Source organism: Sphingobacterium corticis (genome assembly GCF_042684745.1).
In the GTDB taxonomy this organism is placed as follows: domain Bacteria; phylum Bacteroidota; class Bacteroidia; order Sphingobacteriales; family Sphingobacteriaceae; genus Sphingobacterium; species Sphingobacterium corticis.
The window spans coordinates 690580-748250 of the sequence record NZ_JBHUMA010000004.1 but is presented as its reverse complement, the minus strand read 5'-3'; the positions used below and the strand labels follow the sequence as shown (position 1 = coordinate 748250).

At 42.3% G+C, this 57671-nt stretch carries 51 protein-coding genes and 2 tRNA genes (2 of these 53 only partly in view); 28 read left to right on the top strand and 25 right to left on the bottom strand.

Features of this window, described 5'->3' with window-relative positions:
• The 9 genes from ACFSQ3_RS04565 to ACFSQ3_RS04525 form a co-directional block, all read right to left on the bottom strand.
• Positions 1-441, bottom strand: partial view of a trypsin-like peptidase domain-containing protein gene (locus ACFSQ3_RS04565; RefSeq protein ID WP_380867939.1) — the beginning only. The gene continues 1035 nt to the left of window position 1, outside the view; 441 of the gene's 1476 nt are visible here — the first part of the coding sequence; it begins with the start codon at positions 439-441; its stop codon lies beyond the left edge, outside the window.
• 3 nt (positions 442-444) lie between these two features.
• Positions 445-1011 (bottom strand): TlpA family protein disulfide reductase, encoded by a 567-nt coding sequence (locus ACFSQ3_RS04560; protein WP_380867937.1) that lies wholly within the window; start codon positions 1009-1011, stop codon positions 445-447.
• On the bottom strand, positions 980-1942 hold the full coding sequence (locus tag ACFSQ3_RS04555) for a hypothetical protein (protein ID WP_380867936.1): 963 nt from the start codon (positions 1940-1942) through the stop codon (positions 980-982). Before ACFSQ3_RS04555 ends, ACFSQ3_RS04560 begins: the two co-directional genes overlap by 32 nt.
• A 62-nt stretch (positions 1943-2004) precedes the next feature.
• On the bottom strand, positions 2005-3504 hold the full coding sequence (locus ACFSQ3_RS04550) for a PKD-like family lipoprotein (RefSeq protein WP_380867934.1): 1500 nt from the start codon (positions 3502-3504) through the stop codon (positions 2005-2007).
• Between the two features lie 3 nt (positions 3505-3507).
• Positions 3508-4224 carry a DUF4843 domain-containing protein gene (locus tag ACFSQ3_RS04545; protein ID WP_380867932.1) on the bottom strand — a complete coding sequence of 239 codons (717 nt, stop codon included), beginning with the start codon at positions 4222-4224 and terminating at the stop codon, positions 3508-3510.
• A gap of 5 nt (positions 4225-4229) precedes the next feature.
• Positions 4230-5639 (bottom strand): RagB/SusD family nutrient uptake outer membrane protein, encoded by a 1410-nt coding sequence (locus ACFSQ3_RS04540; RefSeq protein WP_380867931.1) that lies wholly within the window; start codon positions 5637-5639, stop codon positions 4230-4232.
• A 13-nt stretch (positions 5640-5652) separates the two neighbouring features.
• Positions 5653-8961 carry a SusC/RagA family TonB-linked outer membrane protein gene (locus tag ACFSQ3_RS04535; RefSeq protein ID WP_380867929.1) on the bottom strand — a complete coding sequence of 1103 codons (3309 nt, stop codon included), beginning with the start codon at positions 8959-8961 and terminating at the stop codon, positions 5653-5655.
• Between the two features lie 62 nt (positions 8962-9023).
• On the bottom strand, positions 9024-10253 hold the full coding sequence (locus ACFSQ3_RS04530; protein ID WP_380867927.1) for a FecR family protein: 1230 nt from the start codon (positions 10251-10253) through the stop codon (positions 9024-9026).
• A 145-nt stretch (positions 10254-10398) separates the two neighbouring features.
• Positions 10399-10992 (bottom strand): RNA polymerase sigma factor, encoded by a 594-nt coding sequence (locus tag ACFSQ3_RS04525; RefSeq protein ID WP_380867924.1) that lies wholly within the window; start codon positions 10990-10992, stop codon positions 10399-10401.
• 594 nt (positions 10993-11586) lie between these two features.
• Between ACFSQ3_RS04525 and ACFSQ3_RS04520 the strand changes: the two genes are divergently transcribed.
• The gene (locus tag ACFSQ3_RS04520; protein WP_380867921.1) at positions 11587-11712 is read left to right on the top strand and encodes a hypothetical protein; all 126 of its coding nucleotides are present in this window, start codon (positions 11587-11589) and stop codon (positions 11710-11712) included.
• A 96-nt stretch (positions 11713-11808) separates the two neighbouring features.
• Here ACFSQ3_RS04520 and groL read toward each other — a convergent pair whose 3' ends face one another.
• Positions 11809-13455 (bottom strand): chaperonin GroEL, encoded by a 1647-nt coding sequence (gene groL, locus ACFSQ3_RS04515; protein WP_380867919.1) that lies wholly within the window; start codon positions 13453-13455, stop codon positions 11809-11811.
• Positions 13456-13496: 41 nt separating this feature from the next.
• Complete coding sequence (locus ACFSQ3_RS04510; protein WP_380867917.1) at positions 13497-13772, bottom strand: co-chaperone GroES; 276 nt, start codon at positions 13770-13772, stop codon at positions 13497-13499.
• Between the two features lie 197 nt (positions 13773-13969).
• On the opposite strand from ACFSQ3_RS04510, the gene dtd reads away from it, so the two are divergent.
• From dtd to ggt, 3 genes are read left to right on the top strand one after another with little or no spacing between them, the layout of a single operon-like run.
• Complete coding sequence (dtd, locus tag ACFSQ3_RS04505; RefSeq protein ID WP_380867914.1) at positions 13970-14428, top strand: D-aminoacyl-tRNA deacylase; 459 nt, start codon at positions 13970-13972, stop codon at positions 14426-14428.
• A gap of 17 nt (positions 14429-14445) precedes the next feature.
• The gene (locus tag ACFSQ3_RS04500; protein WP_380867912.1) at positions 14446-14772 is read left to right on the top strand and encodes a nucleotide pyrophosphohydrolase; all 327 of its coding nucleotides are present in this window, start codon (positions 14446-14448) and stop codon (positions 14770-14772) included.
• A gap of 12 nt (positions 14773-14784) precedes the next feature.
• Positions 14785-16488 (top strand): gamma-glutamyltransferase, encoded by a 1704-nt coding sequence (gene ggt, locus ACFSQ3_RS04495; RefSeq protein ID WP_380867909.1) that lies wholly within the window; start codon positions 14785-14787, stop codon positions 16486-16488.
• Positions 16489-17142: 654 nt separating this feature from the next.
• On the opposite strand, the gene ACFSQ3_RS04490 is transcribed toward ggt, so the two are convergent.
• Entirely contained in the window at positions 17143-18330 is a 1188-nt protein-coding gene (locus ACFSQ3_RS04490; protein ID WP_380867907.1) for a formimidoylglutamase, read from the bottom strand.
• A gap of 125 nt (positions 18331-18455) precedes the next feature.
• Between ACFSQ3_RS04490 and ACFSQ3_RS04485 the strand changes: the two genes are divergently transcribed.
• Entirely contained in the window at positions 18456-19433 is a 978-nt protein-coding gene (locus ACFSQ3_RS04485) for an NAD-dependent epimerase/dehydratase family protein (RefSeq protein WP_380867905.1), read from the top strand.
• Between the two features lie 9 nt (positions 19434-19442).
• Positions 19443-20738, top strand: a complete 1296-nt coding sequence (locus ACFSQ3_RS04480; RefSeq protein WP_380867903.1) for an HAD-IB family phosphatase — start codon at positions 19443-19445, stop codon at positions 20736-20738.
• 1 nt (position 20739) lies between these two features.
• Here ACFSQ3_RS04480 and ACFSQ3_RS04475 read toward each other — a convergent pair whose 3' ends face one another.
• A complete protein-coding gene (locus ACFSQ3_RS04475) occupies positions 20740-23628 on the bottom strand; it encodes a DEAD/DEAH box helicase (protein WP_380867900.1) in 2889 nt (962 codons plus the stop codon).
• Positions 23629-23689: 61 nt separating this feature from the next.
• Positions 23690-24481 (bottom strand): diaminopimelate epimerase, encoded by a 792-nt coding sequence (dapF, locus tag ACFSQ3_RS04470; protein ID WP_380867898.1) that lies wholly within the window; start codon positions 24479-24481, stop codon positions 23690-23692.
• A 211-nt stretch (positions 24482-24692) separates the two neighbouring features.
• Here dapF and ACFSQ3_RS04465 point away from each other — a divergent pair, with 211 nt between their 5' ends.
• From ACFSQ3_RS04465 to ACFSQ3_RS04445, 5 genes are all read left to right on the top strand, one after another.
• Complete coding sequence (locus ACFSQ3_RS04465; RefSeq protein ID WP_380867895.1) at positions 24693-26240, top strand: Do family serine endopeptidase; 1548 nt, start codon at positions 24693-24695, stop codon at positions 26238-26240.
• Positions 26241-26753: 513 nt separating this feature from the next.
• Positions 26754-27209, top strand: a complete 456-nt coding sequence (locus tag ACFSQ3_RS04460) for a low molecular weight protein-tyrosine-phosphatase (protein WP_380867893.1) — start codon at positions 26754-26756, stop codon at positions 27207-27209.
• Positions 27209-27556 (top strand): hypothetical protein, encoded by a 348-nt coding sequence (locus ACFSQ3_RS04455; RefSeq protein ID WP_380867892.1) that lies wholly within the window; start codon positions 27209-27211, stop codon positions 27554-27556. The genes ACFSQ3_RS04460 and ACFSQ3_RS04455 overlap by 1 nt, the downstream gene beginning before the upstream one ends.
• Positions 27540-28310, top strand: a complete 771-nt coding sequence (locus tag ACFSQ3_RS04450) for a peptidylprolyl isomerase (protein ID WP_380867890.1) — start codon at positions 27540-27542, stop codon at positions 28308-28310. The genes ACFSQ3_RS04455 and ACFSQ3_RS04450 overlap by 17 nt, the downstream gene beginning before the upstream one ends.
• A gap of 18 nt (positions 28311-28328) precedes the next feature.
• On the top strand, positions 28329-29096 hold the full coding sequence (locus tag ACFSQ3_RS04445; protein ID WP_380867888.1) for an exodeoxyribonuclease III: 768 nt from the start codon (positions 28329-28331) through the stop codon (positions 29094-29096).
• Between the two features lie 6 nt (positions 29097-29102).
• Here the strand turns inward: ACFSQ3_RS04445 and lipB are convergent, their stop codons facing one another.
• Genes lipB through ACFSQ3_RS04425 form a run of 4 tightly spaced genes read right to left on the bottom strand, consistent with a single transcriptional unit; the run spans position 29103 to position 33614 of the window.
• On the bottom strand, positions 29103-29831 hold the full coding sequence (lipB, locus tag ACFSQ3_RS04440; protein ID WP_380867885.1) for a lipoyl(octanoyl) transferase LipB: 729 nt from the start codon (positions 29829-29831) through the stop codon (positions 29103-29105).
• 31 nt (positions 29832-29862) lie between these two features.
• Complete coding sequence (gene hflX / locus ACFSQ3_RS04435) at positions 29863-31056, bottom strand: GTPase HflX (protein ID WP_380867883.1); 1194 nt, start codon at positions 31054-31056, stop codon at positions 29863-29865.
• Between the two features lie 44 nt (positions 31057-31100).
• Positions 31101-33206 (bottom strand): ATP-dependent DNA helicase RecG, encoded by a 2106-nt coding sequence (gene recG, locus ACFSQ3_RS04430; protein ID WP_380867881.1) that lies wholly within the window; start codon positions 33204-33206, stop codon positions 31101-31103.
• A 15-nt stretch (positions 33207-33221) separates the two neighbouring features.
• Positions 33222-33614 (bottom strand): Rid family detoxifying hydrolase, encoded by a 393-nt coding sequence (locus ACFSQ3_RS04425; protein ID WP_380867879.1) that lies wholly within the window; start codon positions 33612-33614, stop codon positions 33222-33224.
• A 128-nt stretch (positions 33615-33742) separates the two neighbouring features.
• Here ACFSQ3_RS04425 and ACFSQ3_RS04420 point away from each other — a divergent pair, with 128 nt between their 5' ends.
• From ACFSQ3_RS04420 to ACFSQ3_RS04380, 9 genes are all read left to right on the top strand, one after another.
• Positions 33743-35398, top strand: a complete 1656-nt coding sequence (locus tag ACFSQ3_RS04420; RefSeq protein ID WP_380867876.1) for a glycoside hydrolase family 10 protein — start codon at positions 33743-33745, stop codon at positions 35396-35398.
• 93 nt (positions 35399-35491) lie between these two features.
• The gene (locus tag ACFSQ3_RS04415; RefSeq protein ID WP_380867875.1) at positions 35492-36733 is read left to right on the top strand and encodes an exo-beta-N-acetylmuramidase NamZ family protein; all 1242 of its coding nucleotides are present in this window, start codon (positions 35492-35494) and stop codon (positions 36731-36733) included.
• Between the two features lie 42 nt (positions 36734-36775).
• Positions 36776-37594, top strand: coding sequence for an N-acetylmuramic acid 6-phosphate etherase (gene murQ, locus ACFSQ3_RS04410; protein WP_380867872.1), 819 nt, complete (start codon positions 36776-36778; stop codon positions 37592-37594).
• A 12-nt stretch (positions 37595-37606) separates the two neighbouring features.
• Positions 37607-39115 (top strand): sodium:solute symporter, encoded by a 1509-nt coding sequence (locus ACFSQ3_RS04405; protein WP_380867870.1) that lies wholly within the window; start codon positions 37607-37609, stop codon positions 39113-39115.
• A 63-nt stretch (positions 39116-39178) separates the two neighbouring features.
• Positions 39179-39994 (top strand): purine-nucleoside phosphorylase, encoded by an 816-nt coding sequence (locus ACFSQ3_RS04400; RefSeq protein ID WP_380867868.1) that lies wholly within the window; start codon positions 39179-39181, stop codon positions 39992-39994.
• Between the two features lie 99 nt (positions 39995-40093).
• Complete coding sequence (locus tag ACFSQ3_RS04395; protein WP_380867867.1) at positions 40094-42073, top strand: putative porin; 1980 nt, start codon at positions 40094-40096, stop codon at positions 42071-42073.
• A 222-nt stretch (positions 42074-42295) separates the two neighbouring features.
• A complete protein-coding gene (locus ACFSQ3_RS04390; RefSeq protein ID WP_380867865.1) occupies positions 42296-44215 on the top strand; it encodes an FUSC family protein in 1920 nt (639 codons plus the stop codon).
• Between the two features lie 93 nt (positions 44216-44308).
• A tRNA-Val gene (locus ACFSQ3_RS04385) sits at positions 44309-44386 on the top strand.
• Between the two features lie 7 nt (positions 44387-44393).
• Positions 44394-44468, top strand: a tRNA-Val gene (locus ACFSQ3_RS04380).
• 221 nt (positions 44469-44689) lie between these two features.
• Here ACFSQ3_RS04380 and ACFSQ3_RS04375 read toward each other — a convergent pair.
• The 5 genes from ACFSQ3_RS04375 to ACFSQ3_RS04355 form a co-directional block, all read right to left on the bottom strand.
• Positions 44690-45217, bottom strand: coding sequence for a hypothetical protein (locus ACFSQ3_RS04375; RefSeq protein WP_380867864.1), 528 nt, complete (start codon positions 45215-45217; stop codon positions 44690-44692).
• 232 nt (positions 45218-45449) lie between these two features.
• On the bottom strand, positions 45450-46424 hold the full coding sequence (gene pfkA, locus ACFSQ3_RS04370; protein WP_380867863.1) for a 6-phosphofructokinase: 975 nt from the start codon (positions 46422-46424) through the stop codon (positions 45450-45452).
• 39 nt (positions 46425-46463) lie between these two features.
• Positions 46464-48170 carry a protein-disulfide reductase DsbD family protein gene (locus ACFSQ3_RS04365; RefSeq protein WP_380867861.1) on the bottom strand — a complete coding sequence of 569 codons (1707 nt, stop codon included), beginning with the start codon at positions 48168-48170 and terminating at the stop codon, positions 46464-46466.
• Positions 48171-48249: 79 nt separating this feature from the next.
• Positions 48250-48702 (bottom strand): protein-disulfide reductase DsbD domain-containing protein, encoded by a 453-nt coding sequence (locus tag ACFSQ3_RS04360; RefSeq protein ID WP_380867858.1) that lies wholly within the window; start codon positions 48700-48702, stop codon positions 48250-48252.
• A gap of 82 nt (positions 48703-48784) precedes the next feature.
• Positions 48785-49561, bottom strand: a complete 777-nt coding sequence (locus ACFSQ3_RS04355) for a biotin--[acetyl-CoA-carboxylase] ligase (protein ID WP_380867857.1) — start codon at positions 49559-49561, stop codon at positions 48785-48787.
• A gap of 45 nt (positions 49562-49606) precedes the next feature.
• Here ACFSQ3_RS04355 and rsfS point away from each other — a divergent pair, with 45 nt between their 5' ends.
• The 4 genes from rsfS (at position 49607) to ACFSQ3_RS04335 (ending at position 53453) form a co-directional block, all read left to right on the top strand.
• Positions 49607-49981, top strand: a complete 375-nt coding sequence (rsfS, locus tag ACFSQ3_RS04350; RefSeq protein ID WP_380867855.1) for a ribosome silencing factor — start codon at positions 49607-49609, stop codon at positions 49979-49981.
• Positions 49982-50020: 39 nt separating this feature from the next.
• Entirely contained in the window at positions 50021-52099 is a 2079-nt protein-coding gene (ftsH, locus tag ACFSQ3_RS04345; protein ID WP_380867853.1) for an ATP-dependent zinc metalloprotease FtsH, read from the top strand.
• 67 nt (positions 52100-52166) lie between these two features.
• Positions 52167-52814: a LutC/YkgG family protein gene (locus tag ACFSQ3_RS04340; protein ID WP_380867851.1), complete on the top strand. Its 648-nt coding sequence runs from the start codon at positions 52167-52169 to the stop codon at positions 52812-52814.
• 3 nt (positions 52815-52817) lie between these two features.
• Positions 52818-53453 carry a rhomboid family intramembrane serine protease gene (locus tag ACFSQ3_RS04335; protein WP_380867849.1) on the top strand — a complete coding sequence of 212 codons (636 nt, stop codon included), beginning with the start codon at positions 52818-52820 and terminating at the stop codon, positions 53451-53453.
• Here the strand turns inward: ACFSQ3_RS04335 and ACFSQ3_RS04330 are convergent.
• Positions 53450-54991: a YifB family Mg chelatase-like AAA ATPase gene (locus ACFSQ3_RS04330; RefSeq protein WP_380867847.1), complete on the bottom strand. Its 1542-nt coding sequence runs from the start codon at positions 54989-54991 to the stop codon at positions 53450-53452. The genes ACFSQ3_RS04335 and ACFSQ3_RS04330 overlap by 4 nt on opposite strands.
• 183 nt (positions 54992-55174) lie before the next feature.
• On the opposite strand from ACFSQ3_RS04330, the gene ACFSQ3_RS04325 reads away from it, so the two are divergent.
• From ACFSQ3_RS04325 to ACFSQ3_RS04315, 3 genes are all read left to right on the top strand, one after another.
• Complete coding sequence (locus tag ACFSQ3_RS04325) at positions 55175-55444, top strand: YtxH domain-containing protein (RefSeq protein WP_380867844.1); 270 nt, start codon at positions 55175-55177, stop codon at positions 55442-55444.
• 106 nt (positions 55445-55550) lie between these two features.
• A complete protein-coding gene (locus tag ACFSQ3_RS04320; protein WP_380867842.1) occupies positions 55551-56030 on the top strand; it encodes a hypothetical protein in 480 nt (159 codons plus the stop codon).
• Complete coding sequence (locus ACFSQ3_RS04315) at positions 56002-56541, top strand: hypothetical protein (RefSeq protein ID WP_380867840.1); 540 nt, start codon at positions 56002-56004, stop codon at positions 56539-56541. Before ACFSQ3_RS04320 ends, ACFSQ3_RS04315 begins: the two co-directional genes overlap by 29 nt.
• An 81-nt stretch (positions 56542-56622) precedes the next feature.
• On the opposite strand, the gene fcl is transcribed toward ACFSQ3_RS04315, so the two are convergent.
• On the bottom strand, positions 56623-57561 hold the full coding sequence (gene fcl / locus ACFSQ3_RS04310) for a GDP-L-fucose synthase (protein WP_380867838.1): 939 nt from the start codon (positions 57559-57561) through the stop codon (positions 56623-56625).
• A gap of 92 nt (positions 57562-57653) precedes the next feature.
• Here fcl and trmB point away from each other — a divergent pair, with 92 nt between their 5' ends.
• Positions 57654-57671, top strand: the beginning of a protein-coding gene (gene trmB, locus ACFSQ3_RS04305) for a tRNA (guanosine(46)-N7)-methyltransferase TrmB (protein ID WP_380867836.1). Its footprint extends 633 nt past the window's final position; 18 of the gene's 651 nt are visible here — the first part of the coding sequence; its start codon is at positions 57654-57656; the stop codon falls past the right edge of the window.

Genomic DNA, 57671 nt, shown 5'->3' with positions numbered 1-57671 from the left:
TACGAGTAACGCAAGCGGTTTATTTCCGTCCGTCATGTTAACAAACCCATCTACGACGTGCGCGTTAGTAACAACAATACCCTCTTCGCCAATAATATATCCTGTAGCATTGTTAACATGTGTATTCGAACAACGCGGGCATAGATAAGCACTGCCGACAATTACCGTAGAAGCTAAAGCTTTTTGGTAAATCGCTGGTGAAGTGAGCTTCTTTTTTGCAGGTTTGGCTAATTTAACATGAGTGGCTTTTGGGCTTGCAATTGATTCCCTCAGCTGATCTAGTGATCCGAATTTTTTTAATGAAATAATTGAATCGGCGGCGGAAACAAAAGGTTGCGTAATTTCGACCATATTATTCCTAAATTGTTGCGCTTGGGAACATAGTGTTATGGCAACCAATAAAATTGTCCCTATAACTTGCTTTATCTTTAAAAATATCATCCTTTATCCTTTTTTAGAAAATTCAATCATTGCGGAAAGCTCCTTTACCGCTTTTTTGGCATCAGCCGAGAAACCTGAAGCACTGAAACGAATTTGACCCTGCGGATCAATAATAAATTTTGCCGGGATACCACTCACTTTGTATGCAGAAGCAGTTGAACTTTGTTTGGTTTCCGGGTTTCGGAGATCCATCAGCACATCGAAAGTATAGTTGTTGGCTGTGACGTAATCTTTTGCATCTTTGGTTGGATTTGTACTCCCCTTATCCCAAGTATGCAGAAAAAGAAAGCGTACGTTTGGATCGTCTTTGTATTTATCAACGGCCATCTGCATGGATGGGAAAGAAGCCTTACAGGGGCCGCACCATGTTGCCCAAAAATCCAAAACGACGACTTTTCCTCTTAAGTCACTAAGTTTGATTGTCTTTCCATCTACATCTTTTAACTCAAAATCTGGTGCAATTTGGTTAATAGCGTGTTTAGCAACCTCTGCTTGAACTCGCTCATCTTCAACCCGATTCAAACCTTCGTAAAAACTATCAAATCCGTCTGCGCTCCCGTTTGCTGCCAAGTAGGTCTGTCTTAAATGATCTGTAATCACTTGTGAAGTGGAACCCGAAAGCAACGCGTTTTCCACGAATGGAAAAGCTTCTTTGAAACGGTTTGTATATAGCAATGCATACATATATTGATTTTCTATTAATTAAAAAAAGAGATCGTTCTTCCGTCGGATCCGATTTTAACTTTTTATACATATCGGCAGCAATTACATAACCTTTTTCAGGATCACTACCTTTTAATAGAGCATCAACGTAGCTATTCGTGGCGTTGTAATAATTACTTTTAGCTCGCTTTAAAAGATTTGAATCAGATCCACCTTCCGCTAACATTTGATCGAGTGATTTTTTGTTCTCTTCCATACCACCCTTCAGATATTTCGCTGCGATATCGGGATTCGTACGGATCATTCCTTCGGCAACCAGACTATAAATAAACTCTTTGCTTACCGGGTTTCCTTTCCCATCTACAGCCGACCTTGCGTAGATATTTGCATATTTTGTCATATTAGCTTCGTTACCCACATTTGCAAAATCTTGTGCCATCATAAAGGGCAAATAACCAAACTCTTCATCTGGGCGCTCTTCCGCCATTTTCGAGAATAAGCGATCCCTTTCGAGGAGATCAGGTTCGCCAGTTATTTTCTCAATCATAGTCTGCTTTGCCATACTTCCTCGCGGAAATTTTTGTAATATAACCGCTTTCAGCTTATCTGCACGTTCTTGATCTGCATTTTTAATAAAGTATTGATAAGCGATAAGATGGTCGTCTTCTTGCTCGCCCGTCGTTAGTCTGTCTAGTTCTTTCTGAAGGGAATCAGCATTCTTGATAGCATTTAGTGCTTCCAAATGCTCTTTCATAGGGTTAGTTGTGTGTGGCCGTTGTGCTTCAGCACAAAATGCAACCAACATCATCATCACAACTACTAAAGTTGCTTTTTTCATTTTATTATTAACTTTTTGAAATGTTAAACCTTGATGTCTAATTGACTGTGGATTCAGATATTCTATATTGGATTTCGGTAATCTAATGAAACGATATTCCCGAATCCAGTAAAAGTCTTTGGCTTTCGGGAAGTGTCCAAATCTCCAAGACTATTTAGATAGATATAATGCACTTCTCCCTTTTCTCCATTATTTAAAGCTATTGCCAATAGTTTGTTATGTTGTTCTTGAAGTGACGCAAGCTGTATGTAACTGCGATTCTTTAGTTTAAACATTTTTAGATCAGATATCTCCCTATCAGAAGGAAACTCGTAGATCAGACTTACTGCACCGGAACTAGCATCGATTCGATAAATTTTATTTCTTGATGCATAATATGCGTGACGAAACGCTCCTGAAGCGGTAAATCCTCTCAAATCGTCGACTTCTGGGACTTGTGGCAAACTTCTATAGAAACTTGACCTAAAACCAGTATTGATATTAAACGAATAGATATAATAGCCGTTGTCGTCCCGCATCAAACTAAGATAATCATATCCTCGTGTGTAGTCAGCCGCAATCATCGTTTTGCCAACATTGTTCATGTTAAAGTAGCCATCCGTTCCGGGAGTTGCTCCATTGGCCTTATTAGCTACATAGACTGAACGTGTATTATAAGCGGCGGTCAAAAACCGTTTTTTCAGGTTGTCGTAATAATAGGCAGTAATGAATTCGCCTGGGAATGAAAATGGAAACAAACTGTAATCACCTTCAATACGATCAGAAAATTTACGGGCAGGAGTATAGCCTGGGTTAAACGGCCCCGCTGCCATAAGCAAATCTCCACCATTAATTAAGTGTAAATCTGTCAACAATGGTGTGCCATCAAAATATGGTTTGGAAGTGAATGAGATGCGGTCGTAGAATGATTCGTTCAGATCTGTGATCTGTACAAAATCATCCGGGTTGAATATGGTTAGTCCGGCATCGTTAAAATATAGAATCTGGTTTAGAGATTCCTCTGCACCGAATCCAGTATTTACTGCCGAGATTGCTGCTACAGCTTTACCCGGGTATTTTTGGTGATTGATATCTTCCAACGGAGTCATAAAAACTTCATCATCCATCCGGATGAACGACAAACGACCTTGATTTCCTACGTTATTGGCTACGAGCCATCCTTCATAAAAAGCACCTTGAATGGTTACGTAATTCCGTACGGTATGTTTAACACCTGTTTGATCGTCGATGACAGAAAACGACAGATAATATCCGTCGTCAGGCTTTGCACCAATCGGTTCATTTAGATTTCTTTCTGTAGATATAACCTCCGGTGGCATATTGTTCGAGAACAGTATCCATTCATACGAGTAGCTCTTCTGAGGTTCTAGCCCCTCGATTTCTGGACTAATCCGCACCGTATCCAGCTGGAATATAACAATAGTAGAATCCAGCGGGAAAGTGGTTTTAAAACCGCTTACGGTTTTCAAATCTGGATTAAATTCGGGTTTATCCTTATTACAGCCGAACAATAGTAGGAAGGCTGCGAAACATATATAAATACAAATTTTCATAAAATTCATTTTCTAAAAACTAACGTTCTGTCCATTCTCGTCTATCAACGGACCGTTTTCTGCTACATATTCTTGCAGTTTTTTCCGGAACCGGAGACGTGTGTTCAGTAATTCAGAGCTTGTAAGTTGGGAGAAATCGCTAATGCCGTAAACCGTTAACATAAATTGAAATTTCACTTCGCTGTAGCTACCCCAGCCGTAACTATTTGAAAGATTATCCCAATAGGCTGGTTTTGCTAAAAAATCACTGATATGTATTTTAAAAGCCGGAATACTGAAGGAATTGCCGATTTCCTGCCCTAAAGCTGCTACAGTAAAGTGTTCGTTTGGCATAGGCGCTACGATTAAAGTTTTGGTGCTCCTTTTTAATTCTGGAGAACGAAGCAGAATTACTGGATATTTTAGGGTAACGGAATCAGCCGGCCAAGTAATGGACGGCAATTCGTATTCAACTCCTTTTGTCGCCGTTGTCCCTGCGGCAGCAGACAGCTGTAGCCAGCGATCGTAAGACCTTTTAGCACCTTGCAAGCGCAGATTTACCCAAACGGTATCTTTCTCTATAGTGCCCAATTTAAATGCAAAAGAGTAGTTCACACTATCTGCAGCGTATTGTTCGCGATAAATCGAAATTGCATCCGGTCCTTCATAAAACATAATTTCGTCTCTAGAACAGGAAACAAGCCAGGCGAATAAAGAAATAAAAACAACTATGATATTTTTAATGGACATACTCTTTAATAATTTGGGTTAAACTCTAATTCATCATCTGGTATAGGTAGCCGATATATCGCTGGACTTACAGAACCGTTATAAAACATTATCTGGTCGTATTTCAGTCTTTTATAATAATAAAATAATTGACCCTCCGCGTAAAATTCTTTCTGATATTCCTTGGTTATCTCATTTTGTAAATATTCATCGGTGAGATTATTTGGATTCAAAATTGGGATATTTCGACCTTCATGTCTTACCTTGTTGAGGTATTCCAATTTTTCTGTCGGCGTTTCGGCCGTCTCAGCTGCTATGTAATACATTTCGGAAATACGTATCAAAGGGACAAGCTGATCTAAGCGATTTTGGGCTAATGTACCCGTGTTGGTCTGCCAGAATTTGGAGGGAAACGTAAATCCACCGCTAGTTTCAAAAAGGTTCTGACGTCGAAGATCTGTCGAACTGTTCTCATATATTTGATCTAACTCGACTAGAGGACGTGTCATCCCAGTACTTATGTTTCCATTGAACACGAAATAGAGATCTTCTGCCCAAGTTGCTATCTCACGGACGCGGAGGGCGAAAATTAGCTCCGATTTGAATAACCTATCTTTGCTGGCTGGAGCGCCTCCCACTGTACTATGCACTACGAAAGGGAACTGTTGAGATTCGAGAACTTCTTTAGCAGCATTGTAAGCTCCGGATTTGTCGTTCTTATAAAGTTTTATCCTAGCTTGCAACGCCTTTACTCCATAGTAGTTTAATTTAATTTGTCGATTTACCGTGCCCTCTAAAACTATAGGGTCGGATTTTTTTAATAGTACGGCTGCTTCTTCTAAATCTTCCAAAGCAAAACGGATAACCTCGTCGGTTGTCGACGGGATAGTAGAAAGATGATCGATGGAAGTCCGATATGGTATCGCTTTTTCACTTGCTCCGATGTCGTAAATTGGGCCGAACAATCGTAGTAACTCAAAGTGCAGATATGCGCGTAGTCCTAACGTTTCTCCTTTAATGAGGTCATAGGCCTCTGGATTTAGGGTATTGCTATTGGTTTGAAGATGTTTTAAGATGTTGTTGGTACCTGCTATTGCTGTATAACTGGCCTTCCATATCTGATTGGCGAATAGCATGACTTCTCCCGAAGTATAATCGTATCTAGATGTAGAATAAAAGGGCGACTGCGTGGAGGTTATGCTGTAATTTTGTCCTAATGCGGATACAAAACCCATAGATAGCCTATCCCCATAAAGCTCGCGGCTGGCCATGTTTGCATAAATACCAGCCAGCGCTTGTTGAAAGCCAATCTCAGATTCGAACATCTCGTCCTCAGAAAGACTCGACTTGGGGGCTATATCTAGATATTTTTCACAGCTGACAAAAGTCAGGGTCAGCAGTAGGATGAGATAGGTATATTGATATGTTTTTTTCATAATAGCGTTCTTTTTATAGGCCTAAACGAAAAGAAAGAGAGAACGTGCGAGCGAATGGATTGCTTGTGCCACGTTCTATTTCTATAGAGCTAATCTGCAGCAGATCATTGGTAATGGCAGCTACGCGCAGAGATCTTATACCTGCCCGTTTTAGCCAAGCGTTTTGGTAAAAATTGTATCCGAGAGAAAGGGAACTCAACGTGAGAATATTATTATCCTGAACAAAACGAGAGGTTACACGTGTAGGAGTGTTATTAAGTTGAATTCTTCTAAATTGGCTCTCATCACCTGGACCAGACCATCCCAGATCATAGGCTCGCCTGTCCACGTTTAGTTGCGGGTTGACGGATTCTACACGATCTATCAATGTTTGGTTGTAGAGCTGGCCACCAAATTGCGCATTAAACACTACGCCCATTTCGATTCCCTTGTACATGAGGTTACTACCGAAATTCCCATTCCATTTAGGGATGCTGATACCATAGGCCACCTTGTCGGCAGCATTCCAAGTAAATGTCTGTTCACCACTCCGGGTAAGATAGATCTCTGACCCTGTAGCCGGATCAATACCTAAGGAACGAACGACAAAGATAGCGTTAACGGACTGTCCCTCTTCGAATAGAATGTTGGGTACTGTCTGTGCTCCATTCCCTTCATTCAAACGATCATTAGACGCTTTAAGTCGGCTAGATAGTTCCTTCAGTACATTTTTATTGGTGGCGCCATTTGCAAATACAGTCCATAGTGTGCCATTGGTTTTATTTTCCAATAATTTATATCTGGTACTAAACTCGAATCCACGATTTTGAATTTTGCCCATATTCTCTGCATAGCTTGAAAAGCCAGTAGAAGGTGCTAAGCTGATTTGTGTCAATGCATTAGCTGTGATTTCTTGATAGAGATCTATCCTTAGATCCAGTTTTTCTTGCCATAACAATACATCTAATCCAAGGTTGAGTTTGTATACATTCTGCCAAGTCAGTAGTTTGTTTCCTAAATTTGTAATACCAGCACCTAACTCATCGTAATAAATATTCCCAACACCAAAACCGTATCGGGTCTGTGCGCCATAAGCTGGAATATTTAAAGATCCTGTGGTACCGTAGCTTCCTCGTAATTTTAAACGGTTGACGCTGCTATTTTGAAGGAAAAATTTTTCGTTGTGAATATTCCATCCGAGACCTACGGACCAAAATGTTCCGAAGCGTCGATCGGCTCCATATTGCGATGAACCATCTTGTTTAAGGGAAACATCTGCCAAGAAACGGTTGTCGTAGCTATAGTTTCCGTTGTAAAGAAGCCCAACGCGTCTTATCGTACTTTCGTCGCCGGTTGGTCTCCCGTTCTCCTGGTATTGTGCTGCAAATAATAAGTTATCTAACCGTTCATAAGGAAAACCTTCGGCTACGATCCGCTTGTAACTGTCAGTAGAACTAGAAAAGTTGATTGCAGCAGTAGAATACCATTGGTGTATACCTCTGTTTAAATTATAGTTTATCGTTGTCAAACTTTCATAACTGGACTGTTCGTCGTTTTGTGCAGTATAACTACCTCTCCGGTTGACATCCGTAATGGTTTCGAAACGGCTATCCTGTGCAGAAAAGAATTGATCGTTTCCTCCGCGTTGCTGCGTAAGACTTAACCTCGATTCAATATAAAATGCACTGTGGAAGTTGTAACGAACTTGAAAATTGTTAGTAAAGCCAGAATATTTATTTTGGTTTACGGAGTTTAGCGTTGCATTGTACAAGGGATTACGATGTCTAAAGGACTGACCCCATACCGTCAGATCTTCTAAATATGGTTGTACATTCCCATCAGTATCGTATGGAGTCCAATATGGATTCTTGGATAGATAATCACTAAAGTTACCATAGGGCGACTCATTTGATATATTGCTATACACCCGAATGGAATTTTGAAACTGTAGTTTTTTTACCAAATATGTAAGGTCAAACTGTCCAGAATAATTTTTTCGGTCTTGACCACGCATTACTCCTTGTTGCAAATCTGCTGCGGCCATTATATTATAACGTATATTTTGATCTCCACCTTGCAGATTTACCGAAGTACGGTTGTTAAGGCCGACCTGACTAGGTATTCGTTTCCAATCCGTATCGATTCCACTTTGTATATTGGAAAGCCGAGAATTGCGTAACGCTTGGGATCGATAGTAATTTTGACCGGTTTCGAACTGGTTATACATTCCTATTCGATCTTCAAAATCTAGCTTCTCCGTGGCGTTCAGGTAATTGTATACGGAAAGGTTAGGTGTTGATAGCCGGAAGTCGTTGTTAACGTTGACGAATATCTTTCCGGGCTTAGGGACGATAGTATTTACTGCCATAACTCCATTAGCTCCTCTAGAACCATAGATGGCGGTAGCGGAAGCGTCTCTGAGGATGGTGACACTGGCTATCATATTCATATCCAAATCCACTATTCGCTGTAGGTTTACCTCAAAACCATCTAAGATAAATAGCGGTAAATTGGCTGCTGCCGAAAGCTCTCCTCCAAGATTTGGAAATGAATTTTGTCCGCGCAGCTGAATATCTGGTAGCTGGTTGATGTTGCCGCCCAGCACGTTGTCCACATTAATCCTAAACGATGGATCAATTGCTGCGATTCCAGAGAAAATATTATTGACGGAAATCTGTTTAATCTCATCCGCAGAGATTGTTCGGGAAGAGCCCGTGAAACTTTCTGCATTGCGATTAAAGATTCCTGTTACAACAACTTCTCCAATGTTTTCCGTTTTTTCAGTAAGTTCGATCTGGTAGTTTATACCTGCAGTAATCGGTATATGTTGTCTATCGTATCCCATATAGCTTACTTGCAGTTCTTGCGCATACTCGGGAACGTTGAAAATAAAATTGCCTCGATTATCTGTGTGCGTATAAATATTCTTTTCTGCAAAAACGATATTTGCTCCTACGATAGGTTGCTTAGTTAACGCATCAATCACGGCACCTTGCAAGGTGCGTTGTTCAGCCTTTTCCTCATCAATAAGGATGATCGTCTGATTTTTAAAAACATAAATTACCCCCGTGCTACTATTAAAGTATTGGTTCAATGCTTCAATAACATTAGCATTATTAAATCTTGGGCTTACCTTTTTACTGAAATCTACTTTAGTTGATGTAAATACAAAGTCGTAACCGGTTTGATTTCGAATTTCAGACAGAAATTCATTTAATGTGATGTTTTTTTTGTCGATAGTAATACGTTTAGTTTGTGCTTGTGTCTCGGTAAGCCAACATAATAAAGTAATAATGGTGAAAAAGATCCTAAAGGAATTTTTTAGGAAAATACTTCTATACATATTTAACGTTAGTTAGTTTTTAGAATTAATTTGATTTGGTTATCCATAAATAGGTAAATGTATTACTTCATCACGCGTACCTCCTTTCCTCTGATTTCGAATTTTAGCTGACTTGTTTTTTCCAGTATCTCCAGGACTTCAGATAATTTTTTCCTACGTGACATCTGGCCCCAAAGCGGGTTTGTCTGAAATTCATTTTCATATACGATATCGACATCGTACCATCTGCCAATTTGCCTTAAGACAGCTTCGAAAGGTACATTTTCAAAATAAAATAGGTTATTTCTCCATGCAAGATCCATTTCTAGGTTCGCAATCCCCATTGCAAGCCCATTCTCATCTAATACAGCCAATTCAGAAGGCTTTAGTAACACTTCCGATCCCGCTAACAGCTCCTTTATCTTAACGCTTCCTTCTACTAACGTAGTCTTAATATTCTCATCATCTGGATAGGCGGACAAATTGAAAGCTGTTCCATATACGCGTATTTCTTGATTTTTGAAACCTATGTGGCTGCTCACGACGAATTGTCGAGAACTATCCCGAGCGACGTCAAAATAAGCTTCTCCCTCGAACGACACACGCCTTTCGTTAGTGTCAAATACGGCTGGAAAACTTAGCTTCGAATCGGAGTTTAAATGTACTATCGTACCATCGTTTAGGACAATTTTAAATGTTCCGCCACGTGGCGTTTTGATCGTATGGATCTGTTTTGTAAACCGGCTATTATTGGATGCAGCATATACCCTCAACGTATCTTCTCCAGAGCGCTCGATAATGACACCCTTATTTTCAATCGATTCCCGCAACTTAAGTTTTTCAAGCTCAAATTTTTGTCCATCTGCTAATTCAAGGATGGCGACATCCTTTGCAGGGGTATGATCGCTTATCACCTTAGGATAGGGCTCGGTTAAGCTATCATTTACTATTTCTTTTTTAGCTACAAATTTGATCTTACTTGTTACCTCTTCTTGCGTTACTTTCCAGAATATGGAAACTAATACAGCTATGAAAACCGCCGCAATGCTTGTCCATTTCCAGTACATCGGTGTGACCGAAGGGCGTGGGCTCTCAAGTGATTTAATGGCGCTGAGAATCTGTTCCTGTTTTTCAGGCGCTACGTCAACGATTTCTTTTTCTTTGTAAAAAGCATTTAGGAGTTCTTCGCTTAAGTTGTCATCCTCTTTTGTTTCTAAAAAATAGGAATACAATTCATTTCGTTCTGCCAGTGTTTCCTGTTTGGATAAACAGCGATCCATCAGATATCTTAATCTACTTTCGTTCGAATCCATTATAAGGGCAATTTATCAACCGAGTTGAAGTGCAAAAATTTCAGCTATTCAAGTCTGTTTTTACAAAAAAGACAGTTTTTGCTTTGCTTGTTTATTGAAATGACAATTCGGCGAGTGGTTTGGGGGGGCTTAGATAAAAAAAATATTAAAAATATTTTAACAGGAAGTGAAGGAGTAAAACAAAAGGAACATCTTTCATTTTAGCGAGGCAATATGCTCTTATGCTTTTCATTGCTTGATCAAGATTCCACTTAACCGTTTCCGGCGAAACTTTCAGCAATGCAGCTGCTTCATGTCTTTTGAGATGTTGTTCTTTAATAAGCTGATAGGTTTCACGTTGCTTTGGGGGGAGTCGCTCTATCGCCTCTTCTAGCATATTTCTAAATTCCTTATCCTGCAACAAGTAGTCAGCTTCCGGATAAATACGTATTAGAGCTGCCTTTGCCTCTTCTTGCGCGTAAGCTTTATAATTATCTCGTTTTTTAACGATATTCAATGTAATATTTCTAGCCAGTATATATAGCCAAGCTTCGAAGTTGTCAATAGTCGTTAGCAGATGTTTGTTTAGCCAAACTTTTACGAAAGTGTCCTGCACGATATCTTCCGCCATCCACTCATTATCAGCGACTCTGAGCGCCGTGGTATAAATGTTTGGGCGGTACATATCAAATAGGGTTTTAAACGCCCCTTCGTCGCCCTCGGAAACCTTTGCCAAGATGGATTTCAAGACTTCTGCCATTTCGTTATTGACGGTACTTTAAACAAAAGTAAATTATATGTTTAGATTAATAGGTTCTAGCTTGCTGAATTGATATAGATGTCTGAGGAACGAGCGCTACACTATAGAATTTCTATGCATTGTTTCCTGAATTATCAACTAATTAAAAAATTACATAATTACCGATTACATGAGTTCTCAAATATATAAAATAAAATAAAGACTACTTCTTTAATAGATTTAATTTTTGTGCAAACATGAAGAAATAAAGCTTGGATAGTTTTTTATCATACACTTAAAATTAAATATAATCTATCTTTTACCTAGTACAGCTTATCGAAAATATAGTGATATAGGACGAAAATTTAGCTCCTAATTGCTTATATCATGAGTAGGTAGTTCGTTTTTCATCTGTATTAGTGGTTTATCATGTTTTCGATCGGATTGTCTACCGCAGACACAACGATAAGAATAGCGGATTTTTACGATACACTGTAGGTTTGGGAATTGCTGAGTTCCAGTTCACGCATTAGTCAAGTTAATCGTATTTAGGCCGAAGGCTTTATATTAGAGCGGATTAACAGGTTTTATACTAAGCATTTCCGATACGGAAATATGATGCCATACAAACGTTTGCACTTGATGGGTCAATACGGTTTCCGAAAAAAAAATGAGGTTTTAGAAGGGATGAGCGAGGAGATGGTAAAATTCTTAAGTGTTAATGGTGTACACGTAATCTAGTAGGTCATGTCGTTCATATATGTTTCTAATTTTAACAAAAAACCCCGGATATCTTCTCAGACATCCGGGGTTCGTATTTAAATTTTAATTGTTGGCTTACATCATGCCGCCCATGCCACCTGGCATACCAGCAGGAGCGCCGCCGCCAGCAGCGCCAGCTTCTTCTGGCTCATCTGCCAATACACATTCTGTGGTCAACAACATAGAAGCTACAGAAGCAGCGTTTTCCAATGCTACACGAGAAACTTTAGTTGGATCGATAACACCAGCACCAATTAAGTTTTCGAACACATCTGTACGAGCATTGTAACCGAAATCTGCTGTTCCTTCTTTCACTTTCTGAACGATTACAGCACCTTCGATACCTGCGTTGAAACAGATTTGGCGAAGAGGTTCTTCAATCGCGCGACGGATAATGTCGATACCGATGTTCTCATCTTCGTTGTCGCCTTTAAGGTTTGCTAACGCTTCTGTAGCACGGATGAAAGCAACACCACCGCCAGCAACAATACCTTCTTCAACAGCAGCACGAGTTGCGTGCAATGCATCGTCAACGCGGTCTTTTTTCTCTTTCATTTCTACCTCGGTAGTTGCACCAACGTAAAGAACGGCAACACCACCAGAAAGTTTCGCTAAACGCTCTTGCAATTTCTCGCGATCGTAATCTGAAGTAGTCGTTTCGATTTGAGAACGAATTTGACCAACGCGAGCTTTAATATCTTCTGCGTTACCAGCACCGTTGATGATAATCGTGTTGTCTTTATCAATAGTTACTTTTTCTGCCTGACCAAGCAACTCTAATTCTGCACTTTCCAGTTTATTGCCTTTTTCGTCAGATGAAATAACTGCTCCACCAGTTAAAGTTGCTAAATCTTGTAACATCGCTTTACGGCGATCACCAAATCCTGGTGCTTTAACAGCAGCGATTTTTAAGGATCCACGAATTTTATTAACAACTAAAGTAGTTAATGCTTCACCATCTAAATCTTCCGCAATAATCAAAAGTGGTCGTCCCGTTTGTACTTGTTTCTCCAAGATTGGCAACAATTCTTTCATGCTGCTGATTTTCTTGTCGTAGATCAAGATGTATGGGTTTTCTAACTCAACTTCCATTTTCTCAGAATTCGTTACGAAATATGGAGATAAGTAGCCGCGGTCGAATTGCATACCTTCTACTGTTTTTACTTCAGTTTCAGTACCTTTTGCTTCTTCAACAGTGATTACACCATCGTTACCTACTTTTTCCATCGCTTCAGCGATCAACGAACCGATTACATCGTCATTGTTTGCAGAAATAGAAGCCACTTGTTTGATTTTGTTGTTGTCTTGACCAACTACTTGAGATTGTGATTTCAAGTTGCCAACAACTGCAGAAACTGCTTTATCGATACCGCGTTTCAAATCCATTGGATTCGCGCCAGCCGCTACCGATTTAATACCTGGAGCAACGATGGCTTGTGCCAATACAGTAGCCGTAGTTGTACCGTCACCAGCTTGATCAGCTGTTTTAGACGCTACTTCTTTCACCATCTGCGCACCCATGTTCTCCAACGCATCTTTCAATTCGATTTCTTTCGCTACAGTAACACCATCTTTAGTGATCGCAGGAGAACCAAATTTCTTTTCGATAATCACGTTACGACCTTTTGGTCCTAAAGTAACTTTAACCGCATTTGCTAACGTATCAACTCCTTTTTTAAGAGCTTCACGCGCTTCAACATTATATTTTACTTGTTTTGACATTGTCTATTCGTCTTAAACTTTAATAATCTATTAATCTAAACTTACAGTACCGCGTAAATATCCGACTCACGCATGATCAAATACTCTTTTCCTTCGTAGTTGATTTCTGTACCAGCATACTTACCGTACAATACTTTGTCGCCAACTTGTACTGTCAAAGGTTCTTCAGGTTTGCCTGAACCTACTGCTACGATGGTTCCTTGAGAAGGTTTTTCTTGTGCAGTTTCAGGAATGTAAATTCCTGACGCAGTTTTTGTCTCGACTGGTGCCGCCTCAACAACGACTCTGTCTCCGATAGGTTTGATACTTAAAGCCATAATTATCTTGTTTATTTTATGTTTTTTACGTTTACCCTTTTGGGGTAACACCAATTATGCCAAAGCAGGATTTGTATATTTTGGCGACAATTTTACATAAGCCCACCCAAATGATGACAGATTTCTGATCCGATCACGTGCCAAGCTGTCAGCATTTTGTCGTCCAACTTTTGCTGTAAATTCCCTAATTTTAGCGCATGAGAGCAGTTATTCAGCGCGTCAACTATGCAGGCTGTCGGGTAGGAGGTGACATCACCGGAGAAATACAGCAAGGTTTGTTGGTTTTATTGGGAGTGGAAGATGCCGATAGCGATGTGGATGCAGAATGGCTGGCAGCGAAAATCTGCAACATGCGGATTTTTTCGGATGAAGAAGGTTTGATGAATCGTTCGCTTATAGATGTCGATGGCGGATTATTATTGATTTCTCAGTTCACCTTATTTGCACAAACCAAAAAGGGAAACCGACCATCTTTTATCCGCGCGGCGAAACCGGATAAAGCCAAACCGATGTATGAGGGTATGATTAAGCACTGTTCGGCAATTTTGGGAAAGCCCGTAGAAGTTGGTGTTTTCGGTGCGGATATGAAAATTAATTTGGAGAACGACGGGCCGGTAACTATTATAATGAATACACAGGATAAAGACAATTTCTAAATCGACAATCAGGATATATGACTATTCAAGAAGCACAAGAAAAAGTAGATCAATGGATCAATACGACGGGAATTCGATATTTCAATGAATTGACGAATACCGCGATGCTGATGGAGGAGGTCGGCGAGGTGGCGCGCATTATGGCGAGGCAGTACGGCGAACAATCTTTCAAAAAGTCGGACGAAGATGTGAACTTGGCAGATGAGATGGCGGATGTGCTGTTTGTCCTGATATGTTTGGCCAATCAAACGGGGATTAGTTTAACCGATGCTTTGCACAAGAATTTGGAAAAGAAAACAAATCGCGATGCGGACCGTCATGCTAATAACGAAAAATTAAAATAATCACGAACAACCATGATATATAGAAAAATAGTAGCGCAGATGCTGATCGCTTTCTTGCTTTTCAGCGCATGCCAGAATACGGAACATGCACCAAAATCGGCGAATGATAATGAATTTGAACATGGTGCGGTCGTGACAGCGCATCCATTGGCTTCCGATGTCGGCGTACAGATTTTGAAAGACGGTGGAAATGCGATCGATGCAGCTATTGCGGTGCAATTCGCTTTGGCGGTGGTTTATCCGAATGCCGGAAATATTGGCGGTGGCGGATTCATGGTGTATCGGGGTGAGGATGGCGCGGTAGATGCATTGGACTATCGGGAAAAGGCACCTGCAAAGTCGGATAAGGATATGTATTTGGATTCTGCCGGAAATGCTATTACGGAGTTGAGCTTGGATGGTCAGTTGGCTGCCGGCGTTCCGGGAACAGTGGCCGGAATGGTTGCTGCGCATAAAAAATACGGATCGTTGGAATGGAAAACATTGGTTGCGCCTGCGATTAAATTAGCAAAAGAAGGATTCGCTATCACGAAAATGCAAGCGGATGAATTTAACAATCATCAAGAAAAGTTTGCGAAACTAAATCCGCAAGGTGCGGCGATCATTCGTCAAGAAGTTTGGAAAGAAGGCGATGTGTTTAAGCAAGAGGAATTAGCGAATACCTTGGAATTAGTTGCCGAGAAAGGGCGCGATGGCTTTTATAAAGGCGCAACGGCAGATTACATTGTGGAAGAAATGAGTCGTGGAAACGGAATTATGACCAAAAGCGATTTGGCCAATTATCAAGCGGTTTGGCGTAAGCCCGTTGAAGGCGAATACCGCAATCACCGTATTATTTCTATGCCGCCGCCATCAAGTGGTGGAGCCGCGCTTATTGCACTGTTGCAATCGGTGGAACCTTTTCCGTTGCAGCGCTGGGGTTTTCAGAGCGATTCGGCTGTTCGCGTGATTGTGGAAGCGGAGCGTCGCGTTTATGCGGATCGTGCAACGCACATGGGTGATCCGGATTTCCACCGCGTGCCGTTGAAGGAATTGATGGATGACCAGCGCAACAAAGCGCGCATGAAAGCGATTGATTTCAATAAAGCTACGCCAAGCAACGATGTTTCAGCGTCGGTTTTCGAAGGTTATGAATCGGAAGAAACCACACATTATTGCATCGTCGATAAAGCCGGAAATGCAGTTTCCATGACGACAACGTTGAACGGTTCGTACGGCGCAGGCGTTTGGGTAAAAGGCGCTGGATTTTTGTTGAATAACGAAATGGACGACTTTTCCGTGAAACCTGGTGTGCCCAATTTGTATGGTTTAGTCGGCGGAAAAGCGAATGCAATTGCACCCAACAAGCGAATGTTGAGTTCCATGACACCGACGATTGTAGAAAAGGATAACAAATTATTTATGGTAGTCGGAACGCCTGGAGGTTCTACGATTATCACTTCCGTTTTCCAAACGATTACGAATGTGATTGATTATGGCATGGATGCACAGAAATCAGTTTCTGCATCGCGTTTCCACCACCAATGGCTACCCGATCAAATCGATGTGGAAGATAATGCGATCAATGCAAATACCCGCAATAGCTTGAAGCTAAGTGGATACGAGATTGAAAAACGCGGAAATATCGGACGCGTAGAGAATATTATTGTATTGCCAAACGGAAAACTGCAAACCGGCGCCGATCCGCGTGGCGATGATGTAGCGAGGGGGTATTAAAGTGGTATGGAGATGTTAGTAGTTAGATGTTAGTATTGAGATATTAGTGGTTAGATATTAGATTTGGGTAGTGCGTATTGGGAGGACTTTACAATCACTAATCCGCTAAGGCGGCATTTTACGAAGATGGATGGCTGGCGGTTTAAAGATTAGCTACTTTAGCCCAACCTCGTCATTGCGCGGAGGTACGACAACCGCCGAAGGCAGCTTCGAAGAAAACCAATCATCTGACCATATTTTAAGATTCACGCACCCCAACATTGCTTCACCGCTCGTTCCTCGGGTTCGCAATGACGGGTAAAAGTCTTATTCCTTCTCTTAGCTGGATCTAAGTCAACTGACAAAATTATATTCTGTCAAGTCTAATCTAAATCATTTAACACAAACTTACGATGATGGCAAATAGTTTCGACCTAGCGTTCTGACTGTGGCCATCCGGACGAAAGAAATCCGTTGAGAACAAAAACCTGTCTGAGCGCAGCGAGTTTGTTTAGCTTCGCTCAGCACTTCGTGGTTTGCCAAACTTTTATCAAAAAAAGTTTGAAAAGATTGCTTCACCACTCGTCCCTCGGGTTCGCAAAGACGCGGTTTTGGATAGTAATCATAACAAATTACGTCACTGCGAGGAGGTACGACGCGGCAGTCTTACTTAACCTACTGCAACTTCTGATGGGTGCGCCACCAAAGATCAGGCATTTCGCCATCCACCGCTAATTGATAATCTTCATATCGGCAAGGCACTAGAAAGAAACGTTCATTCACGGATTTGCTACCGAAATAAGGAACCTGCATCCACCAGCGATCTGATTTTTTGCTTTTCACAAAAACCAATTCGTAATCATCGCTTTCCAGCGTGGTACGGTAAATAATGTAATTGGATTTTGGATACATCGGCGCATCGCCTTTACGGGAATAGAACCCATCCAAGAAGCACCAAATCATTTGGGCAACCAACATTGCGCTGTGTCCCATCGGATCGAATGTTGGGTTAAACTCGTAAAATCCTACGGACGAACATTTGTCGGACATTCCTGCATAACGAGCCAACTGGCAAGCTTCATCGCCATACAAGCCGTTTGGCGTAGCGTTCGCATTTCCTCCTGCTTCGGAAGCGCGAATCGCACCCATGTCGAAGCTAACCATATCCGCTGCGCGAATTAAAGGTTCCGATTGATCCAACTTGCCAGTTATTGCACCAATGCGCATCGTGTTAAAGAACAACTTATTATACATGTTGATCGATTCCTTACTCACTAAATACGTTTGATACGCGATGTTGCTTAAGCTAAATAAGTAATCCGGCTGATGCAGGATGATATGATTTAAATACGTATTTGAGTTTAGGGGAGTATGCTCGTCACTTTCCTGATCCAAATCGAATCGTGAATCAATCACCGCAACTTCCACTTTCTGTTCTAAGTTTTCGTAACCGGTGTACTGCGCGTAGGTTAGATCCTGTCCGCCACCGATGATAATCGGCACAATTTCTTTTTTTACTAATTCTTCTACTACATTCTTCAATGCAGCATACGTATCCTGAATGCGAGCTCCAGATTTGATGTTCCCCAAATCGGCAATTCGTAACGAATAATCGCCTTCATACAATGCATACAAATGCTCTCTCACTGCATCCGGTGCCTTCGCTGTTCCCCGATTATTTATTGATGCTCGATCTTCTTCTACGCCTACAATCGCTAGATGTGGTTTGGTTTCCACGTCATCTAAGTCCGGAAAACTTTGCTCATAACGCACGATAGTATTGCCAAGTTGGGATTGGAGGTAGTGCGGCGTAGACGTAATTTCCGTCAATGCGATTGGCTGAAAAAAATCTGCTAATGTCATGTATTGTTATATTTAGCACAAAGATGCATTTATTCCTTTGCTTTTTTGGCAGGAAATAAGCATTTGCATACCATGCAGAATTACTATACTTTTGAACAAAGCAATGTTAAACACCTAATTGGAGGATGATTTTAGTCACTGGCGGAACGGGTTTCTTGGGATCAGTATTGATCAAACAGCTAACGGATGCAGGTCACAGTGTGATCGCGATAAAGCGAGAGCAATCATTAATTCCGGAAGCGTTAAGGAGTTCGTCTTTGGTGCAATGGTTAGACGCCGATTTGAACGATTATTTTGCATTGGAAGAAGTGTTTGCGGGTATCACTCAAGTGTTTCACTGTGCAGCAAAGATATCTTCCCAACCTAGCGATGCCAAAGCGGTGTTTAAAGTAAATCGAGAAGGTACTGCGAACATCGTTAACCTTTGCTTGGAAAACAATGCTCGTTTGGTGCATGTAAGCTCCATCGCTGCGCTTGGACCTAATAAAAATGGGCAGCCTTTAAACGAAGAGGCAAAATGGGAAACGACCCGAAGAACGTCCGTGTATTCCCGGGCTAAACATGATGGGGAAATGGAAGTTTGGCGCGGTGTGGTGGAAGGATTGGATGCCGTCATTGTAAACCCATCCATTATCATGGGCGTTGGTTTAGGCACAGGAAAGGTAGCTGCTAATGCTATTTTTGATACAGTACTGAAAGGACTTAGCGTTTATCCGCAAGGATCTGTCGGTATCGTAGATGTAGAGGACGTTGCTTCGATGATGATGCAGTTAATGGATGCTGATGTGCATGGCGAGCGCTTCATCTTGAATAGTGAGAATGTTTCGTCAAAAAAACTGCTAGTTAGCATTAGCGAATTAATGGGCAAGTCGGCGCCGCGTATCGAGGCGGGGCGAACTTTGCTGTCTATAGCTTGGCGTTTGGCGAAAGTGAAAACGTGGTTCTCCGGACGACCATCGGCTTTGACTAAAGATGCGGCACGCGCAGCATCGGAAATGTTACAGTACGACAATTCCAAAATTTTGCAATTGACTGGTCATCAATTCCGTCCCGTTGCCGAAACCTTGAAAAATGTATATCAGGCGTATTACGCCCAAACATAAATATTTGCTGTGAAGAATTATTACATCATCGACTTCGATAGCACTTTCACGCAGGTGGAAGCGCTGGACGAGTTGGCCAGAATCTCTTTGGAAGGAAGTCCCGATCAAGAAACTGTTTACCGCGAAATCGAACGTTTTACCAACTTAGCGATGGAAGGAAAGATTTCTTTCCGCGAAAGTTTGACTGGACGTATTCGTTTGCTGAAAGCAAATAAACAACACTTGGATTTGTTGATTAAGCATCTGAAGAAGAAGGTTTCCAAATCTTTTGATCGTAATCGTGCTTTCTTTCAGGCGAATGCGGATACAGCTTGGATCGTTTCTGGTGGTTTTAAGGAATTCATCACGCCGGTGGTGGCGCCTTATGGCATCAAAACCGAAAATATTTATGCAAATACCTTCCTGTTCGATGAGGAAGGAAATATCACGGGGTACGACGACACAAACCCGCTTTCCGACGAAGGCGGAAAGGTGAAGTTGCTGAAAGAGCTGAATATTGAAGGCCGCATATTTGGTATCGGAGATGGTTATTCTGATTTCCAATTAAAGGAATCGGGTTTAATCGAGCGCTTTTACGCCTTCACCGAAAATATTGCGCGCAAGTCAGTTACCGAAAAGGCTGACCACGTAACGCCAAGCTTTGATGAGTTTCTGTACGTCAATGATTTGCCACGTGCGATATCATATCCTAAAAATCGCATCCTTTGTTTGGTGATTGGCGACGTGCCGAAAATCGCATCGGAAATATTAAAGAGCGATGGATTTTCTATTCGCATCAAAGATCAGTTTGAAGAAAAATATGTTAAAGATGTCGGTATGTTGCTGTTGGGGAACGATGTCGATATCGACGCGGATCAACTACGCAGAGCAAACAAGCTTAAAGTGGTCGGCTATTTAGGCGATGTGAAAGGACATGTTTCGCGGAGTTTATGTGCAGAAAACGGCGTGGTTATCTTCGATGATAAGCGCAATAAAAAGCGCAACGCCGAATTCATTCCACGTCGCATGGCGGATTTCATTAATAACGGCGATACGTATTTGAGCCGCAATTTTCCGCCTTTAACTCTACCCAAGTTAAAACGCGCGCATCGATTGATTCATATTCATAAAAATGTGCCGGGTGTGATGGCAAATATCAACGCCGTCTACGCAGAAAATGAGGTGAATATTTTTTCTCAGTTTCTGATGACCAAAGGTGATTTGGGATATGCGATTACCGATGTGGATGCGCATTACGATAAGGAAATGCTGAAGCAATTGAAAAGTGTCGAAAACACCATCAAGTTCCGTATTCTTTATAAATAGTTTACATCAATAATACGCTCAGATCCTCCTGAGTCAACGATTTTACAAAGCTTTCTTCTGTGGTAATCAATGCAGAAGAAAGCTTTTTCTTTCTATTCTGCAACGCTACAATTTTCTCTTCCACCGAATCTTTACTGATAAATCGATAAATAAAAACATTGCGTTTTTGTCCGATGCGATGACTGCGGTCAATGGCTTGTTGTTCGACGGCCGGATTCCACCACGGATCAAGGATAAAGACATAATCGGCTTCCGTCAAATTCAAACCTACACCGCCGGCTTTTATAGAAATCAAGAAGATGCGTGTGGACGAATCGTTTTTAAATTGATTCACCGCCGCTTCGCGATCTTTTGTACCACCATCGAGGTAAGCATATTTGACATTCCTCTTATCGAAATGCTGACGGAAAATATCGAGGTGTTTCACAAACTGCGAAAAGATCAAAATCTTGCTGTCTTCTGCATGCACGGACTCCAGCATTTCCAATACGGTGTCGAACTTACCTGATCCATCGGCATAATCTTCTTCCACCATTTGCGGATGATTGGCCAGTTGGCGTAGCTTCATCAAACCTTGCAATAAGGTGAGTTGATTGTGCTCGCCCGGTGCCGGACCGTCCAACAAAACGTTTCGATACGCTGACTTCGTTTTATCGTATAATTTCAGCTGCTTATCGTTCATCGGGCAATAAATAATCTGCTCGGTTTTCGATGGCAGCTCCGTCGCTACCTGATTTTTCGTTCGACGTAAAACAAAGGGCTTAATCATGGCCTGCAAGCGCTGCGCGCGATCTTCATCTTTCTTCTTCTCGATTGGAATAACAAATTCTTCCTGAAAATAACGATAGCTTCCTAGCAAGCCTGGATTCGTAAAATGCATTTGTGTCCAAAGATCAGCCACCGAGTTTTCGATCGGTGTTCCGCTTAACGCCAAGCGATGTTTACTCTTGAAATTCTTGATCGCTTTGAAAGATTTTGAACTCGGATTCTTGATATGTTGACTTTCGTCGAGAATGATATAATCGAAGAAAAACTTGCTGAACAAACCTTCATCACTTCGTGCAATACCGTAGGTCGTAATAATTAAATCGAAGTGACTGAAAGCAAAAGAATCTTTTGTTCGAGCGTATCCGGTATGGATGAGCACACGAAGCTTAGGCGCAAAACGCGCAGCCTCTTTTTGCCAATTGTACAGCAAGGAAGTTGGCAAAATCAGTAACGATGGAATGGCCGATTCGCCCGTTTGTCGGTTTTCTTTTTGTCGCTGCAAAAGTGCAATCGTCTGTACGGTTTTCCCCAAACCCATATCGTCGGCCAGAATTCCGCCAAAACGATATTGTTGCAAGAACTGAAACCAGTTGTAACCAGCCTGTTGATACGGACGTAGTTGGCCTTTGAATTGTTCCGGCGGAGGGACTTGTTCAATTTCTTCGAAACTATGCAACTTCTCCAATTTTCGTTGGAAAGAAACAATGGTGTGTTCGCTAATTTCCTGGAGAATGCCGACGTGCATTCTGCTCAATTTTAGTCCATCTTTATCGGTAGAAAAATGAAACAGGTGCTCATATTGCGCGAACCAAGCTTCAGGAATGATCGCAATCTCTCCATTCGGCAGTTTGAACTCCTGAACACGATTCAGGATATGATCACGCAGTTGAATAAACGGAATTTTGTAGGATCCAAAGGTGACGAAGGCTTTTAAGTCGAACCAGTCGTTTTGTTCTTCCACGCTCAGATCCAAGCTGGCCCTTCCCATGTAGAATTTCTTGCTTCCGGTCTGTTGCTCAATCTTAAAGCCTAATTCTTTCAATTGCTCAATATGTGTACTGATCCATTCTAGAGTGGAAACAGCGTGTCGAGAATTGGACGGAGGTGCCACGTCAAAGGAGCCGAACAAGCGATCTTTAGTTTGCAGCCCGAGCTCCGCCAAAATCGCTTCCTGCTTTTGTTCCCATTTTACGGAACGTTTTATTCTCGTAAATGTATATGCATCGGCAGCTTCATCGTGTTGTAAGTGCACCGTTACCGGGCGTTCGACGCTGGGTGGAAAATGATATTCGCCATATTGGAAGCTCAATTCGATTTGCGGTTGTTGGTCTTCCGCTCCGCGAATCGTCAGAATTGGTGTAGCTTCTTCTTTTAGGGTTTTAATTTCAAAACCTTCCGCATACACGTGGTGGCGCTCGATGAGATTCCCAACGAAAGTTTCGAAATACTTTTTTTCCGTGCTTCGTGGAACAGATATGTAACGCTTGTTTAAGAATGGGCTTAATTTTTTGCCATCCAGCGGTTGATCAAAATGATATAATGTGCCTTCAAGCAAAAGCCAAGCTTGTTCTTGCACGATCACTTCCGCATCCTTGAACATAAACTCCATGCGATGACCGCAGTATTTCAACGTCGGAAAATAGCGTGTTTCAGTTTCGTTTCTTCGAAAATGGAAGAGAACGGATGCCGGCTCGGTGGCCATATTTATTTGCTTTTCGGCCGGATAACCATCTTTCTTGCTCATTAAATAGAGCGGTTTGTCGGCAAGCTTCGCCAATACTTTCAATAAGCGCTGCTCAATTTTCGGTCTGATGAATTGAAAGATTTTCTGATCGAAATGTAGGCTGAAATAATCCGCAGGACGGATCGCTTTTTTGTGATAACGCTTAATGATGTTCGTTTGCTCGATTTCATCCAACAAGCCGATGATTTCCAAATCATCTGTAGAAAGCGAAGAAGCATATTCTTCCACCGTATTGCTGAATACCCGTTTGTAGGTGAGCGAAAGTGAACCATTTCCGTTTAATTGTACGACGTGCGGTTCAATCAGATAGCCCAAATACGGGTGCTCTCCTAAAGAATAGATCAGACGAAACGGAAGTGCGGAATCAACTTGCTGCATGGAAACATTAGTGGTACTTGCTCGAAAAAAGACCACTAATATACTATTCTGCGATTACAGATTAAAATTCTCCGCGAAATACTTGTTGTGCCGGGCCGTGTAAGAAAACGTTGCGGAATTTTTGATCTTGCTTGTCAAAGGATATGCGTAATTGTCCGCCTAGAACGCGAATTGGAATGTCCTGATGCCCCTCGCGATTTTCTTTTAAAGCAACTGCCATAGCTACTGCGGTCGCGCCCGTTCCGCAAGCGAAAGTTTCATCTTCGACGCCACGCTCGAAGGTACGACAGAAATAAGCATCGCCTTCCTTCTCCACGAAATTTACGTTGATACCGTCTTTCGCATACGTCGTGTTATTTCGGATGGCATACCCAGCTTGATATACATCCACTTGCGCAAGTTCCTTAACGAAATCCACATAATGTGGAGAACCGGTTTGCAAAATATATGCGTCGCCATCTTTCTCGAAATGATCTACATCGATCATGCCTAGTTTCACTTGATTGCCTTCGATAGAAGCATGATGTATGCCATCAACTGCCATAAAGACAGTGTTTTCTGCTATGATTTCTAAATCGCGTGCGAAAGCAACAATGCAACGTCCACCATTCCCACACATGGAGCCGATTTGCCCATCCGCATTGAAATAAACCATCGTGAAATCGGTAGTTTCCCCGTCGTTATTTCCTTCTTCCAACAACATCAATCCATCAGCTCCAATTCCGAACCGACGATCGCACATCTTAGCAACTAATTCATGATTATTGGCATCAAAATCGCCGTTTCGATTGTCGATTAATACAAAATCATTGCCAGCACCCTGATATTTGAAAAATGGAATTTTTACGCTCATATCCTTTAAAATATGCTACAAATTTAATAATCTTGTTACAAAAGAAATGGTTTTGGTTAAATCTTGTTAAAAGCCGTTTTCAACCGATTCTGATTAACATTATTTAACTGACAAAACTTGTACCATCATGGCACATGGTATTACTTTTGACTTAAGCTGAATAACAGCGATTATAGTAAGAATTACAAATATTTCAACAATTAAACGTGTTATGAAAAAAATAGGAGCAACATTATTGATAGCGGCAGTGGGAGGGGCAATAGCACTGGGCGGCTACAAGCTCTTTGAAAACCGCCAATTGGATCGGATGACTTTTGAAGAGCAACAAAAGGTATATTATGCAAGCAATCCGGGTGCTGAAATTTTGTCATCAACTGGAAACCCAGATTTTACTCAAGCGGCTGCGGCAGTTACGCCGGGCGTAGTACATATCACCGTAACGTCAACGGCGAAAGGTTCGCAGCGAGGCGGTGCTCCCCGAGATCTTTTCGAAGAATTTTTCGGGATGCCGCAAGAACGCAGACAGCCGCGTCAATCGGTGGGTTCGGGTTCAGGGGTGATCATTTCTCCTGATGGATATATCGTCACGAACAATCACGTGGTGGAAGATGCCGATAAAATTGAAGTTAAATTAACGGATAAGCGCACATTTGAGGCGAAAGTAATTGGTCGCGATGCAAATACGGATTTAGCATTAATTAAAGTGAGCGGAAGCAATCTGCCAATTGTAAAATTAGGCGACTCGGATAACGTGCAGGTGGGCGAATGGGTGTTGGCAGTAGGTTATCCCCTTGGTTTGGAATCTACCGTAACGGCAGGTATTGTGAGTGCGAAAGGTCGTCAGATCGGTATTCTAGGTGAATCTCAGCAACAGCAGATGCCAAGAGGTTTTGGTAACCCACAGAATCAGCAGGAGCAGATGGTGAACACGGCAATCGAATCATTCATACAAACAGATGCGGTGATAAATAGAGGAAACAGTGGTGGTGCTTTAGTGAACGCGCGTGGTGAATTGGTGGCAATTAACTCCGCGATTGCATCGCCGACAGGTGTTTACGCAGGATATGGGTTTGCTATTCCAATTAATTTGGCGAAGAAGGTACTAGATGATTTTAAAGAATTCGGTAGCGTGAAACGTGGTTATATTGGTGTAACATTTACTGAGATTAATGAGGCGGCTAGAAAGGAATTCGGAATTGAAGAAAATTACGGCTTATATGTTCGCGACGTGGTCAAAGGTGGTGGAGCAGAAGCTGCCGGAATTCGCAGTGGTGACGTATTGACAAAAATCGAAGGTCGTACTATCGAATCCATGTCGGATTTGCAAGAGCGCGTAGCGAGATTACGCCCTAACGATAAAATTAAGTTGACCTACAAGCGCGACGGTAAAGAGAAGGATGTAACGGTAACCTTAAAAGGTGAAGAAATTAACAAAGCATCGAAAGATTCGGAAGAGGGATCGAAGAGCGGAGCGGAGATTTTCAATAAACTAGGTGCTAGCTTTGTTCCTGCAAATGACGCGAAGAAAAAAGAGCTCGGAGTTAACTCTGGAGTTGTCGTGGCTCAGGTTCACCGTGGAGGACTTTTCGAATATTTCGGGTACGAATCCGGATTGGTGATTACCGAAATTAACGGCAAACCGGTAAATAATGTAGATGAAGTGGAAAGTGCTTTGGGTAGTACGAAGCGTAATATGATCAGCATTGTGGCAGTACCAAGACGAGGTAGTATTCGCGAAGTAAATATTCCGTTGCAATAAAGTATAGTAAGTAGATAGTTCAATCCCAATAGACAGGCCTTCCCATTCGGGAGGGCCTTGTTGTTTTTTTGTTGATAGAGTTGATAAAGCTCATAGAGTTGAGATGTGAAGGCGTTAACGCGCGGTTAGAATTCTTTGTTTGAGAGAATGAGCTAGGGCTCATTTTATTAGTTCGTAAAAATCTACTTAACGTTTTGTCGCCGTTAGAGAATCCCGACCTAGCGTTCCGACTGCGTCCATCCGGACGAAAGAAATCCGTTAAGAACAAAAACCAGTCTGAGCGCAGCGAGTTTGTTTTTGTTTAGGATTTGTTTCGGATGGATAGCAGTAAGGAATGCAGTCTTGATTTTGCCAAACTTTTATCAAGAAAAGTTTGAAAAGATAGCGCCACCGCTCGTTCCTCGGATTCGCAATACTTAAATCTCACTTCTCAATACTCACATCTCAATTATAATATCTCCCTATAATGTAGTAATTTCGGTTCGATACCAAATACAGGGAATACGAACGAAAATGAAGATACTTATGGTATGTTTGGGTAATATCTGCCGATCGCCTTTGGCGCACGGTATTATGCAAACATTGATATCCAACGAGGGATTAGATTGGCAGGTTGATTCTGCCGGAACGGGAGATTGGCATGTGGGACAAGCGCCACATCATCGCTCCATCGCCACCGCAAAAAAGCACGGCATAGATATTTCTACGCAGCAAGCACAATGGTTCGAACCATCTATGTTTGATCGCTTCGATAAAATTTTAGTGATGGATAAGCAGAACTACAAAGATGTAATCCGTCAAGCCGAATCGGAGGAGCAAAAGGCAAAAGTCGCTTTGCTATTGCCGGAAGGCGAAGTGCCGGATCCGTATTTCGATGATACGCTGTTTGATCCTGTATATGAAATGATTGATCGGCGTGCACGCACGCTTGTAGAAGCTTGGAAAGCAGAGCTAAAGACAGCCAAATAATGAAAGCAGCAGAAGTGAATAGCAAATGGGCAAACTTGCAGCAAGTGTTGTCCAAACAATTCGATATGGATCTGCCAGATATCAAGGTGGTGCTATTTCTGATTGGCGTGCAGGAGTTAGGAAAAGGTCCGCAAGAGTTCTCTAAAAGACAAAAGGAGGAGCTGATGCATATAGCTACTTGTCGTTTGTTCAGCGCAATGGGATTCTATGAACTTAGTGGCTTAGATGAAGAAGGTTGGCCACATTGGGAATTGGTAAAACCCATTCCGAATTACACCCTATTGGAGCAAGAATTAATTATGAAATCCTTAATTATAGATTATTTTGAAGATGCACAAGTTATTTAAAAACGGTTTTTTGTTGCTTGCGGTTTTGTTGTGTACTACCGTAGTTGCCCAAACGCCACAACATTATTATGTGGAAATTAAAACAGACAAAGGAACGACCACATTGAAGTTATACAATGAAACGCCACTTCATCGCGATAACTTCGTGCGTTTGGTACGCGACGGTTATTATGATTCCCTGCTGTTTCATCGCGTGATTAACCAATTTATGATTCAAGGAGGCGATCCGGGATCCAAGTTCGCCGTGGATAAGCAAAGCTTAGGTGAGGGCGGTCCGGGTTACGAAGTGCCTGCCGAAATTTTGCCGACTATTTTTCATAAAAAAGGAACGATTGGCGCAGCGCGCGATAACAATCCAGAAAAAAAATCCTCGGGATCGCAGTTTTACCTAGTGCAAGGGCGTGTATTTACGCCTGCTGGTTTAGATTCGTTGGAAACGATGCGATTAAAGAAAAAGCTGACGCCGCAGCAGCGCGAAACATATACCACTGTTGGAGGAGTTCCGCATTTAGATGGCGAATACACCGTATTCGGTGAATTGATTAACAACTTGGATGTAGTCGATAATATTGCAAAAGTAGAAACGGATGATCGCGATCGACCAGTAAAGAACGAACGCATGGCTATGAGAACGTTAACGCGCGATGAGGCATTGCAAATTGAGCTCGGCGAAGTGCCAAAGCCATCATTTTTCAAGAGAATATTCTCGAAAGCACCATCGCAGGAATATACGCTCGAACCTAAAACGAAATAGCGAAGAACGCATTAGCACATGAAGATTGTTACTTACAATGTCAACGGCATTCGCGCCGCATTAAAAAAAGGTTGGCTAGATTGGTTGAAAGCGACCGCTCCCGATGTAATTTGTATTCAGGAAATCAAAGCTACGCCGGACCAAGTGCCTGAATTGGTGTACTTGGAACAGCTGGGTTATGAGCATTATTGGTATCCGGCGCAAAAGAAAGGATACAGCGGAACAGCGATTTTTACGCGCCGAACGCCGAAAAATATCGCTTACGGTTGTGGGCATGAAGATTATGATTTTGAAGGGCGCATGATTCGTGTGGATTTCGACGAAGCTTCTGTGATGAGTGTTTATTTCCCTTCGGGAACAACGGGAGATATCCGCCAAACTTTTAAATATCGCTTTCTGGATGATTTCCAAAATTACGCCAACGACTTGATCAAAGAATTACCCAAATTGGTAGTTTGCGGTGATTTCAATATCTGTCATCGTGCGATCGATATTCATAATCCGAAATCGAACGCGAATACTTCCGGATTTTTGCCGCAGGAGCGCGAATGGATGGAGCAATTTATCGAATCGGGATTCGTAGATTCCTTCCGCCACCTCAATCCGGAACCGCACAATTATACATGGTGGAGTTATCGCGCTGGATCGCGTGGTAAAAATTTGGGTTGGCGTATCGACTACAATATGGTTTCCGAAGCGTTAGCGCCACAAATCAAAGCGTCCAGTATTCTTTCCGAAGCGGTGCATTCTGATCACTGTCCGGTTTTGTTGGAATTGGATATCTAGAAAAACTTAGCTTAAGTCTGCAGTCGTGTCGGCTGCAGCACTTAATTCCATGTGGAACAAATTGGCAATGTGTGCGCGCAGTTTCGTTTTCACTTCCTCCACATCCACCTGATGACCTAACTCGCGTTGCATAGAAGTGACATCTTTGTCATCAATTCCGCAAGGAACAATGTGATTGAAATAGTTCAAATCTGCATTTACGTTGAATGCAAAACCGTGCATCGTCACCCAACGCGAAGCCCGGACGCCCATCGCACAGATTTTGCGCGCACGTTCATTATCCGCATCAATCCAAACACCCGTGAAACCCGGATATCTTCCGGCGACAATGCCATAATCTGCCAGCGTAAGAATAATTGCTTCTTCCAACGTGCGCAAGTATAAATGAATATCGGTAAAGAAATTGTCTAAGTCCAAGATCGGATAACCGATGATTTGGCCGGGGCCGTGATAGGTAATATCGCCGCCACGATTTATCTTATAAAAGGTTGCTTCGTGCTTTTTTAGGCCTTCTTCATCCAACAACAAATATTCCAAATGCCCACTTTTTCCCAACGTGTACACATGTGGATGTTCTGTGAAAATGAGGTAGTTCGGAGTGGGTAATTCGGTGCCATTCGTTCGGTTTTGCAATTTCACGTCCAATATTTCGTTGAAAATGGTTTCCTGACGATCCCAAGCTTCTTGATAATCCACCAATCCCCAATCCAAAAAAGCCGTTTTTTTGCTCTGCATAATTGTTCCCCTTTTCGCTACCCAATTAAGCTTAGTATAACAAGTTGTTGTATGGATAGCGAACGCTGTGAAGATCGCCAACCATTTCATACAATTTCGTACGGAATTCCTCTACATTGACTTTATCCGTTGCCGAAACGAAAATCGCAGGTGCCGCATGACGCGCCATCCAAGAATTCTTGAAATCATCCAAGGTTACTTTGATTTCTTCGCCGTTTTCGTCTTCTTGTACCGCAGGTTTGTATGCGTCAATCTTATTGAAAACCGTAAGAATTGGCTTATCTAGCGCATCCAAATCCTTTAGCGTTTCATTTACCGCGAGAATGTGATCTTCAAAACTGTCGTGTGAAATATCGACTACGTGAATCAGAATATCCGCTTCGCGCACTTCATCCAACGTCGACTTGAAACACTCTACCAAATGGTGTGGCAACTTGCGAATAAATCCTACCGTATCGGAAAGGAGGAAAGGTAAATTATCAATTACCACTTTACGCACCGTGGTGTCCAACGTCGCGAAAAGCTTGTTTTCAATCAAAACTTCCGATTTCGACAACAAGTTCATAATCGTCGATTTACCCACGTTGGTATATCCAACCAAAGCTACACGAATCAATTCTCCGCGATTCTTGCGTTGCGTTTCGTTTTGTTTGTCGATCTGCTGCAAACGCTCTTTCAGCAAAGAGATTTTGTTCAAAATCATTCGACGGTCACTTTCGATCTGACTTTCACCCGGACCACGCATACCAATACCACCGCGCTGGCGTTCCAAGTGCGTCCACATACGCGTTAAGCGAGGTAACAAATATTGCAATTGTGCCAGTTCTACTTGCGTTTTAGCTTGCGCTGTTTTCGCATGGTTGGCGAAGATGTCCAAAATCAGGTTGGAACGATCTAATATTTTAATTTTAAATTCTTTCTCTATGTTTCGAAGTTGCGAAGGCGATAGTTCGTCGTCGAAAACGACCATATCAATTTCTTCCGCTTCAATAAAGGATTTAATCTCATCCAGCTTTCCCGATCCTACAAATGTAGCGCGATCAGGCTTTGTTAATTTTTGCGTAAAAACGCCTTTTACAACTCCGCCCGCTGTCTGCACCAAGAAATCCAGTTCGCCCAAGTATTCTTGCGCTGTTTCTTCCGAAACGCCCTGTGAAATGACACTGACCAAAATGGCCGTTTCTTGTTTTGGGGCGGTATCGTATATTTTTGATTCTTTTGCCATTAATCTCTTCCTATCAACTTTGTAAAGTACAAAGATACCTATTTTTAAGAGATTTTATCCCAAGCGATAGCTGGGCCTTTTTGGGTAAGTTTAGCAAGTAATTGTTGGTGTGATGGCTGTTGCAAATCCGGGTCCTCTGCAAAAATGTGTTGAATGGTTTCTCGCACTTCTGTTAATAAAGCTTGATCGGTGCTGAGGTTGGCCATTTTCATTTCTAACACACCGGATTGTTGCGTTCCAGAAAGATCGCCCGGGCCACGTAATTGCAGATCAACCTCCGCAATCTTGAATCCGTCGTTGCTGTCTACCATCGTTTGCAATCTCGTACGCCCTTCTTTACTTAGTTTTTCGCCCGACATGAGGATACAAAAGGATTGTTCCGCACCACGGCCAACGCGTCCGCGAAGTTGGTGCAGCTGAGACAAGCCAAAGCGTTCCGAATTTTCAATGATCATCACGGAAGCATTCGGCACATTGACGCCCACCTCGATTACGGTTGTGGCTACCATAATCTGCGTTTCGCCTTTTACGAAGCGTTGCATTTCGAAATTTTTCTCTTTGACCGGCATCTTGCCGTGGACAATACTGATGCGGTAATCCGGCAGTGGGAATTCGCGCATCAGGTATTCTAATCCGGCTTCCAGATGCAGCAAATCCAGCTTTTCGCTCTCTTTGATCAGCGGATAAACGATGTAAATCTGCCGTCCTTTTTTAATCTCGTCGCGCATAAAACCAAAAACGCGCAAACGTTGTCCTTCGAAGAAATGCACCGTTTTGATGGGTTTCCTTCCAGCAGGAAGTTCATCAATCACGGAAATATCCAAATCGCCATAAAGTGTCATCGCCAGCGTGCGCGGAATGGGTGTTGCGGTCATTACCAGCATGTGCGGAGGAATAGTATTTTTCCGCCACAATTTCGCACGTTGTTCCACACCGAAACGATGTTGTTCATCAATGACCACAAAGCCAATGTTTTTAAATCTTACTTTATCCTCGATCAGTGCGTGCGTGCCAATCAAAATTGGTAGCGATCCATCTTCCAGCTTTTCGTGAATGCGCCGACGTTCTTTGGTCGGAGTCGAACCAGTCAAAAGGGCTATTTCGCATAAATTTTCACCCAATAATTCCTTGAGCCCGTGATAATGTTGGGTGGCCAAAATTTCGGTTGGCGCCATCATGCAAGCTTGAAAGCCGTTATCAATCGCTAACAACATGGCCATCAATGCGACAACGGTTTTTCCTGATCCTACATCGCCCTGCACTAATCGGTTCATTTGTGCTCCGGTATTGGTGTCGATGCGAATTTCTTTCATCACGCGTTTTTGCGCATTGGTCAACGGAAAAGGCAATCGCGTGTTGAAAAATGTGTTGAAATGGTTACCAACTTGTGTAAATCGGTGGCCTCGATATTTTTTGGTGTTCACTTGTTTGTTGCGTAACAAACGAAGCTGTATCCAAAATAGTTCTTCGAACTTCAACCGATGTACGGCGTGTTCGTAATTCGCTTGGTCGGGCGGAAAATGGATCCCTAACATCGCTTCGCGCAAACCGATCAACCGATGTTCTTTCCGGATATATGCTGGAATATCGTCTGGTAATGTAGACAATACGGTTTCTAACGCATGCGCAACAAGCTTCTGTAATCCTTTCGTATCAAGATTGAATTTTTTGAGTTTTTCCGTGGAAGAATAAACGGGTTGCAAAGTCTGATTGCCGATTTTCTTCTCCTTTGCTTGATACAATTCCATTTCCGGGTGCGTGATGGAAATCGCACCATTGAAAACGGTGGGTTTGCCGTAAACAACGTACGCGCTGCCCACTTGCAGGCTTTTTTTTAGCCAAGCAATCTGTTGGAACCAAACCAGCTCCATGATGCCGGTTTCATCCTTGAATTGCCCAACTAATCGCTTGGCACGCTTTTCTCCCACTTCTTGTAAAAGCATTAATCGGCCAAGCACTTGCGCGCCAAGCATTGATGCGTCCAGTTGCGAAACCTTAAAAAATTGCGTGCGATCCACGTAGCGAAAGGGATAGTGCTCCAGCAAATCGCCGATCGTAAAAATCTGCAATTCTTTTTTCAGCACATCCGCTTTTTGCGGACCGACGCCTTTTAAGTATTCAATAGGAGTGATTGCTGTTAATACAGCCATAAAATCGAGCGCGGATTAAACGGATTCTTTCCAAGCAATTACCGAAATCTCCACGTTCACATTTTTCGGAAGCGTTTTCACAGCTACCGTTTCGCGCGCCGGCTGATTGTCTACAAAATACTGTGCGTAAACGTCGTTGATAATGGTGAAATCATCCATGCTGCTGATAAAAATGGATGTTTTGACGACATCCTGAAAGCTGTATCCAGCATGCGCGAGAATCGTGGATACGTTTTTCAACACCTGGTGTGTTTCATCTTCCACTCCCGTCGCTACCAATTGCATGGTTTCTGGAATCAGTGCGATTTGTCCAGAAACATATAAGGTGTTTCCTGCTTGAACTGCTTGGTTGTATGGGCCAATCGCTTTCGGTGCTGCATCGGTGTTAAAAATCTTTTTTTCGGACATGATCTGTTTCTTGAAGTTCGTGAATGATGATAGGCGCAATGCCTAATGCTAAAGTACGACACCGTAAGAAAAAACTGAAATTTTTGGTAGATAAAACCGTAGTTTTGCTTGTTATGAACTTTTTGTATATGAGGCGATACGTTGGAATTCTTGCTGGGGTAATGGTGATGATGGTGCTGTTGTTTGCTTGTGGAAGCAAAAATCGGCGAAATAAAGTGTTGGTACGGCCGAATACGCAGGTAACTGGAGTTGCGGAAGAGCAACCAGAAACCGAAGGTCCGAAAGAGGCAACAGTTGTGAAAACAGATCGTGCGGCGGAAGTGGTAAAAGAAACAAAGGTTGCTGAAAAGCCCGTTCCCCAACCAATTCGTGTGCAGTTGCCGGCGGTAAATCGCGAATTTCGTGCAGCTTGGATTGCTACGGTAGCGAATATCAATTGGCCATCGAAAAATAATTTATCGACCGAAGAGCAAAAGCGCGAAGCCATTTCTTTGCTAAACTTATTGCAATCCAATAATTTCAATGCAGTGATTTTTCAAGTTCGTCCTTCGGCGGATGCGCTATATAATTCCAATTTGGAACCTTGGTCGTATTTCTTAACCGGAGAAACCGGAAGAAAACCTTATCCTTATTACGATCCGTTAGAATTTTGGGTGGAAGAAGCGCACAAACGTGGTATGGAATTGCACGTTTGGTTAAATCCATACCGCGCGCATCATAGTTCCGGCGGAAGCGTAAGTTCTGCATCATCGGTCCGCAAGTTTCCTGATAACACGGTTCGTTTAAAAAACGGCACCTATTGGTTTGATCCTGCCGATCAAACAACGCAAGATCACGCTTCTGCAGTGGTGCGCGATATTGTAAAACGTTACGATATTGACGGCGTTCATTTCGACGATTATTTCTATCCGTATGCTACCTATAACGGTGGAGCGGATTTTCCGGATAATAGAACCTGGAATGCTTATCGCCAAAGCGGAGGAAATCTTTCGCGTGCGGATTGGCGGAGAGATCATGTCAATCGTTTCATCAAACGCGTGTATGGTGAAATAAAAGCAGAAAAGAAACATGTGAAATTTGGTTTGAGTCCGTTCGGGATTTGGAAGCCGGGGTATCCGGCTGGAATTACGGGTTCTTCACAATATGATGAGTTATATGCGGATGCAAAATTGTGGTTGAATGAAGGTTGGGTGGATTATTTTGCTCCGCAATTATATTGGGCGATTGATCCACCACGTCAAAGTTTTCCGGCGTTATTGCGCTGGTGGCAATCAGAGAATCGCCATAACCGCCATTTGTGGCCAGGATTGAATACGGTCGAAGTGCGCACCGCGGATCGCCCGACAGAAATTGTGCGTCAGGTGGAATTGGCACGCGAGATACTGCCGAATAGCCAAGGTGTAATCCACTGGAGCATTGCCGGTTTGACGAAAAGTCCGGCTATGGTAAGTGCATTGGCAAATGGACCATATAAGGAGAAAGCTTTGGTGCCTGCTTCGCCTTGGTTGCAAACGGAGCAATTAGAAACGCCAACCTTGTTGTTGACGAAAGAGAAATCGGGAAGCATATTTTCGAAATGGCAACATCGCGCTCCGGAAAAGGTTAACCATTGGGTGGTTTTCGCACAATATGGTAATCGTTGGGAATACAAAATCTACGATCAAGATATTACCTCGTTTGAGTTTTCTCCGAAGAAAGATGGACAGGCCTTGAAAGTTATTGCGGTGCAAGCCATTGATCGGATTGGCAATGGAAGCGATTACGTTGCGTACGACGTGAAATAATTTGAGTTGGTTTTCGCCTTCGGCTCGATTCGCAAATACGAACAGGTTTTAATATCTTTAGAGCATACTACCCGAACGTAAAAACTATAAACGATGCATATCCGCCGAATCATTCTCTTTGTGTGCTTAACTGCTTGGTTGCAGGTAAGCTGTTCGCCGAAATCGAATAAGCCTACGGCTGATGGAGATTTGCCGACGACAGATTCGGTAAAAACGGAGGTCGCAAAGTTGTTGACAGGTGCTGATCAAACCGAAGCCTATTTGCCGTTATTGAAAGGAAAGAAGGTCGGATTGATGGCCAATCAAACTTCCGTTGTCGGCGATAGCTTGATACATTTGGCGGATTACTTGTTGGCAGAAAAAGTTGACCTTAAATTCGTTTTTGCTCCCGAACATGGTTTTCGAGGAGAAATCGAACGGGGCGAAAAGGTCGATAATGAAGTAGATGCAAAAACCAAATTGCCGTTGCACAGCTTGTACGGTGGCAACGAGAAGCAAGATGAAATTGTGCAAAGCATTGATGTCATGATTTTCGATTTACAGGATGTTGGCGCCCGTTTTTATACCTACATCACTTCTTTGCATCGTGTCATGGAGCTTTGTGCGAAGCACAATAAACTGTTGATTGTCTTGGACAGACCAAATCCTTGTGGTGACCAAGTTGATGGACCAGTGCGTTCAAGCGATAAATTCAAAACTAATGTTTCTTTCCATAAAATTGCGATGGTGCATGGTTTGACGATCGGTGAGTTAGCAAAAATGATTAACGGCGAAAAATGGTTGGAAAATAACCGAACCTGTGATCTGACGGTAATTCCGGTTCAGGAATACACACATAGCACACGCTATGAATTGCCTGTAATTCCGTCGCCTAGCTTACCAAATTATCTTTCCGTCAGACTGTATTCCTCGCTGTGCTTGTTCGAAGCCACTGATTTTTCTATTGGTCGGGGCACGGATTGGCCATTTCAAGTGGTCGGCTATCCGGATGTAATCTTTGGTGATTTTCATTTTGTTCCGGGAGAAAAATCGGGCATGAGTAAACATGTGGAAGGAAAAGATCAAACGAATTACGGCATTGATCTTCGTGATGTCGATCCCGATCAGCAGCAATTTACGCTGAAATATGTGTTGGATTTTTACAAAAAAATGCCCGATAAATCGAAGTTCTTCGCACGCCCGGAATTCTTCGACCAACTTGCTGGAACGGATGTTTTAAGAAAGCAAATTGTGCAAGGTTTGTCGGAAGATGAAATCCGAGCATCCTGGAAACCGGAGCTTGACGCCTACAAAACAATGCGAAAAAAATACTTGCTGTACCCAGATTTCGAATAAGTAATTCTGATGTGTTAATTAACGAATTTTAGTAATCCATTTATGATAAGAACAACCGAAAAAGAATCTAACCATCAACATCTTGATCAAATGTCGACCTCCGAAATTCTTTCGGGAATTAATCAGGAAGATCGATCGGTTGCCGATGCAGTAGCGCAGCAAATTCCGCAGATTGAGCGCTTGGTAGATGCGGTCGTGGCAAAGATGAATGATGGCGGTCGGATGTTTTACATCGGCGCAGGAACGAGCGGTCGCTTAGGCATTTTGGATGCTTCGGAATGTCCGCCGACGTTCGGTGTTCCCCACGATTGGATTATGGGTTTGATTGCGGGAGGAGATACAGCAATTCGTCGCGCTGTCGAAAATGCGGAAGATGATGCGGAGCAAGCTTGGCAGGATTTATTGGAGTATAATATCACCGATAAAGATGTTTTGGTGGGAATTGCCGCTTCTGGAACTACGCCGTATGTAATCGGCGGGCTAAAGCGAGCGAATGCGGAAGGTTTGGTTACGGGTTGCATCGTTTGCAATTCGGGGTCGCCGATCGCTGCTGAAGCGCAGTTTCCGATAGAAGTGATTGTTGGCCCTGAATTCGTCACCGGTTCCACCCGAATGAAATCCGGGACAGCGCAAAAGCTTGTTTTGAATATGTTAAGCACGGCCGTGATGATTAAGCTTGGTCGTGTCAAAGGAAATAGAATGGTTGATATGCAGCTTTCCAACCACAAATTGGTCGAACGTGGCGTTCAAATGGTGATGGAGCAAACTGGGAAGAACGAGGAAATTGCACGGGAACTATTGTTGCGTTACGGTAGTGTCCGAGCCGCAGTTGACCATGTGGAACATTTATCCAATCAATAATATCTCGCCATTATGTCGCCTATTATTCTCCTTTGTTTTTTGATCGCCTATTTCGGCGTATTGCTTTCTATCGCGCATTTTACTTCGAAAAAATCTTCCGATAATTCCACATTCTTTGTGGCCAATAGAAATGCAAAATGGTACATGGTTGCTTTCGGTATGATAGGAACGGCACTTTCGGGTGTAACTTTTATTTCCGTTCCCGGGGCCGTCGGTGCAAATAATTTTAGCTATTTCCAATTTGTCTTGGGGAATGCATTGGGGTTTGTACTGATCGCGTACGTATTGCTTCCGCTATATTATCGTCTCAACTTAACATCGATTTACACCTATCTCGAGGAGCGTTTAGGCGTGAAAAGCTATAAAACTGGTGCAATGATTTTCTTGATTTCGCGTACAATCGGTTCGGCCTTTCGTCTGTATTTGGTAGCGATTATCTTGCAGAAGTTCATCTTTGATGCTTGGAATGTGCCGTTTATCGTTACGATAGCGATGTGTTTGCTGCTGATTTGGTTGTACACCAACAAAGGCGGTTTGAAAACCATCATCATTACGGATATGTTGCAAACATTTTTCCTATTGCTTGCGGTGGTTTTGTCCATTTATTTTATGGCGGATGGTTTGGGTATTTCCTTGTTGGAAGCATTCGAAACGGTTAAGCAAAGTTCCTATGCGCAGATTTGGGTGATGGAAGATTTTCTCGGATCGCGCAATCATTTGTGGAAACACATTATTGGTGGCGCTTTCGTTACGATCGCCATGACAGGATTAGATCAGGATTTGATGCAAAAAAATCTAAGCATGCGTACCATCGGCGAAGCACAAAAGAATATGCTGACCTTCACCGGAATTTTCATTGTCATCAATCTGTTTTTCCTTTGCGTCGGCGCGTTGCTTTACATTTATGCTGCAAAAAATCAAATTGATCTGACCGCTTTGCGTACACCAGATTACTTATATCCGGAGATTGCCCTAAATTACCTGACCGTGCTACCGGGCATTATTTTTATGCTCGGATTGACTGCAGCAACGTTCGCTACGACCGATTCCGCATTGACAGCGCTTACAACTTCTTTCTGTGTCGATTTCTTAGCTTTTAACAAGAAAGCTGATCCGAATGCACCGCAATTGATTCGTCAAAGGAATTATGTTCATGCCGGTTTTTCGGTGATTATGTTGGTCGTAATTATGGTATTCCGGATTGTCAATGATGATTCTGTGGTAAATGCGATTTTTACAGCAGCAGGTTATACGTATGGTCCACTTCTGGGATTATTCGCTTTCGGGATTCTTACTAAAATGCGCGTTCGCGATCAACTTGTTCCCTGGATCAGTTTGGTTTCTCCAACGATTATTTATTTAGTTATCAACACGAATTATCTGTTTGATTTAGGAAGTTACAAGGTAGGTTTCGAACTAATTATTTATAATGGTTTGCTCACTTTCTTATTACTATTGCTTACCTCACCGGGAAAAGTTCCAGAGCAAACCAGCGAACGAGAAATTGTTCCACAACGATAGAAGGAAGGGTTTCCAGTAGAAGATCAATCCCCATTTATTTCACATAATAATAGAGCATCACAAATGCACGATAGCTACAACGAAACATTAACATATATCCGACGGAAGATCGGCGATTTTGAGCCAGAATTCGGAATTGTGTTGGGTACAGGATTGGGTAAGTTGGTTAACGAAATTACCATCGCTCATCAATTGATGTATGCCAATATTCCGAACTTTCCGATATCGACCGTTGAATTCCATTCTGGGAAACTCGTTTTTGGTGAGCTGAATGGTCGACGTGTTGTAGCAATGCAAGGAAGATTGCATTATTATGAAGGATATGATATGCAGGAAATCACATTTCCAATTCGTATCATGAAGCTTTTGGGGATACAGAAATTGTTTCTTTCTAATGCTTCTGGATCGTTAAATCCTGAGATTAAGAAAGGCGATTTGGGGATTATTGAAGATCATATTAATCTTTTGCCTGATAATCCGCTTCGTGGTGGAAATAATAGTGATTTCGGTCCACGTTTCCCTGATATGAGTCGCCCATACGATGAAAAGATGATTCAACAATCCACAAAGATTGCTAATGAATTAGGTTACAGAACGCATAAAGCGGTTTACGTCGCCGCTTCTGGTCCCAATTTGGAAACACGTGCGGAATATCGATACATGCGTATCATTGGCGGAGATATTGTGGGGATGAGTACCGTTCCGGAAGTGATTGTTGCCAATCACATGTCGTTGCCCGTCTGTGCAATATCGGTGGTTACGGATGAGGGTTTTCATGCGGACTTGCAACCTGTATCACTGGAAGAAATTGTCGCCATTGCTGCGGAAGCAGAACCAAAGTTGACGACATTGTTAAAAGAACTGATTGTCTTGCAATAATTTGGGGCATTAGATGTATTTTTGTGGCAATTTGTCGGTAGCTATTAAAAGATGATATTGTTGTTGAGGCGGTTTCTTTTGTTGTTTGTTTTGTGCAGTTTGTCTGCAGTTACGTTTGCGCAGGAAGATTTTAGCTCCGAATTGGATTCAGCTCGTTTGGCGGAGGACAACAAAAAGGATTCGGTTACGTTTTCGGCGAGATATGTGCGCTATACCACACTAGCTGCGCTAAAACAACGCACGCAAACTTTTCAGATTGATACGACTCACCACAATTTTCAGTACTACAACAAACAAAATCTTCCTTGGAATCCGTCCATCCATCTCGGGTCGTATGGATTAGCGACACGAGATTTATTGTTCAACCCGAATAAAAGCATCGGGTTTCAACCCGGTTATTACGGCCTAGAACGGTATCTCATCAAGGCCGATTCGGTGCAATATTATCGAGCCCGAGCGCGGTATTCGGAGCTTTATGCAGTAGGTTTTTTCTTTGATGATCAAATCTTTCGTGCAAAATTGGCGCAAAACGTTCATTCTCGATTGAATATTGGTGCGGAATATAATGCTGCCAATACCGATGGATTTTATCAAAACCAGCAATATAGCGATCGAAAGGGAAGTGTTTTTTCTTGGTACGAATCACCGAATTTGCGTTACAATCTCTTGACGAACTTCACGTTTAACACCTTGGATGCATCGGAAAACGGCTCGATTGTGAACGATCGGGTATTCATAGATACCGAGGGAAGTAGAGGTTCGCAGAGTGAATTGCCGAAGTTGGCGCAAACCAACGCCAATCGGCCGCGGAACAAATGGAAGGATATTGGTTTTTTCATGCGCCAATCGTATTATTTGGGAAGGATTGATACGATCAACAAGAATTTGCCGGAAATGGAAGTTCGGCCAACCAATGTGGTCGCGCATAATACTTATCTGCGCAATCGTCGATATTTGTTTTTCAAAAATGAAGCGGATGCTTATGGTGTTTTCCCGCTGAATAATATGGATTTGGTGGGTGATACGACCAGCGTAACCACATTGACCAACGATTTTTCGTACAGCTTTTATTTACGCAGTCCTTCTTTAGCAAACGAAATCAAATTAGATTTAGGTTTTCAGAATGATTTGATTTGGTATGGAGAAAGTAGGCAAGGCGGATTTAACGATTTAGTATCCACAAATGATACTACGTATCGCACATTCTTTCAAAATAGCATGGTAAAAGGAAAGCTCGGTTATCAGTTTTCTGATCGTTTGGATGTGAGTTTAGGCGTTAATCAAATTATCTTAGGGGAAAACTTTGGCGATTTCTTATACGAAGCGCAAGCCAATCTTTCAGCAGGGGATAATCTCGGTCAAATTCAAATCGGCGCTTATACGCAAAATAAATCGCCCGAAATGATCTTCCAACGTGCCAACCTGTCGTATCATCAATGGCGACCGGAGAATACCAATTTCAATAATACGAAAACCCAAAATTTGTCTTTTGCGTATGTCAATCCGAAGCTGGGTTTCTCGGGTAAAGCAGAATATTTCTTGATGAATGGCTTTTTATATTTCCGAGAAGTGGATAATCCGGATGATTTGCCAGCATTAAATCGACAAATCACGCCTTCGCAACATGGCTCCTTGAATATGTTGAAGTTGACGCTGTCACAGAACTTTAACTTCCGTAAGTTTCATTTAGACAATCGGGTGGTTTATCAGAAATCGGATGCTATGGATATTTTGGCAGTTCCCGAATTGTACACGTGGCATAGTTTCTATTACGCGGATATCTTGAGTGAAGTGTTAGATTTCCGATTGGGATTGGATGCAAGGATGAATACGCCGTTTCGTAATCCTTCTTATGCGCTAAACGCCGGACAGTTTTACAATGCAAACACCGATATTGAATTCTCAACCTATCCGATTTTTGATGTTTGGGCTACCGCCAACATCAAACGCGTGAACCTATTTATTAGCTATAATTTCCTTAACCAAAACTTCTATCCAAACGGATATTACACCGTGAGAAGGTATCCAATGCAAGATGCAAACGTTCGCTTCGGTATTTCTTGGAAATTCTACGATTAGCATTTCTATCACTGCCTGATTTTCAAGTATTAAGTCATATTTACTACATCTGCCCCACAGCTGGCTAGAATATTGTAGTAAGATGTGTACTTTTGCGATCAAATGATAAATATTCAGAATTTTATTTCACGATTATTAACTAAGTCGAAACATAAATTTGTTTTTAATAATTTTCACTTATTTATTTTTGGAGAACACGGAAGCGATGCTTTAAGAAATACGTTGGCTACGGTTTTACCGGGTTTACTGCTATTTTATTACGGACATTTGGAAGAAGGTGTTTTGCTCGGGCTGGGATGTTTGTTTGCATCGTTGACCGATTTGCCGGGTACTCGTCGAGATAAATGGATTTCTGCACTTTGGACGATTCCGTTATTTAGTCTTACTGCGTTCATTACAGCCAGCTCTTTGGCGCTCCCTTTCTCACTGATCGTTTGGTTAGTGGTCGCTGCATTCAGTTTTACCATGATTGCGGTTTACGGCGCACGATTCTCTGCAATAGGATTAATGGGGCTAGTGTTAGTAACGTTTACGGTGGGGTTATGGCCCGAAAATCCGCTTAAATATGCATTGTATATTGGTGCTGGAGTAAGTGTTTATTTTGGTATAAGCATGTTGCAGGCGTTGCTTTTCCCTTATCGATCTTTGCGTTACGCCATGGCTGATAGCTACCATCGAATGTCGATTCTGCTCAGAAACAAAGCACAGTTTTATGATGATCAGATCTCCTTGGAAGATGCTTATAAACAATTAGGGAATTTGCATTTGGTCGTCAGTGAACAACAGGAACATGTGCGTTCATTGCTATTACGAGAGCGTCGATTAATCGATCCGCAATCAAAAACAGGAAAATTTTGGTTACAGCAAATTCTTGGTGTTACCGATCTTTACGAGTTGCTAACGGCATTAGATCACGATTATGATGCTATTCGACAACGACTGATGCTTTATGATGTATTGCCGCAAATTCGCGCGATGATCCTGCTATTAGCGGATGAGGTCGATTATCTGTCGTGGAAAAGTGCCGGAAGTTTGCGGTTGTCCAAACGTATATCGAAGGATCACGAAATTCAACATATTCTAGCACGGCTTTCTGAGGTTGTAAATAATATGTCGAACGACGATGGGGAGATTTTGCGCGCAACAATTAGGAATACGGAACATATTTTGGCGTGTATTCAGCGTGTACGAACTGTGTTGAGGGAGGAAGGACGAACTGATAGCGTTGTCGAGCGTTTTCGGTATGAAAGTTTTGTACATGCTACGCCAAAAGGATTTTCGGCAATTCGCAAGCAGTTTTCTTTTAGAAATGCGATTTTTCCATTTGCACTTCGTTTGGCCTTACTTTTTGGAATCGGAGGAACGATCGGATTATTCTTGCCGGAATACCATTACACGTATTGGATCTTGATTACCTTGGTGGTGGTAGCGCGACCAAGCTATGCGATCACAAACCGTCGAAACAGCCAGCGCATAGTTGGTACTTTATTAGGCGTTTCCATTGGCTTCCTATTTATATTACTTCTGCCTTCGCCAGGAATTCTGTTGCTTTTAGCCATGTTTGGTTTGTTCGGATTCTTTTTCTTTAACCGTATTGATTATATGTTGAGCGTGATGAGTCTAACTCCTGCAATTGTGATAGCTTTGCATGTTTATGAAGGTGGTATAGCGGATATTTTAGGAAGTCGGGTTGTTTTTACGCTGATCGGCTGTTTATTGGCCTTTCTCGGTTGGTTTTTTATTCCTGTTCGACAAAGTCGAAATTTGTTAGCATTGGCTGAGGATGTCGTGGTTAAAAGTGAACAGTATGTCGATTTGGTAATGGATCGCACGCGCGGAACAAATGTAGAATCGAATGATATGCGCTTGGCGCGGAAAATGGCGCATGGTGCTTTGGCTAGCTATTCGGCAGCGTTGGATCAGGTGCGCCGAGAACCCGGAAGCAGAAAGCGAAACTGGAGTAGTTTCTACGAATTTCATTCACTCGCGTATCGGTTAAATTCACTTACTGTCGGATTATCGGTAGCCACAAACAACGTAGAACGCGCTCCGCAATCAGAAAGTATACTGTTGCCAAGAACGGCACATGTGAGCGCGCTACAAGCCGATTTGGGAAAAATGATCGAAAATTTATCTCGCTGATAATCCGATGGATGGATATTTTATTTATGAAATATCTGTGAATTGTTTTGAAAGTCGGAATTTAGACCTATATTTGCACACGCAATCGCAAAAGGAGAATTAGCTCAGCTGGTTCAGAGCACCTGCCTTACAAGCAGGGGGTCACTGGTTCGAACCCAGTATTCTCCACCAAAGATTCGGAGGATTAGCTCAGCTGGTTCAGAGCACCTGCCTTACAAGCAGGGGGTCACTGGTTCGAACCCAGTATCCTCCACACCCAAAGCATCAAGAAATTGATGCTTTTTTTGTTTATAGGAATTTTGAAATGTTTCGGGGTTTATTTATATGAGTTTTTGGAGAAATAAATTGCGACATCCTTGCGAACCTAAAGCAATCTCCAAGAGTCTCGACAGTTGCTAATAGATTAGATGTTCCATTCTCGTATTCTTGATTCGATTTAAATGTTTTATCAAACAAATTTTGCCAACATTTTTCCTAGAAACAATAAGCAAATCCGGTATTCACGTAAATTCCGATCCCATCGTTCGAGATTGATTTCGACGCTATTGCAGGGCCAACTTTAAAGTGATATTGAATCTTCGATTTCCCAAGCTGGCGATTTAAGCCCCAAAACGGCGAAATGAGATAAACGAAGTTCGACCTTTCAGCAGCTCCATTCAAAACGTGAAAGCCTGTTATGAAATCCGCTCCGATTATATTTCCACTATTTAAATCCGTATTTCTTTGTTTCTCAGTTCTTCGCAACCTATCGTAGTAGTATGCGTAAGATAATCTTGCTGATGGGCGTACATGTATTTTGACATCAGAACCTATAAAATAATCAGCCATCATTCCCACGCCTAATTCTGCCGACTGATTTTTTGCAATAGGTTGTTCTCTGCTTATATACAACCCGGTTACAAAAACATCCAAGCTTGCTTTGTTTTGAGGAAGTATTTCTTGGGCGTAACACGCAACAGTATAAAGAATGGATAGGGTAAGAATGATGAAGGCTCTGGTCATTAGGGTGAAATTTTCAACAAAACTACGCCAAAACTTTTAAGTTTCCTATTGCTATGACTTTATTGAAGCAACTAATTTATTTTGTTTTTTGGCGATGTATTAAATTCGGACTTTGTGTATGTTTATTAGGATTCAAATTGGTTCCCATGGAGCTATTAAGCTATCCATCTCAAATCAAAACGGGTCGGCTTATTCACTAAACCGACCCGTTTTAAAATTCCTAAAACACGCATTACAACGATAAAATCTCAACGATGCGTGTTAGGTTATCATTTACTTGTTTGATGTGCTTGATGGCTTTCTCAAACGGTGTGTATTGAATCTGTCCACAAATCAATCCGGCCATTTCGCCTCGGCGACCTTCAATCAATCCTTCCACAGCTGCTACGCCCAATCGGCTTGCCAAAACGCGGTCCATACAAGTTGGTTTACCGCCACGCTGGATATGTCCTAAGATAGAAACGCGAACATCGTAGTGCGGGAAGCTTTCTTTGATTTTATCCGCGACAACTAAACCGCCTTCGTCATCACCTTCAGCCACGATGATAATACGTGATGATTTGTTCGAACGTGATTTGTCCAAACGTTTCATAATCGCATCGTAATCCACTTTTAATTCTGGAATCAACACCGCTTCTGCACCGGTACTAATGCCAGAACGCAAAGCAATTAGACCAGAATCGCGACCCATCACTTCCACAACGAACACGCGATCGTGAGATTCTGCCGTGTCACGGATTTTATCCACCGCGTCCACTACCGTGTTGATCGCCGTATCATAACCAATCGTAAAATCTGTTCCGGCTAGATCATTATCGATCGTTCCAGGCATACCGATAATTGGAATATCGAATTCTTCAATAAATTTAGAAGCGCCCGTAAAAGTTCCATCGCCACCGATCACCACCAAAGCATCGATGCCAAAATCTTTTAGATTTTCGTACGCTTTTTTACGGCCTTCATACGTGCGGAATTCATCGCTGCGCGCTGTTTTCAATACTGTACCGCCGCGTTGGATAATATTTGCAACAGATTTGGCGTCCATCGCAAAGATGTCTTTGTTTACCAAGCCATCATATCCACGGCGCACGCCGAACATGTTCAAACCATGATAAATACCCGTACGAATTACCGCACGAATACCTGCATTCATTCCCGGAGAATCTCCTCCAGATGTCAATACTCCTATATTTTTAATTTGACTCATCAAAAAATGTTTAAAAGGCAATAACCTGCATACACAAGATTATTTGCCGGCTTTAAAAGCATCAATTCCGCTCTGTAAATACGCCGCATAGCTACCGATATCGTAGTTTGCTCCGCTCGGTGGAATTAACACTTTACCTTCTGTATCTACAATCACATACAGCGGTTGTGAATTGCTGTTGAAACGATCTGCTTGGAAATCACTCCATTTATTGCCGATCGTTTTTATCTGTTTTCCGCTGTAGGTAGATTTGTACTGCTCACCCTTTGGAAGCTCCGTCCGATCGTCAACGAATAACTCTGCCATCACGAACTCCTCACGCAAAATTTGCGCAACCTTTGGATCGGTCCACACATTCGCTTCCATTTTGCGGCAATTTACACAATTCCATCCTGTAAAATCGATTAATACCGGTTTGTTTGCTTCTTTCGCTGCCGCTAAAGCTTCTTCGTAATCGTAATAAGGATCAAATCCTTTTGGAGTACCACGTTCGTGGAAAATCTCGTAATATTTTTTCTTGACAGAATTAGCTGAACCGGATGGCGTAATTTGTCCTACTCCGGTGCTCAAATCAAAATCCTGCGTTGCGCTTGGAGGTAAGAATGCTGAAATGGATTTCAATGGCGCACCCCAAAGTCCGGGAATCATATACACCACGAAAGCAAATACGACTGTAGCGAATAGCGTACGTGGTACGGAAAGATGATCTAAAGGGCTATCGTGTGAGAACCGAATTTTGCCAATCAAATAAAGTCCCATCAAACCGAAGATGGCAATCCATAATGATAGGAAAACTTCGCGATCGAGCCAATTCCAATGGTAAGCCAAATCCACATTCGATAAGAATTTAAGCGCTAATGCTAGTTCTAGAAAGGCCAGTACAATCTTCACGCTATTTAACCATCCGCCGGATTTTGGCATCGATTTCAACATGGATGGAAATACTGCGAACAATACAAATGGAATTGCTAGAGCAATCGCAAAACCAAGCATTCCTACAGCCGGGCCAAGGCGCTCGCCTTTCGAAGCTGCTTCAACCAACAATGTGCCGATAATCGGCCCAGTACATGAAAAGGAAACCACAGCCAAGCTTGCGGCCATAAAGAACAATCCGATGAAGCCGCCTTGATCCGATTTTGCATCGATTTTATTGACAAAAGAACTTGGTAAGGTCAATTCGAAGGCGCCAAAGAAGGATGCGGAGAAAAACACCAAAAGCAAGAAGAAAAAGAAGTTAAATATGCCATTGGTGGATAATGCGTTCAGTGCATCCGATCCGAAAGTGATCGTGATGAGCATTCCAAGCGCTACGTAGATAGCAATGATGAAAATACCGTATAGCAAAGCTTGTGAAATGGCTGCTCCGCGACTTTTCGATTGTTTTGTGAAAAAACTCACCGTAAGTGGAACCATCGGGAAGATACAAGGCATAATAAATGCCGCAAAACCACCTAGTAGCCCAGCAATAAAAATACCCCAAAGCGATTGCTTTTCGTCCGTTTGTGCAGCAATCTTTTGCGGCTCTTCGGAAGTTTGGTCTGCCACGGATGTCGTATCCTCACCATCTTCGAATTGCAAATCGGAAGGAACTTCTACCATTTCTTCGCTTGTTTCGTCAGCTGGGGCCTCGGAAAATTCTACATCATCAAATGGAATAAGTGTATCCTGCGCTTGAAGGCTATTTGCCGATAAGAATACGCTGGAAACAATATAAAGGACGGTAAAAAAAGGAATTAAGCGCTTCATATCAATATTTCGAAAACGTCGTAAAAATAAAAAAAAGGCAGATAAGACTGCCTTTTATATAAAGATAATTACACAGATGTTATTTTATCGTGACAGCAAAGCTATATTCATCCGGTGGCAAACATCTTGTTTTATCACAAGACATAAAGTCGACCGTTCCGGAGATTTTAGTCGGTTTTTTGCTGTTTAGTTTTACTTTTTGCTGGAAAACTACCTCGCCGTTGTGATAAGCAACATCCATCTTAAATACGTCTTCGTATTTAGATTTCGGTTTTGGTTCCAACGTTTTGCCATTCAGCGTGTAATCAGCTGACTTTGCAAAGTTGAATGATGTAGCTACCGGACCACCACTTGGCACGGAAATACTGTAAATATGCCATCCGTTTTCAATGGTCGCCTTAATAAAAACAACGGCTTCGTTGTTATTAAGCTTCTTCGTCGCCACGCTCCATTTTACAGGTTCGTGAATTTGACTAAATGCTGCCGAAAAAGCGAAGAATAATAGTGTGAATGCAAATAAGGTCTTTTTCATCTTGTTGAAATCTTATTGTGTTTTGCTTTTTATAGACCGTGCGAGAACGGATTAGTTTAACTCTGCTGACAAATATAGCGTTTTACAAATTTTCTTCGATCGATACTTCTTTAAATCGGAACGTTTGGATGGCTTTCCCGTCATCGATATGTAAAATCCCATCACAATCGGCATGTAATATTTTACCTCGAAAGCGTTCTGTGCCCGCCCTAAAGGATACATCCACATTCTTTTTATACAATTTGTCGTTATAATCTGCTAGGAGCGCTTCGGGCGAATGCCATTGCATTTCGTAACGTCGGCGAATAAACACCATTAGCTCCCGACAATATTCGAGCATTCCTTTTTCGGGTAAATTGGGTTGATGTGTTTTTAGCGAAGTGGCGCGTTGCGCGACGTCTTTAGGAAACTGTTCTTGCAAGATGTTAATCCCGATACCGACGATACTGTGTTTAACCGTTTTGCCTTGTAACGTGTTTTCAATCAGTATTCCACACGTTTTTTTATCTCCTAACATGATGTCGTTCGGCCATTTTATTTTAACATCATCTGTGTATCGTCGAAACCAATCGTATACGCCTAAACTAATCCATGTTTGAATAATGAAAACATCTGCGATTGACAGTTGTTTAGGAAACAAAATGAAGCTAAACGTTAAGCTCTTTTCCGCGTCACTGTGGAAGCTGTTGTCACGTTGCCCACGGCCATTCGTTTGGTGTTTTGCCATAATGGCAGTAAAATTATCGCGTGGCGTGAAATTTGAAGCTTGAGCTTTGAGTAGGTCGTTCGTAGATGTGGTTTCCTCTACGATTATTATGTTCTGGTCGGCGAAATCTCCCGGAAATATGTTATTTTGCAAAAGAATAAAATTGAGTGACTTGCTTCAAAAGTAGAATATTTTTTAATGAGTAAAAACAAAAAATCGTTATCGCCCGAGAAGCTGGCAGATATTGTCGTGTTAGGGATGCAGGAGAAAAAAGGGAACGAAATTGTACGACTGGATATGCGAGAAGTAAACGGTTCGGTTTCCGATTATTTTGTAATCTGCCATGCCGATTCCAATGTACAGGTGAATGCCATTGCCAACAGTGTCGAAGAAGAAGTTTACAAAGCTTTCGGTCAAGATCCTTGGCGCAAAGAAGGCCAGGGCAATGGAGAATGGATTTTATTGGATTTTGTAGATGTGGTGGTACACATTTTCAAAACGGACAAACGTAATCATTACGGTATAGAAGATTTGTGGGGTGACGCCGTAGTGCAAGCTTATCAAAGTGCCTAATAAAGGAGACGAATTTGCGTCTCGATTTTAATGTAGAAAATGAAGAAAATTCCGAATAAAAAAATTACCCCGATGCCACCAAAGTTCAGCATGATCTGGATTTGGATTGCGATGATCATTGGCTTTATAGGTTTACAGTATTTTTTCCGTGCGGAGCCATCCAAGCGAATTACTTATAGAGAATTCGAGACGAAGATGTTGATTCCTGGGGATGTGGACAAACTGGTTGCTTATAAGAACAACGATTTGTTGGAGGTTGAAGTATATATCAAAAAAGATAAGCTGAAGGAAGACGACAAATACAAAGATGTAGCGCCGCGCGACAACGCTTTGACGTTTAGCCCTAATGTCGGTCCGCAGTATTTGTTCACCGAGCCATCTGCTGAAATTCTTGAAGCGAAATTGAAAACTTCGCAGGACAGTTTGGCGAGCGCACAACCAGAAGTTTCAGTGAACTACGAAGATCGCTCTAATCCATGGGCGGGCTGGATTGTTTCCTTCATCCTTCCGCTGGTGATTTTAGTTGCACTGTGGATGTTCTTGATGCGCCGCATGAGCGGTGGCGGAGCTGGGGGCGGCGGCCAATTATTCAACATTGGCAAATCTAAAGCGCAGCTATTCGATAAGGAATCGCAAATCAACATTACATTCAACGATGTAGCGGGATTGGAAGAAGCGAAAACCGAAGTCATGGAGATCGTTGACTTCTTAAAGAATCCAAAGAAATACACCGATTTAGGCGGTAAAATTCCAAAAGGCGCATTGCTTGTTGGCCCTCCAGGAACAGGTAAAACTTTATTGGCGAAAGCGGTAGCTGGTGAAGCGCAAGTTCCATTCTTCTCGCTATCCGGTTCGGATTTCGTGGAAATGTTTGTCGGAGTTGGAGCTTCGCGTGTTCGCGATTTGTTTAAACAAGCGAAGGAGAAAGCGCCATGTATTATCTTCATCGATGAGATTGATGCGATCGGTCGTGCTCGCGGCAAGAATTCCGTGATGGGTGGAAACGACGAACGTGAAAATACATTAAACCAGTTATTGGTGGAGATGGATGGTTTCGGAACCAACGTTGGTGTTATCATTTTGGCAGCAACGAACCGTTTGGATGTATTGGATCAAGCTTTATTGCGTCCAGGACGTTTTGATCGTCAGATTTCGATCGATAAACCGGATTTAATCGGTCGTGAACATATTTTCAATGTGCATTTGAAGCCACTAAAATTGGCAGAAGAAGTTGATGCGAAAAAGTTATCGGCGCAAACGCCAGGTTTTGCGGGTGCGGAAATTGCTAACGTTTGTAATGAAGCGGCTTTGATCGCTGCGCGTAAAAACAAGCCGGCGATTGATATGCAGGATTTCCAAGATGCGGTCGATCGTGTGATCGGTGGATTGGAAAAGAAAAACAAAATTATCTCACCAGAAGAAAAGAAAATCGTTGCTTACCACGAAGCTGGGCACGCTATTGCGGGTTGGTTCTTGGAGCACGCTGATCCTTTGGTGAAAGTTTCGATCGTTCCTCGTGGTGTAGCTGCTTTGGGTTATGCGCAGTATTTACCGAAAGAGCAATTTTTGTACACTACAGAGCAATTATTTGACAGTATGTCGATGACGTTAGGTGGTCGTGTTGCGGAAGATATTACATTCGGACGCATCAGTACCGGAGCGCAAAACGACTTGGAACGAATCACACAGTTGGCTTATGCTATGGTGGCGGTTTATGGTATGAACGATAAAGTCGGTAACATTTCCTTCCGCGATGGATCGGGTGATGCACAGTTCCAAAAGCCATATTCTGATCAAACTGCCGAGTTGATCGATGTGGAGGTACGAAATATGATTTCAACAGTTTATGATCGTACGAAGCAATTGCTATTAGATAAACAAGAAGGCTTGGTCAAGGTAGCAGAAAAATTATTGGAGAAAGAAATCTTGTTCCAATCGGATTTGGAAGATTTGCTTGGAAAGCGACCATTTGCTAATCGAACGACGTATGAGGAGTTTGTGAATGGTGGTGTTGATGGTGGTGGTGTTCCGCAAACGGATCTGCAATTGCCGCCGATTCAGGATGATATCAAGAATACAGAAGAAACCGAAGATAATAAGCCAAGCAACGAGCAATAATTGCTTCTGACACAATACATTTTATAGGTGCAGCGAATGAAAATGCGCTGCACCTTTTTTATAAACTATGAATATTCGCAACACCACCGCTAAAGAAAAGATGCTCAAGCAAATCCGGCAGGCATTGTTACATAAGCGTGACAACCCATATCCTGATTTTGAAGATGCTCCTTTTTATCCGGATGCTGAGGAAGCGTTGGACGTGGCATTTGCGAATGAGTTCACGGCACTAGGCGGTCATTTCATTTACTGTGACGGCGAAGTAGATTTAGTGGAAAATTTGGTGGAATTGGTCGAGAAGATTTCCGTTTCCAAAATTGCAGTTTGGGAACCTCAACTTCAGCGCTTTTTAGATCAATATGGATTTCCTTACCTCCGAGGTGATAATCAGTTGGATGAAATTGAAGTTGGATTAACATCTTGCGAAGCATTAATTGCGCGCAGCGGAAGTATTCTGCTTTCGAATGCGAGTCCTTCTGGAAGAAGGTTGAGTATTTACCCGCCCATCCACATCGTTTTTGCTACCGCATCTCAGTTGGTTATGGATTTGAAACACGCATTGAGGCATGTGCGGGATCGGTATCCAAACGGATTGCCCTCCATGCTTACCGCGGTAACGGGAACAAGTTATAGCAACGCCATCGGTTACACGCCGATAGCCGGCGGACATGGTCCTGAACAATTGTATTTATTTTTGACTGAAGATAGATTCTAAAATATGTTGACCGATTACATCCAAAATACACCAATAGCCAGTTTTATATTTGCGCTAACTGTCGGATTGAGCATTTATGCTTTCTCTAATCCTCAGCTTTATGGTAAAATGATGTTGCACCCGTACACTGTTTATCGAGATAGAAGCAAATGGGGAATGATCATTACGAGCGGTTTGATTCATAAGGATTGGTCGCATTTGTTGTTCAACATGATCACCTTTTATTTCTTCGGCTTCGCTTTAGAATCTTTATTAGTGGCGCAAAGTGGACCAATTGGTCATTTGTATTTCGGTGGAATTTATGTTATTGCTTTGGTGTTGAGTGATATTCCTACGATTCTCCAGCAAAAGGATAATTACGGTTACAACAGTTTGGGAGCTTCGGGTGCGATCAGTGCCATCCTGTTCAGCTTTATTTTGTTTTACCCAAAAACAATGCTGTACATTTTCTTCGCCATTCCGATCCCGGCTTTCGTGTTTGGATTTTTGTATTTAGGGTATTGTATTTGGGCATCCAAAAACGCACGCGATGGCATCAATCACGATGCACATTTATTTGGTGCGTTAACTGGATTAGTGCTAACTATTTTATTGTATCCTTGGGTATTAACCCATTTCGCTTCGCAATTCGGGTTTTAAGAAGCCCAATCTGCTCTGTCCAAACTGCGGTATTGAATGGCTTCCGCGATATGTTGCGGTTGGATATTGTCGCAGGCCTCCATATCCGCGAGCGTTCTTGCTACTTTCAAAATTCGATCGTAGGCACGTGCAGAAAGTCCGAGTCGTTCCATCGCTGATTTCAATAGATGTCTACTATCTTCGTCTAATTGACAAACTTTTCGCATCCAAGATGCGCTCATCTGAGCATTGCTATAGATATCAGGTTGTCCCGAAAATCGATTTTCTTGAATGATTCTTGTTTTGGTTACGCGTTCTCGAATGACACTGCTTTGCTCAGATCGGCTGTTTGTCCGACTCAAATCTTTAAACGGAACGGGCGTGACTTCCACATGTAGATCTATACGATCCATCAATGGTCCCGATACCTTGCTTAAATAACGTTGAACCATTTGTGGGCTACATAAGCAAGCTTTTTCGGGATGGTTGTAATAGCCACACGGACAAGGATTCATAGACGCTATCAGCATGAAGCTTGCTGGATATTCTACACTAAACTTCGCTCTGGAAATACTTATGCTGCGAGATTCCAATGGCTGCCGCATCACTTCAAGCACATTTCTCGCAAACTCTGGGAGTTCATCCAGAAACAATACGCCATGATGAGCCAAAGATATTTCGCCCGGTTGCGGATAAGTGCCGCCGCCGACAAGCGCGATATTAGATATGGTATGGTGAGGCGCTTGAAATGGACGGCTAGTTAAAATTGGGGTTCCGGCAGGAAGTCGTCCCGCGACTGAATGTATTTTAGTAGTTTCCAGTGACTCCTCTAAGGTGAGGGGAGGAAGGATAGTAGGTAATCGTTTTGCCAACATCGTTTTCCCTGCGCCGGGTGGACCGATCAACATAACATTGTGTCCACCTGCAGCTGCAATTTCCAGTGCGCGTTTTATATTCTCTTGACCTTGTACATCAGAAAAATCCATATCAGACGTTTGGAGTTGACGTGCGAACTCTAACTGGATGTCTACGGTCGTAGGTTTTATATTCTCTTCTCCTTCCAATAGCGCGATTACCTCTTTCAGATTTGATGCACCATAGACATTCAGGCCACTAACAATTGCCGCTTCTGGCGCGTTCGATTTTGGTAATATAATTCCTTTGAATCCATCTTCTTTAGCTTGTAAAGCTGTCGGAAGCACGCCGCGAACATGTTGCAAAGAACTATCTAGCGATAATTCTCCTAAGATCAAAAACTCTTCTAAATGCGTTGGATTAATTTGTCCGGATGCGGCAAGGATAGCAATGGCGATTGAAAGGTCGTACGTGGAGCCTTCCTTGCGAAGATCCGCCGGAAACATATTTACAACAATCTTCTGTCGAGGCATTCGTAGGCCGATCGATACAATAGCACTCTCTACGCGTTGTAAACTTTCGCGAACGGCATTGTCCGGCAAGCCGACGATATAGTACTTCGTTCCAGGCGAAACATTTACTTCAACTCCAACCGTCGTCGCAATAATACCTTGGCAAGCGCTACTGTAGGTTTTTACCAGCATATCTATAATTTAGGTGTACTGTAAAGATAATAAAAATGAAAATATTATTCGTTTAAAGATAAATTATTTATTTTTATGGGTATGTTTTCAAATAGGCATAGATGCTAACAAACACTTTAATATTTTTACTGTTATCAACATATAATCAAAATCGTATTAGACATTTTTAAAATAATTGGACACATGAAATCTAGCGGAAAAGTTTTAACAGCATTATTGACAGGTTTGGCAGCGGGTACAGTATTAGGGATATTGTTTGCGCCTGAAAAAGGTTCTGAAACACGCGACAAGCTAAATGAATCTTTAGCAGATCTTGGAGATGCCATTAAAGAACGTGCGGAAGAGCAGATGGATCAATTGAGCGAGCTTCGTGAGAAACTTGTCGCATCTTTAAAGTCCAAAGCTTCTAAAGTAGAAGATATCGTCGACGAAGAAATAGAAGAGCACGCATAGTCGTACTTTCTTCTATTTGCAACATATACACACAATTAAACTGATTTCGGAAATAAACTGAGCTTCGAACTAAGCTATTGGTGTTTCCGTGAGATAATATTGCATAATGGATCAAAAGTTCTCCTTTTCAGGATCGCTGAAAAAGCTTAAAGAATATGTAGATAGCCAACTGGAGTTGGTAAAGCTGCGTGCAATAGCACGCGGATCACGCATCATTGCGTCACTTGTTATCGACGTTAGTAAAATATTGCTTGCTTTGCTAGTGGTGTTTTTCTTAGCGATGGCCTTAGCATTCTATCTTGGGCAGCTGTTCAATAATTATGCATTAGGATTTTTAGCTGCTGGAGGTGTTTTCGCTTTGATAATTTTGCTAATCAATCTTACGAAAGGCAAACTAGAGTTGGTGTTGATGGACATCACCATTCGTAAAACTTTAGGAAAATGGCACGAGGAAGATGATCACTTGGAGGAAGATAGATTAACGCGATTAAAGAAAAAGGTGGCGAAGGCGGAGAAAGAAGCTTCTGAAATTAAGCAAGAAATTGAAAATATTGAAGATGAACACGAACAAACAGCTCAGAAATAGAATCTCTAACGTAGACGATTTGCTAACGGAAATCGATCGTATCAGTGCACTTCGCGATGAGCAAGAACTCTATTTAGGGACGCAGTTTAAGCTATTGAAGCATAAGGTAGAGGCGCCAGTTAGGTTTATCAACATGGTCACTGCGCACATTCCAGGTGTCAATCGTGTGCGTGACGTTGTATCGTCTATCTCTTCCAATGCAACTAAAAGTCCAGAAAAATCGGATTGGTTGACCAAAATTTTACGTCTTGCGACGCCATTAGTTTTGAATAGAACACTTCTGAAAAACGCTGGTTGGTTTAAAAAGGCTGTAGTTACAGTTGCTTCCGAAACGGCCGTTTCGCAGGTAAGTCAAAGTAGTATTTCTAACGCAGTAGCTGGTATCGCCAATTTCATTCGCCCTAAAAAGAAATCGCTAAAGAAGGGCGTTATGAATACCGGTAATATTACGGCAGAAGAGGCCGTAGAGGCCAACAAGTACGGAATACCAAAGGATAGCGAGGCCTATTAGTAAATAATTTACACTAAAATTATCTATCGCATCCTATATATTTAGCTAAAACATAAAGCCTGCTACAGCAGGCTTTATGTTTTAGCTAAACGATTTTAACTTCTCTAAAAAATCTTGATAGGCTAATTTTATGCCATCGCGAATCGAAGTTTTATGCTTCCAGCCTAATGCGTGTAATTTACTGACATCCATTAATTTGCGTGGTGTGCCATCTGGCTTGCTATCATCATAACGGAGTTGACCTTCGTAACCGATAATTTCTTTGATCAGCGCAGCTAAATTTTTGATGCTTAAATCTTCCCCGACGCCGATATTTAAAAAGCCAGATTCGTTATAATTTTCCATCAGAAAAACACAAGCCTCCGCCAAATCATCCGCATATAGAAATTCGCGTAATGGCGTCCCTGAACCCCAAATGACGACTTCCGGCAGTCCTTTTTCCTTCGCCTCGTGGAAACGCCGAATTAATGCAGGTAGCACATGCGAATTTTCTGGATGATAGTTGTCGTTGATACCGTATAAATTGGTCGGCATCACGGAAATAAAATTACATCCGTATTGAGCGCGATAAGCTTCGCACATTTTTATTCCAGCAATTTTGGCAATAGCGTATGGCTCGTTCGTTGGCTCTAGCAATCCTGTCAACAACGAATCTTCTTTCAATGGTTGTGGTGCCATTTTGGGATAAATGCAAGATGAGCCCAAGAACATCAGTTTTTTGACACCGTGCACATGCGATTGATGGATAACATTATTTTGGATGGCTAAATTCTCGTAGATGAAATCAGCGCGGTAGGTATTATTGGCAACAATACCTCCTACTTTTGCAGCTGCGAGAAATACATATTCGGGGTTTTCTTCACTGAAAAAACTGGTTACTGCTTGCTGATCACGTAAGTCCAATTCTTTGGAAGTTCGCGTAACGATGTTGTCAAATCCTTGCGCCAGCAAATGACGATGAATAGCCGATCCGACCATCCCGCGATGTCCGGCAACGTATATTTTAGCACTTTTTTCCACGTAATTTTATCTTGATTTCGCTATAGTACAAATATAAGGTTAATTTTGCGGTTCGACAGCGGGCGGTGTTTTGCTGAAAGTTATACAACACAATGGGTAAAGATAAGTTA

Excerpts from the sequence above, each read along its gene's own strand:
- ACFSQ3_RS04335 (WP_380867849.1), top strand. The coding sequence starts at position 52,818 with ATGTTGACCGATTACATCCAAAATACACCAATAGCCAGTTTTATATTT.
- ACFSQ3_RS04525 (WP_380867924.1), bottom strand. The coding sequence starts at position 10,992 with ATGGCAGAAGTCTTGAAATCCATCTTGGCAAAGGTTTCCGAGGGCGAC.
- ACFSQ3_RS04540 (WP_380867931.1), bottom strand. The coding sequence starts at position 5,639 with ATGAAAAAAACATATCAATATACCTATCTCATCCTACTGCTGACCCTG.
- ACFSQ3_RS04360 (WP_380867858.1), bottom strand. The coding sequence starts at position 48,702 with ATGAAAAAGACCTTATTTGCATTCACACTATTATTCTTCGCTTTTTCG.
- recG (WP_380867881.1), bottom strand. The coding sequence starts at position 33,206 with ATGGCTGTATTAACAGCAATCACTCCTATTGAATACTTAAAAGGCGTC.
- ACFSQ3_RS04330 (WP_380867847.1), bottom strand. The coding sequence starts at position 54,991 with ATGCTGGTAAAAACCTACAGTAGCGCTTGCCAAGGTATTATTGCGACG.
- pfkA (WP_380867863.1), bottom strand. The coding sequence starts at position 46,424 with ATGAGTCAAATTAAAAATATAGGAGTATTGACATCTGGAGGAGATTCT.
- ACFSQ3_RS04520 (WP_380867921.1), top strand. The coding sequence starts at position 11,587 with ATGATGCCATACAAACGTTTGCACTTGATGGGTCAATACGGTTTCCGA.
- ACFSQ3_RS04365 (WP_380867861.1), bottom strand. The coding sequence starts at position 48,170 with ATGAAGCGCTTAATTCCTTTTTTTACCGTCCTTTATATTGTTTCCAGC.
- ACFSQ3_RS04415 (WP_380867875.1), top strand. The coding sequence starts at position 35,492 with ATGCATATCCGCCGAATCATTCTCTTTGTGTGCTTAACTGCTTGGTTG.
- ACFSQ3_RS04400 (WP_380867868.1), top strand. The coding sequence starts at position 39,179 with ATGCACGATAGCTACAACGAAACATTAACATATATCCGACGGAAGATC.
- ACFSQ3_RS04420 (WP_380867876.1), top strand. The coding sequence starts at position 33,743 with ATGAGGCGATACGTTGGAATTCTTGCTGGGGTAATGGTGATGATGGTG.
- ACFSQ3_RS04485 (WP_380867905.1), top strand. The coding sequence starts at position 18,456 with ATGATTTTAGTCACTGGCGGAACGGGTTTCTTGGGATCAGTATTGATC.
- ACFSQ3_RS04325 (WP_380867844.1), top strand. The coding sequence starts at position 55,175 with ATGAAATCTAGCGGAAAAGTTTTAACAGCATTATTGACAGGTTTGGCA.
- ACFSQ3_RS04475 (WP_380867900.1), bottom strand. The coding sequence starts at position 23,628 with ATGCAGCAAGTTGATTCCGCACTTCCGTTTCGTCTGATCTATTCTTTA.
- ACFSQ3_RS04320 (WP_380867842.1), top strand. The coding sequence starts at position 55,551 with ATGGATCAAAAGTTCTCCTTTTCAGGATCGCTGAAAAAGCTTAAAGAA.
- dtd (WP_380867914.1), top strand. The coding sequence starts at position 13,970 with ATGAGAGCAGTTATTCAGCGCGTCAACTATGCAGGCTGTCGGGTAGGA.
- ACFSQ3_RS04530 (WP_380867927.1), bottom strand. The coding sequence starts at position 10,253 with ATGGATTCGAACGAAAGTAGATTAAGATATCTGATGGATCGCTGTTTA.
- ACFSQ3_RS04555 (WP_380867936.1), bottom strand. The coding sequence starts at position 1,942 with ATGAAAAAAGCAACTTTAGTAGTTGTGATGATGATGTTGGTTGCATTT.
- ggt (WP_380867909.1), top strand. The coding sequence starts at position 14,785 with ATGATATATAGAAAAATAGTAGCGCAGATGCTGATCGCTTTCTTGCTT.
- ACFSQ3_RS04545 (WP_380867932.1), bottom strand. The coding sequence starts at position 4,224 with ATGTCCATTAAAAATATCATAGTTGTTTTTATTTCTTTATTCGCCTGG.
- ftsH (WP_380867853.1), top strand. The coding sequence starts at position 50,021 with ATGAAGAAAATTCCGAATAAAAAAATTACCCCGATGCCACCAAAGTTC.
- ACFSQ3_RS04445 (WP_380867888.1), top strand. The coding sequence starts at position 28,329 with ATGAAGATTGTTACTTACAATGTCAACGGCATTCGCGCCGCATTAAAA.
- ACFSQ3_RS04450 (WP_380867890.1), top strand. The coding sequence starts at position 27,540 with ATGCACAAGTTATTTAAAAACGGTTTTTTGTTGCTTGCGGTTTTGTTG.
- ACFSQ3_RS04535 (WP_380867929.1), bottom strand. The coding sequence starts at position 8,961 with ATGTATAGAAGTATTTTCCTAAAAAATTCCTTTAGGATCTTTTTCACC.
- ACFSQ3_RS04455 (WP_380867892.1), top strand. The coding sequence starts at position 27,209 with ATGAAAGCAGCAGAAGTGAATAGCAAATGGGCAAACTTGCAGCAAGTG.
- ACFSQ3_RS04490 (WP_380867907.1), bottom strand. The coding sequence starts at position 18,330 with ATGACATTAGCAGATTTTTTTCAGCCAATCGCATTGACGGAAATTACG.
- ACFSQ3_RS04405 (WP_380867870.1), top strand. The coding sequence starts at position 37,607 with ATGTCGCCTATTATTCTCCTTTGTTTTTTGATCGCCTATTTCGGCGTA.
- lipB (WP_380867885.1), bottom strand. The coding sequence starts at position 29,831 with ATGCAGAGCAAAAAAACGGCTTTTTTGGATTGGGGATTGGTGGATTAT.
- hflX (WP_380867883.1), bottom strand. The coding sequence starts at position 31,056 with ATGGCAAAAGAATCAAAAATATACGATACCGCCCCAAAACAAGAAACG.
- ACFSQ3_RS04465 (WP_380867895.1), top strand. The coding sequence starts at position 24,693 with ATGAAAAAAATAGGAGCAACATTATTGATAGCGGCAGTGGGAGGGGCA.
- ACFSQ3_RS04550 (WP_380867934.1), bottom strand. The coding sequence starts at position 3,504 with ATGAATTTTATGAAAATTTGTATTTATATATGTTTCGCAGCCTTCCTA.
- murQ (WP_380867872.1), top strand. The coding sequence starts at position 36,776 with ATGATAAGAACAACCGAAAAAGAATCTAACCATCAACATCTTGATCAA.
- ACFSQ3_RS04315 (WP_380867840.1), top strand. The coding sequence starts at position 56,002 with ATGAACACGAACAAACAGCTCAGAAATAGAATCTCTAACGTAGACGAT.
- ACFSQ3_RS04340 (WP_380867851.1), top strand. The coding sequence starts at position 52,167 with ATGAATATTCGCAACACCACCGCTAAAGAAAAGATGCTCAAGCAAATC.
- ACFSQ3_RS04425 (WP_380867879.1), bottom strand. The coding sequence starts at position 33,614 with ATGTCCGAAAAAAAGATTTTTAACACCGATGCAGCACCGAAAGCGATT.
- ACFSQ3_RS04375 (WP_380867864.1), bottom strand. The coding sequence starts at position 45,217 with ATGACCAGAGCCTTCATCATTCTTACCCTATCCATTCTTTATACTGTT.
- ACFSQ3_RS04500 (WP_380867912.1), top strand. The coding sequence starts at position 14,446 with ATGACTATTCAAGAAGCACAAGAAAAAGTAGATCAATGGATCAATACG.
- rsfS (WP_380867855.1), top strand. The coding sequence starts at position 49,607 with ATGAGTAAAAACAAAAAATCGTTATCGCCCGAGAAGCTGGCAGATATT.
- ACFSQ3_RS04460 (WP_380867893.1), top strand. The coding sequence starts at position 26,754 with ATGAAGATACTTATGGTATGTTTGGGTAATATCTGCCGATCGCCTTTG.
- ACFSQ3_RS04510 (WP_380867917.1), bottom strand. The coding sequence starts at position 13,772 with ATGGCTTTAAGTATCAAACCTATCGGAGACAGAGTCGTTGTTGAGGCG.
- dapF (WP_380867898.1), bottom strand. The coding sequence starts at position 24,481 with ATGAGCGTAAAAATTCCATTTTTCAAATATCAGGGTGCTGGCAATGAT.
- groL (WP_380867919.1), bottom strand. The coding sequence starts at position 13,455 with ATGTCAAAACAAGTAAAATATAATGTTGAAGCGCGTGAAGCTCTTAAA.